This window comes from Weissella cibaria (genome assembly GCF_004521965.1).
Classification (GTDB): Bacteria; Bacillota; Bacilli; order Lactobacillales; family Lactobacillaceae; genus Weissella; species Weissella cibaria_A.
Map to the genome: position 1 here is coordinate 1 of NZ_SDGK01000016.1, position 57,671 is coordinate 57,671.

Annotated in this window: 52 protein-coding genes (1 of these 52 running past the window's edge); 7 read left to right on the forward strand and 45 right to left on the reverse strand. The window is 44.3% G+C overall.

Annotated elements, in window-relative coordinates; genetic code table 11:
* Positions 1-437: 437 nt before the first annotated feature.
* Together EST42_RS11510 and EST42_RS02500 are read left to right on the forward strand one after the other, a co-directional pair.
* Positions 438-1,553 carry a restriction endonuclease subunit S gene (locus tag EST42_RS11510; protein WP_245150352.1) on the forward strand — a complete coding sequence of 372 codons (1,116 nt, stop codon included), beginning with the start codon at positions 438-440 and terminating at the stop codon, positions 1,551-1,553.
* Positions 1,554-1,664: 111 nt separating this feature from the next.
* Positions 1,665-2,585 carry a site-specific integrase gene (locus EST42_RS02500; RefSeq protein WP_134644069.1) on the forward strand — a complete coding sequence of 307 codons (921 nt, stop codon included), beginning with the start codon at positions 1,665-1,667 and terminating at the stop codon, positions 2,583-2,585.
* A 58-nt stretch (positions 2,586-2,643) separates the two neighbouring features.
* Here the strand turns inward: EST42_RS02500 and EST42_RS02505 are convergent, their stop codons facing one another.
* From EST42_RS02505 to EST42_RS02560, 15 genes are all read right to left on the reverse strand, one after another.
* A complete protein-coding gene (locus EST42_RS02505) occupies positions 2,644-3,789 on the reverse strand; it encodes a restriction endonuclease subunit S (protein ID WP_134644070.1) in 1,146 nt (381 codons plus the stop codon).
* A 1-nt stretch (position 3,790) separates the two neighbouring features.
* A complete protein-coding gene (locus EST42_RS02510; protein WP_134644071.1) occupies positions 3,791-5,347 on the reverse strand; it encodes a type I restriction-modification system subunit M in 1,557 nt (518 codons plus the stop codon).
* Entirely contained in the window at positions 5,347-5,940 is a 594-nt protein-coding gene (locus EST42_RS02515) for a restriction endonuclease subunit S (RefSeq protein WP_167711050.1), read from the reverse strand. The genes EST42_RS02510 and EST42_RS02515 overlap by 1 nt, the downstream gene beginning before the upstream one ends.
* A gap of 132 nt (positions 5,941-6,072) precedes the next feature.
* Complete coding sequence (locus tag EST42_RS02520) at positions 6,073-8,958, reverse strand: type I restriction endonuclease subunit R (protein ID WP_134644073.1); 2,886 nt, start codon at positions 8,956-8,958, stop codon at positions 6,073-6,075.
* A gap of 215 nt (positions 8,959-9,173) precedes the next feature.
* Positions 9,174-10,583, reverse strand: a complete 1,410-nt coding sequence (locus EST42_RS02525; protein ID WP_134644074.1) for a hypothetical protein — start codon at positions 10,581-10,583, stop codon at positions 9,174-9,176.
* A gap of 477 nt (positions 10,584-11,060) precedes the next feature.
* Positions 11,061-11,576 (reverse strand): zinc-binding dehydrogenase, encoded by a 516-nt coding sequence (locus tag EST42_RS10915; RefSeq protein ID WP_245150343.1) that lies wholly within the window; start codon positions 11,574-11,576, stop codon positions 11,061-11,063.
* A 100-nt stretch (positions 11,577-11,676) separates the two neighbouring features.
* Positions 11,677-11,970, reverse strand: a complete 294-nt coding sequence (locus EST42_RS10920; protein ID WP_245150344.1) for an alcohol dehydrogenase catalytic domain-containing protein — start codon at positions 11,968-11,970, stop codon at positions 11,677-11,679.
* Between the two features lie 69 nt (positions 11,971-12,039).
* Positions 12,040-13,014, reverse strand: coding sequence for a Ppx/GppA family phosphatase (locus tag EST42_RS02535; protein ID WP_134644075.1), 975 nt, complete (start codon positions 13,012-13,014; stop codon positions 12,040-12,042).
* Between the two features lie 18 nt (positions 13,015-13,032).
* Positions 13,033-15,084, reverse strand: coding sequence for a polyphosphate kinase 1 (ppk1, locus tag EST42_RS02540; protein ID WP_134644076.1), 2,052 nt, complete (start codon positions 15,082-15,084; stop codon positions 13,033-13,035).
* A gap of 118 nt (positions 15,085-15,202) precedes the next feature.
* Positions 15,203-16,597 carry an FAD-binding oxidoreductase gene (locus EST42_RS02545; RefSeq protein WP_134644077.1) on the reverse strand — a complete coding sequence of 465 codons (1,395 nt, stop codon included), beginning with the start codon at positions 16,595-16,597 and terminating at the stop codon, positions 15,203-15,205.
* A gap of 425 nt (positions 16,598-17,022) precedes the next feature.
* The gene (gene spxB, locus EST42_RS02550) at positions 17,023-18,822 is read right to left on the reverse strand and encodes a pyruvate oxidase (RefSeq protein WP_134644078.1); all 1,800 of its coding nucleotides are present in this window, start codon (positions 18,820-18,822) and stop codon (positions 17,023-17,025) included.
* A gap of 417 nt (positions 18,823-19,239) precedes the next feature.
* Positions 19,240-19,404: a hypothetical protein gene (locus EST42_RS10455; RefSeq protein ID WP_167711052.1), complete on the reverse strand. Its 165-nt coding sequence runs from the start codon at positions 19,402-19,404 to the stop codon at positions 19,240-19,242.
* A 78-nt stretch (positions 19,405-19,482) separates the two neighbouring features.
* On the reverse strand, positions 19,483-21,348 hold the full coding sequence (locus EST42_RS02555) for a hypothetical protein (RefSeq protein ID WP_134644079.1): 1,866 nt from the start codon (positions 21,346-21,348) through the stop codon (positions 19,483-19,485).
* 479 nt (positions 21,349-21,827) lie between these two features.
* Positions 21,828-21,962 carry a hypothetical protein gene (locus tag EST42_RS11340; RefSeq protein WP_280633861.1) on the reverse strand — a complete coding sequence of 45 codons (135 nt, stop codon included), beginning with the start codon at positions 21,960-21,962 and terminating at the stop codon, positions 21,828-21,830.
* A 144-nt stretch (positions 21,963-22,106) separates the two neighbouring features.
* On the reverse strand, positions 22,107-22,367 hold the full coding sequence (locus EST42_RS02560) for a hypothetical protein (protein WP_134644080.1): 261 nt from the start codon (positions 22,365-22,367) through the stop codon (positions 22,107-22,109).
* Positions 22,368-22,681: 314 nt separating this feature from the next.
* Between EST42_RS02560 and EST42_RS02565 the strand changes: the two genes are divergently transcribed.
* Complete coding sequence (locus tag EST42_RS02565) at positions 22,682-23,047, forward strand: helix-turn-helix domain-containing protein (RefSeq protein ID WP_134644081.1); 366 nt, start codon at positions 22,682-22,684, stop codon at positions 23,045-23,047.
* A gap of 40 nt (positions 23,048-23,087) precedes the next feature.
* On the opposite strand, the gene EST42_RS02570 is transcribed toward EST42_RS02565, so the two are convergent.
* Positions 23,088-23,420, reverse strand: a complete 333-nt coding sequence (locus tag EST42_RS02570) for a hypothetical protein (RefSeq protein ID WP_134644082.1) — start codon at positions 23,418-23,420, stop codon at positions 23,088-23,090.
* Positions 23,421-23,703: 283 nt separating this feature from the next.
* On the opposite strand from EST42_RS02570, the gene pnuC reads away from it, so the two are divergent.
* Positions 23,704-24,483, forward strand: a complete 780-nt coding sequence (pnuC, locus tag EST42_RS02575) for a nicotinamide riboside transporter PnuC (protein ID WP_134644083.1) — start codon at positions 23,704-23,706, stop codon at positions 24,481-24,483.
* Between the two features lie 68 nt (positions 24,484-24,551).
* Here the strand turns inward: pnuC and EST42_RS02580 are convergent, their stop codons facing one another.
* The 5 genes from EST42_RS02580 to EST42_RS02595 all read right to left on the reverse strand — a co-directional run bounded on the left by EST42_RS02580 (position 24,552) and on the right by EST42_RS02595 (position 28,103).
* A complete protein-coding gene (locus tag EST42_RS02580; RefSeq protein ID WP_134644084.1) occupies positions 24,552-25,193 on the reverse strand; it encodes a YdcF family protein in 642 nt (213 codons plus the stop codon).
* 53 nt (positions 25,194-25,246) lie between these two features.
* The gene (locus tag EST42_RS10925; RefSeq protein ID WP_245150345.1) at positions 25,247-25,402 is read right to left on the reverse strand and encodes an ADP-ribosyltransferase family protein; all 156 of its coding nucleotides are present in this window, start codon (positions 25,400-25,402) and stop codon (positions 25,247-25,249) included.
* Positions 25,403-25,661: 259 nt separating this feature from the next.
* A complete protein-coding gene (locus tag EST42_RS10930; RefSeq protein ID WP_245150346.1) occupies positions 25,662-26,876 on the reverse strand; it encodes an AAA family ATPase in 1,215 nt (404 codons plus the stop codon).
* Positions 26,877-27,168: 292 nt separating this feature from the next.
* Positions 27,169-27,588, reverse strand: coding sequence for a tetratricopeptide repeat protein (locus EST42_RS10935; protein WP_245150347.1), 420 nt, complete (start codon positions 27,586-27,588; stop codon positions 27,169-27,171).
* 152 nt (positions 27,589-27,740) lie between these two features.
* On the reverse strand, positions 27,741-28,103 hold the full coding sequence (locus tag EST42_RS02595) for a hypothetical protein (RefSeq protein WP_245150348.1): 363 nt from the start codon (positions 28,101-28,103) through the stop codon (positions 27,741-27,743).
* 218 nt (positions 28,104-28,321) lie between these two features.
* Here EST42_RS02595 and EST42_RS10940 point away from each other — a divergent pair, with 218 nt between their 5' ends.
* Both EST42_RS10940 and EST42_RS10945 read left to right on the forward strand, forming a co-directional pair.
* Positions 28,322-28,864, forward strand: a complete 543-nt coding sequence (locus tag EST42_RS10940) for an MFS transporter (protein ID WP_245150349.1) — start codon at positions 28,322-28,324, stop codon at positions 28,862-28,864.
* Positions 28,861-29,127: an MFS transporter gene (locus EST42_RS10945; protein ID WP_245150350.1), complete on the forward strand. Its 267-nt coding sequence runs from the start codon at positions 28,861-28,863 to the stop codon at positions 29,125-29,127. The genes EST42_RS10940 and EST42_RS10945 overlap by 4 nt, the downstream gene beginning before the upstream one ends.
* Positions 29,128-29,937: 810 nt before the next feature.
* On the opposite strand, the gene budA is transcribed toward EST42_RS10945, so the two are convergent.
* The 21 genes from budA to EST42_RS02710 all read right to left on the reverse strand — a co-directional run bounded on the left by budA (position 29,938) and on the right by EST42_RS02710 (position 53,871).
* Positions 29,938-30,672: an acetolactate decarboxylase gene (budA, locus tag EST42_RS02610; protein ID WP_134644085.1), complete on the reverse strand. Its 735-nt coding sequence runs from the start codon at positions 30,670-30,672 to the stop codon at positions 29,938-29,940.
* 112 nt (positions 30,673-30,784) lie between these two features.
* Complete coding sequence (locus EST42_RS02615) at positions 30,785-33,061, reverse strand: DNA gyrase subunit A (RefSeq protein WP_134644086.1); 2,277 nt, start codon at positions 33,059-33,061, stop codon at positions 30,785-30,787.
* 6 nt (positions 33,062-33,067) lie between these two features.
* Positions 33,068-35,083: a toprim domain-containing protein gene (locus EST42_RS02620; RefSeq protein ID WP_167711054.1), complete on the reverse strand. Its 2,016-nt coding sequence runs from the start codon at positions 35,081-35,083 to the stop codon at positions 33,068-33,070.
* 340 nt (positions 35,084-35,423) lie between these two features.
* Positions 35,424-35,738 (reverse strand): thioredoxin, encoded by a 315-nt coding sequence (gene trxA / locus EST42_RS02625; RefSeq protein WP_010369700.1) that lies wholly within the window; start codon positions 35,736-35,738, stop codon positions 35,424-35,426.
* A 411-nt stretch (positions 35,739-36,149) separates the two neighbouring features.
* Positions 36,150-36,461 (reverse strand): hypothetical protein, encoded by a 312-nt coding sequence (locus EST42_RS02630; RefSeq protein ID WP_245150351.1) that lies wholly within the window; start codon positions 36,459-36,461, stop codon positions 36,150-36,152.
* A 225-nt stretch (positions 36,462-36,686) separates the two neighbouring features.
* Positions 36,687-39,065 (reverse strand): endonuclease MutS2, encoded by a 2,379-nt coding sequence (locus EST42_RS02635; RefSeq protein ID WP_134644088.1) that lies wholly within the window; start codon positions 39,063-39,065, stop codon positions 36,687-36,689.
* A gap of 32 nt (positions 39,066-39,097) precedes the next feature.
* Complete coding sequence (locus tag EST42_RS02640; RefSeq protein WP_134644089.1) at positions 39,098-39,640, reverse strand: CvpA family protein; 543 nt, start codon at positions 39,638-39,640, stop codon at positions 39,098-39,100.
* On the reverse strand, positions 39,640-39,870 hold the full coding sequence (gene zapA / locus EST42_RS02645) for a cell division protein ZapA (RefSeq protein WP_134644090.1): 231 nt from the start codon (positions 39,868-39,870) through the stop codon (positions 39,640-39,642). Before zapA ends, EST42_RS02640 begins: the two co-directional genes overlap by 1 nt.
* 96 nt (positions 39,871-39,966) lie before the next feature.
* Positions 39,967-40,215: a hypothetical protein gene (locus tag EST42_RS02650; protein WP_134644091.1), complete on the reverse strand. Its 249-nt coding sequence runs from the start codon at positions 40,213-40,215 to the stop codon at positions 39,967-39,969.
* Positions 40,216-40,447: 232 nt separating this feature from the next.
* Positions 40,448-41,077 carry a ribosome biogenesis GTP-binding protein YihA/YsxC gene (gene yihA / locus EST42_RS02655; protein WP_134644092.1) on the reverse strand — a complete coding sequence of 210 codons (630 nt, stop codon included), beginning with the start codon at positions 41,075-41,077 and terminating at the stop codon, positions 40,448-40,450.
* Between the two features lie 13 nt (positions 41,078-41,090).
* Entirely contained in the window at positions 41,091-42,344 is a 1,254-nt protein-coding gene (gene clpX, locus EST42_RS02660) for an ATP-dependent Clp protease ATP-binding subunit ClpX (protein ID WP_010369727.1), read from the reverse strand.
* A 169-nt stretch (positions 42,345-42,513) separates the two neighbouring features.
* Positions 42,514-43,803 (reverse strand): trigger factor, encoded by a 1,290-nt coding sequence (gene tig, locus EST42_RS02665; RefSeq protein ID WP_134644093.1) that lies wholly within the window; start codon positions 43,801-43,803, stop codon positions 42,514-42,516.
* Positions 43,804-43,935: 132 nt separating this feature from the next.
* A complete protein-coding gene (locus EST42_RS02670; protein WP_134644094.1) occupies positions 43,936-44,373 on the reverse strand; it encodes a nucleoside 2-deoxyribosyltransferase in 438 nt (145 codons plus the stop codon).
* Positions 44,374-44,547: 174 nt separating this feature from the next.
* Positions 44,548-45,735 (reverse strand): elongation factor Tu, encoded by a 1,188-nt coding sequence (gene tuf / locus EST42_RS02675; RefSeq protein ID WP_134644095.1) that lies wholly within the window; start codon positions 45,733-45,735, stop codon positions 44,548-44,550.
* Positions 45,736-45,949: 214 nt separating this feature from the next.
* Complete coding sequence (locus EST42_RS02680) at positions 45,950-46,867, reverse strand: hypothetical protein (protein ID WP_134644096.1); 918 nt, start codon at positions 46,865-46,867, stop codon at positions 45,950-45,952.
* Positions 46,868-46,924: 57 nt separating this feature from the next.
* Complete coding sequence (locus EST42_RS02685; RefSeq protein ID WP_134644097.1) at positions 46,925-48,883, reverse strand: ribonuclease J; 1,959 nt, start codon at positions 48,881-48,883, stop codon at positions 46,925-46,927.
* Between the two features lie 267 nt (positions 48,884-49,150).
* Positions 49,151-49,405: a 30S ribosomal protein S20 gene (gene rpsT, locus EST42_RS02690; protein ID WP_134644098.1), complete on the reverse strand. Its 255-nt coding sequence runs from the start codon at positions 49,403-49,405 to the stop codon at positions 49,151-49,153.
* 54 nt (positions 49,406-49,459) lie between these two features.
* Positions 49,460-49,729: a 30S ribosomal protein S15 gene (rpsO, locus tag EST42_RS02695; protein WP_003609971.1), complete on the reverse strand. Its 270-nt coding sequence runs from the start codon at positions 49,727-49,729 to the stop codon at positions 49,460-49,462.
* A 139-nt stretch (positions 49,730-49,868) separates the two neighbouring features.
* A complete protein-coding gene (holA, locus tag EST42_RS02700; RefSeq protein WP_134644099.1) occupies positions 49,869-50,891 on the reverse strand; it encodes a DNA polymerase III subunit delta in 1,023 nt (340 codons plus the stop codon).
* 38 nt (positions 50,892-50,929) lie between these two features.
* Positions 50,930-53,194: a ComEC/Rec2 family competence protein gene (locus EST42_RS02705; RefSeq protein WP_134644100.1), complete on the reverse strand. Its 2,265-nt coding sequence runs from the start codon at positions 53,192-53,194 to the stop codon at positions 50,930-50,932.
* Entirely contained in the window at positions 53,194-53,871 is a 678-nt protein-coding gene (locus EST42_RS02710) for a ComEA family DNA-binding protein (protein ID WP_134644101.1), read from the reverse strand. The genes EST42_RS02705 and EST42_RS02710 overlap by 1 nt, the downstream gene beginning before the upstream one ends.
* 193 nt (positions 53,872-54,064) lie before the next feature.
* Here EST42_RS02710 and EST42_RS02715 point away from each other — a divergent pair, with 193 nt between their 5' ends.
* Entirely contained in the window at positions 54,065-55,333 is a 1,269-nt protein-coding gene (locus tag EST42_RS02715; RefSeq protein WP_134643756.1) for an ISL3 family transposase, read from the forward strand.
* A 199-nt stretch (positions 55,334-55,532) separates the two neighbouring features.
* On the opposite strand, the gene EST42_RS02720 is transcribed toward EST42_RS02715, so the two are convergent.
* The 3 genes from EST42_RS02720 to helD form a co-directional block, all read right to left on the reverse strand.
* Positions 55,533-56,333, reverse strand: a complete 801-nt coding sequence (locus tag EST42_RS02720; RefSeq protein ID WP_134644103.1) for a LysM peptidoglycan-binding domain-containing protein — start codon at positions 56,331-56,333, stop codon at positions 55,533-55,535.
* A 374-nt stretch (positions 56,334-56,707) separates the two neighbouring features.
* Positions 56,708-57,652: a type I pantothenate kinase gene (gene coaA, locus EST42_RS02725; protein WP_134644104.1), complete on the reverse strand. Its 945-nt coding sequence runs from the start codon at positions 57,650-57,652 to the stop codon at positions 56,708-56,710.
* A 5-nt stretch (positions 57,653-57,657) separates the two neighbouring features.
* Positions 57,658-57,671 carry the 3' end of an RNA polymerase recycling motor HelD gene (gene helD, locus EST42_RS02730; RefSeq protein WP_134644105.1) on the reverse strand. The gene runs 2,269 nt beyond the window's last position, so only the last 14 of its 2,283 coding nucleotides appear in the window; its start codon lies off the right edge, out of view — the gene reads right to left on this strand; the stop codon is at positions 57,658-57,660.

The window sequence follows — 57,671 nt, forward strand, 5'->3', positions numbered from 1 at the left end:
CTGCTATTAGTTTACAGGGCAGAGAAAAATCTGTCCGTAAATCTAGCATAAGAGCACATAGTGGATGTACTGTTTCCAAAAAGCGATGGGCATATCCTGAGTCGGACGTAGTGTGGTGAAACGTGGCGACATAATGCCGTCTCCGATGTCATTCAACACAAATCGACCAAACGCGAATTGCTTACTTGTGTGACCCTCAAAGGCAACATCACCTTCTCGAAGTACTTTGAATGAGGCCAGGGAATCTTCAGAGGCTCCGTTACCTTCCTCTTTAAATCGCATAGTCGCAATCGAGATAGTTCTATCTGAACCAAATTGTTCTTTGTTACGCTCAAGGTTCTTTTTATACAAATCAGAGAACTTACGCTGTACCCAAGTAAACGCTAAAGTAAAATAATGGTCATAATCTTGTTTGGGTACAGCGTAAGTTAACTGATATCTCTGAAAAGGTCACCGAAAAGAACTCGAATAATGAATTTTCGGAGACATTAACCAACTCAGCCGAGTATGGCATTATCAGCCAACGTGATTTCTTTGATAAGGATATTTCAAACGAGAAAAACTTGAACACGTATTATGTTGTACGCGACGGGGACTTTGTTTATAACCCTCGGATTTCAAACTTCGCGCCCGTTGGCCCAATTAAGCGCAATACACTGGGACGTACCGGCGTTATGTCACCGCTTTATTACGTTTTCCGAACGCATGACGTTGATGGGTTGTACCTGGAAAAATACTTTTCAAGTACAAAGTGGCATCGATTCATGGAACTTAACGGGGATACAGGAGCTCGTGCTGATCGGTTTTCAATTAAAGACAAAGACTTTGTACAGATGCCAATTCCGCTGCCAAACTTGGAAGAACAAAGTAAGATTGCGCGCTTTCTTGAGAGTGTGGACAACCTTATCGCTGCTAACCAGCGTAAAGTTCATGATTTAAAACAGATAAAAACTGCGTATTTAGAACGTATTTTTAATCAAACTTTGCGTTTTTCAAGCTCTACCAGCCCTTGGGTACAGCGTAAAGTGAAGTCAGTATTTGAGGAGCGCTCAGAACGTTCAGGTGTTGGTGAGATGATTTCCGTAACGATCAACCATGGCGTAGTACCTGCGTCGTCATTGGACCGCAAGGATAATTCGAGTGAAGATCGTTCCAACTACAAGGTTGTGAAGCAAGGTGATATTGCTTATAACTCCATGCGCATGTGGCAAGGTGCTAGCGGTGTATCACGTTACGAGGGCATCGTAAGCCCAGCGTATACAATCCTTAAGCCGATTGAAGGAGCTAATTCAAATTTCTTCGGGTACCTCTTTAAGACAAACAAAATGATTCAAACATTCCAAAAACATTCTCAAGGATTGACGTCGGATACTTGGAATTTAAAGTATCCAGCTCTATCTGAGATTCAGATTTCATACCCTGATTCAGGGGATGAACAAGCGACTGTAGCGAAGCTATTTGAAGCATTGGATAACCTTATCGCTGCTAACCAGCGCAAAGTAGATCTGCTCCAAAAACAAAAGACAAGCTACTTACAGAGGATGTTTATATAAACAATCCTTGTTTTTCAAAGTAAAAAACATTAAAGCTTGGCTGAAAAGTCGGGCTTTTTTTCGTATGATAGTCCATGCGATCGTCGCCATCAATTTTAGGAGGTGTCAAAAATGACACAAATATTATTTCATAAGTACTTTGCAGAATGGTTAGAACTTTACAAACGTGGTGCAGTGCGTGATGTTACTTTTCAAAAATACGAGAACACTCTTGCTCACATCCAATCTCTTGCTTCAAAACAAACACTTAAATCGTTAAACAGGCAGGCTTACCAGCAATTATTAAATGATTATGCGACCAGTCATGAACGACAAACAGTCATGGATTTTCATCATCAAATGAAAGCCGCTCTATTAGACGCATTGGATGAAGGGTTGATTACTTCTGATCCGACAAGAAAAGTAGTAATCAAAGGGACGGTTCAGAGAAAACACAAGACTAAGTTTTTACATCAACATGAAATGACAGCATTGTTAGCACAACTTTCACTAGGCGATTCAATAAATACAGATTATTTAGTATTGTTAATCGCCAAAACAGGTTTAAGAATTTCTGAGGCTTTAGGATTAACTCCTTCTGATTTCGACTTTAAACATCATGTGATAAAAGTTTCTAAAACTTGGGACTACAAACACTACAGGGGTGAATTTGCACCAACGAAAAACAAATCATCTGTCCGAAAAATACCATTAGATTGGCAAACGGCAATGATGTTTTCCCAACTTATACGTGACCTACCTCTTGAACAACCAATATTTGTTAATCCAACCAAAAGAATATATGTACAAACACTGAACAATCAACTAGAAACATTATGTAATAAGGCAGGTATACCTGTAATTAGTTTGCATGGTTTACGCCATTCACATGCATCACTACTTCTCTATGCCGGTGTTTCGATTGCCACAGTTTCGCGACGCCTGGGTCACTCCACAATGAATACTACCCAAAGAATTTATCTTCACGTTATTCAAGAATTAGAAAATGCTGACAACGATAAGATAATGAGATACTTAACATCTCTTATGTAAATAAAAAGCCTGAATTTACGACTATCAACATCGTAAATTCAGGCTTTTGTATATTCATTTAGATAAAGATCTTTTGTAGATAAGCAGACTTCTGTTTTGTCAAAGCATCTACCTTTTTCTGGTTAGCAGCGATAAGGTTGTCAATCTTTTCGAATAGGCCACCAATTTTGATCTGTTCGTCCTCTGATGGCACAGCCGTAGACACTGAATTAATCGTTGCCTTAGAAAGTGAAGGCACACCTGTTGATTCATCTAACTTTCGCCAGTTAACCTTTTGGAAAATGTCAAACGTAAAATTCAAATCAAATCCGACCCTTGGAATCGCATAAAATAACGTATCTACGGTCCAAAATGGAGCGCGCAGAAGGTAGGGATTATCTATCGTTCCCTTACGACCAATTCCAATTGCATCATCATTTTGCGAAAGCGCCTCATCGACACTAAGCATGTATCCGCCCGTACCATAAACTGGAATATCACCTTCACTTAGGTGTTTATAGTCCCGGCCACTCTTAACATCAACAACTTCACCAAGGTTACGCTGTACCCAGGGTTCAGTAAAACCACCGAAACGGAGTTTTTGATTAAAAATACGCTCTAAATAGGCGAATTTTTGATTTTTAAGTGCATCTACCTTACGCTGGTTAGCAGCGATAAGCTTATCTAAGCTTTCAAACAACTCACCAACATTTTGTTGTTCATCTTCGTTTGTAGGAAGTGAGATGACCTTATTTAACAAATCGGCTTTTGTAATTCCTTTGATTGAAGTGCCTTGAGCGTTGGCTGCTTCGTTCTTAAGCAAGCGATACAAAAGGTACAGAGTAAACTTGGTATCACCAGTCAAATCACTTAAAGACAAGAAGTCTTGACTAGTTGCATATTCAGTATTTACAAGGGCTAACTTACCAACTCCCACTCGTGTAACCACTGCGATTGATCCGCCGGGAATTCGCTTCGCTGCGGAATTTTTAACAGCCTCAGCGCTGATTAACTTGGTTGAATACTCGTTTAAAACATCGTCCTGAACCAAATCAGAACTTTGAATCCAAGGCAAATCACCTTCCCAGAATTCCGGTACTGAGGTCTTTGGTGTACCACCACCAAATGTATCTTCAGCTAAATCTGACACCTTACGCTGTACCCAAGCGTCAGAAAAGCCTTTAAACCGTAACTCAGGCACACTTTTATTTTGATTTTGTACCATGTTACTCAGCTCCTTCCGTTGAAATTAATTCCGCCTTCATAGCTTCAAATTCTGCTTCCAGCTTAGCAATTTCAGCATCAATATCCTTCAAATCTTGCTCAACTTGTGCGAGATCAATCGGCGCTTCTTCTTCAAATGTATCAACATATCGTGGGATGTTTAAGTTGAAGTCATTCTCCTTAATTTCATCAAACGAAGCATCATGTGCATACTTATCCACGTCCTCACGAGCTAAGTAAGTATCCAAAATCTTTTGGACATTTTCGTCCGTCAAAGAATTTTGGTTCTTACCCTTTTCAAATTCGTTTGACGCATCAATAAATAATACATCCTTCTTAGTACGGTTCTTCTTGAACACCAAAACCGTCGTTGGAATTGACGTACCGTAGAACAGGTTAGCTGGCAAACCAATAACGGCATCCAAAACGTTATCTTGTTCAATCATGTACTTACGGATGACACCTTCACCAGCACCACGGAATAAGACACCGTGCGGCAAAACGACAGCCATAGTTCCTGACGCATCCAAGTGGTACAACATGTGTTCAACGAAAGCGAAGTCGGCCTTTGACTTAGGTGCCGTCTTACCGTACTTACGGAAACGTTCATCATCCAACTTACCGTCTGGTTGCCAGTTAGCTGAATATGGTGGGTTTGCGACAACTGCTTCGAACTGTTGTTCTGCAAACATATCATCTTCAAGAGTATCGCCTTGGTGCATCTCGAAGTCAGTTGGCTTAACATCGTGCATCAACATGTTCATACGAGCCAAGTTGTATGTCGTACCGTTCAATTCTTGACCGTAGTAATTTGCAACTTCCACGTTATCACCAACACGAAGCAACAATGATCCTGATCCCATAGTCGGGTCATAGACTGACTTCAATCGTGTCTTACTTGTCGTAACAAGCGCAGCCAATAACTTTGAGACTTGTTGTGGTGTATAGAATTCACCGGCCTTCTTACCAGCTGATGCGGCAAATTGACCAATCAAGTATTCGTAGGCATCCCCAAGCACATCAATCTTGCTATCACCAGCGTTAAAGCTAATATCAGCCAAGTGCTTGATAACTTCAGCCATCAACTCAGAACGCTTTGCTGGTGTGTTTCCTAAACGTGATGAGTTCAAATCCATGTCTTCAAATAAGCCACGGAAATCTTCTTCTGAAGCATAACCAACTGTTGAGGCTTCAACTTCGTTAACTGCTTCTTGCAAGTTTTCGATTGAGAATTGACCAGCCAAGATATCCTTAACCATCTTGCCAAACAAGTATTGTGGTTGAACAAAGAATCCAAGTGAGTTAGTAATTTCGTCTACCAAGTCGCTCTTAATTTCGTTATCGTTGTACGCTTCTTCGAACGTAATACCGTCTGCAGCCAACAACTTATCCGCATACTCCTCTACTCGTTCCGAAAGGAAACGGTAGAAAATCAAACCTAGAATGTAGTTTCGGAATTCGTTCGCGTCCATGTTACCGCGCAAATCATTTGCGATGGCCCATAGTTGCTTTTGTAGTTCTGCTTGCTGTTGCGCCTGCGTTTCGTGCGTTTCTGCCATTAATCCTTCTCCTTATGAGTGACATCGGCAAGTGATGCCAATGTTAATTCTGTAAATAGTTGTTCGCGACGTTGAATCAATTGTCGTCGGCGTCGCATCATTTGATATAACCTACCAATTTTTTGTTGTACCTTTATCGGCGGTAGATCGATTTCAAATTCTGTAATCGACTTCAATGACAGCTTAGGCATTGTTGTACCTGTTACCGCGGCATGAATCAATCTTTTCGCAGCGGCCGACTCGTTAAACCAATAAACCAAGTAACCGGCATCCAATCGTGTTTCGTCAGTCTGAATCCACGAAAAATTTGAATCCAAGATATATGGCGTTCCATCAGGATCGACTCCCTTAGAAAGGGTCATTCGACCACCAATAATTGCCAACACCACTGAATCAGCTGGCATTGGCGCAAGACCGTCAGCCATGTCCAAATATCTCGGATCATCATTTCGTCCTGCTTCACCAGATTCACTAGCAAATACAGACATATCGTATAAACGATAATCACCCGAAGTTGTCTTCAAAGGACTTCTTTGCGCCAACCTTGTCACGACTTCGCCGGATTTAAACGTCATTAAATCCCCAAGTTGCATATCACCCTCCTTGCTTCTTTTGAAATAACTCATTATTTCTTTTAGACAAATAATAATATAGCAGTCTTAAAAGATTGAGTCAACGAAATAAATCATTATTTCAAAAAAGAGGCCACGGTGGCCTCTTTTCGTTTAAGACAGAATGTACTTGTCTACCGCCTCTTCAACGAAGCTAACAATTTTCTTCTTCAATGAGCGAGTCTTCATAAACGTGAATCCCATTCCCGCTAATTCAGTACTCATCTCTTCTTCCTTCATCTTATGAGCAAACTCGTAATCATTAACCTTTTCATCAACGAATTCTGGTTCAAGTTCATTTTCCTTGGCGAACTTCTCAATGTCTTGATTACGACGATCAATCAAATAGTTGTTCAATGAATCAGGTACGCTGTCTCCTGGATGAAGTTGTGGCACAACCTCATCCAAGAATTCAGCCAACAGTTCAGCCTTCGTCTTCAATTCCTTTGAATCGGCATTGTTCAACAAACGCTTAATCTTGCGAACATCATCCTTGTAATCGCCAGGAGTAATTGCACGAATCAACTTAACGATATAAGAAACGTCGATAACATCACGGGCAATCAAGTCTAGTTCAAAGTCGATATCATCCAGAACTGATACCTTACCCGCATCGTCGGCACCATCTCGTGTCCGCTTCTTCCATTCTTCGTAGGCAGCGTAGTACTTTCCACGATAGTTTTCGAGATCTTGCTCAGAAAAATCAGAGAAGTTTGCCCAATCAAATTCATCATAGACATTAATCTTGTTAAACGTGCGCAAAACATCTCGGAATGATTGCACAAATTCAGCCAACTCCTCGTCCGTTGCGTTATACAACGCATCAACGGATTCAGGCGTTGGAACAACCTTGCGCAACGTGACAATGTTATCGACAAATTCACCATGCAATTCATTGTAATCCGGCGCGAAGAAGCTCGACTTGTCACCATCGGAGAACAGCGTCACAGCCTCATCTGTCGCCTTCTTTAAATTGCGATATGACACAATATTTCCAAATGGCTTTGACTTTTCTTCCACACGGTTAGTTCGTGAGTAAGCTTGAATCAAGTTGTGCCACTGTAACTTCTTATCTAAGTAAAGTGTCGACATACGAGGCGCATCAAATCCGGTCAAGAACATGTTAACAACAATCAAGATGTCGATATTATCTTCCTTGGTGTTCTCGTTTTGTTCCTTCATACGCTTTGAAACGTCTGCAAAGTAATCTGGGAATGTGTCCGTTGAGAAGTTAGTGCCGTACTTGGCATTGTAATCAGCAATGATTTTATCCAAACCAAGACGTGAAGTCTGCAATTCTTCAGCTGGCTCACCTTGATTATCTTCGTTGTCCGCTTCATTCGCAGTCCATGTGAAGATGCTTGAGACATTCAAGTCCGTCTTCATTTCCTTGAAAATCTCATAGTATTGCAAAGCAACACGTGTGTTTGGCACCGCAAAGATGGCGTTATAGTGACGCCCCTTTGAACGATTTCCGTGATTCAACACAATATGTTGCGCAATCATCTTCAACCGATCTGGATTTTCCCATACTTCTTTTTTGTCGATACCCTTTGCAACCGTGTCTTCATCAGTGACGATACCATGACCTTGGATTGTGTTAATGTATTCCACGTTAAACGCCAAAACGTTTCGATCGCGAATTGCGTCCTTAATCAAGTATGAATGTAAACGCTCATCATACAAGTCATCGGTAGTACGTCCATCCTTACCAATGTTTTCCTTGAAAATTGGCGTACCCGTAAATCCAAAGTGTTGCGCATTCATAAACCATTTGTTCACATTCTTGCGCATCTCTCCAAATTGAGAACGGTGAGCCTCATCTTCAATGAAAATAACACGCTTATCGTGATAAGATGCCAAGATGTTTTTGAATTTGTCACTCGTAACTGCATTATTCAACTTTTGAATTGTTGTAATAATCAGTTGTGTACTTGTGTCAGTCAATTGTGACACAAGGTTCTTTGTGTTCGTTGTGCGGTCCAGCGCAGGTTCATTGTTCGCACCAGACTTAGGTAGGTACGAATTAAAATTCTTAGCCGTCTGAATGTCCAGATCTGAACGGTCAATCAAGAAAATAACCTTCTCAGCGTTGGTATTTTGTGCCAACAATCGCGCGGCCTTAAAAGAAGTAATTGTCTTTCCAGACCCTGTTGTGTGCCAAATATAACCGTTCTTTTCTGGGTTTACTTGTGCTTGTTTGACAATTGCTTCTACTGCGTACACTTGATAAGGACGCATAACAATCATGCGACTGTTGTCTTCGTCAAAAATCGTGTACTTCGCAATCATGCTATGCAAACGGACTGGATCAAAGAAACTCACCGTGAATAAATCAAGCTCGTTCAACCAAGCGTTCTTCTCATCGGTCCAATAGAACATAAAGTTCGAATTGAGCTTGCCATCCCCATTGGCGAAGTAACGCGTTTCACCACCGTTTGATACAACGAAGAATTGCAAGAAGTTAAATAAGAAGTTCGTACGCAAACTCTCCGTACGATAACGCAAAATTTGGTTGAATGCCTGTGTAAAGTCAACACCTCGGCGCTTCAATTCAATCTGTGTGACTGGCAACCCGTTAATCAAAATCGTCACATCATAACGATTCTCATGTAGCCCATCAGAGTTTGTAACTTGGTGGGTCACTTCAAAGATATTGTTATTCCAGTCCTTACCGTCGAAGAAATAAATCGTCAACGGTGTATTGTCATCACGAGTAATCGCAACACGCCCGTATGGTGACGTGTCTGTACCTCGGAGTAACTTACCTGTTTCAAAGATTCCTTGTGATCGGCGCAACTCATTCTGAACACGTTTAAATTCATCGTCAGAAAGTGGCGTTCCCTTCAATGCCTCAGCGTTGTATTCGTTCATTACTTGGCGAAAGTGCGCTGCCATCGACTCAACATCAGGTAGCTTAACGCTTTTGTACCCAATCGCATTCAGCTTTTGGATTAATTTATTTTCTAAATCATATTCTGATTGGTGCCCACTACTCATACTCATTACTTCCAATCTAATTTATAACGCTGCTAATTACAGCGTAATTTCTATTCCATTATTATATCAAAATGTTATGCAAATTTTATTACTTCGCTAACTCTGCACCTTAATATTCATGGTGCGAGTTGTCAGAATAAAACAAGTTATCTCTTACATGAGCTGATACTCGTCGTATCGGAGTATATGAACTCATCGCACGTTTTGTCCTTGTTTTAGATGTACTTTTCTTTGGCTTTTTCTTTTTTGTGTCTGCTTTCTTTGCAACAATCGGAGACGTGTTCTCTTTTTTTCTTACTCTTAAGCTTAGATACCGGTTCGGGCTTCTTACCACATATAACACCCGCAGCGCCTGTAGTTGCCACAATCTTGACTTTCCGCTTTCTAATGACAGGCGGTTGTGCCACGATGCGCTTTTCGACGGATATTTTATCTACAATCCCATCGTTACCGTAACTATAGTTAATTGCATGCCCTTCTTTTGCACGTGATGTTCGCAAATTACTCTTTGAACCTATTCCGCGTTTGGAATGCGCAAACCATCTTTCTTGTGCCTTTGACCACGCAACCTTATACGCCTGGAAAGTTTCAGAGTCAAACTTAATCACCTTGTTTAATAAGAAATCAGTATATTGGGGCAAAGAAGTTCGTAACTTCTTAATCACAAGGTTTTCGTTAAATGCACCTTCTTTTCCATCGTGCAAAACGCGACCCATTTTCATCCATTTTTCTAGGTCAAATGGAAAGTCATACGCCGGCATAGTTGTAATATCATTAAAAAAGCAATTAACTACTGTAATCTCAGATTTAGTATCAACTTTCTCATTTCCATCTTTTTTCTGGCTATGTTTTGCACTCACATTATGTCGCTGCAGACTGTTAGCTAGCACTCTCACATTCCAGGCTGATTGATATCGCAGGTACGTTGTTCCGTCAAAATTCATAGATAGTTTTAGCAGGTTACTTACGAATCTTTTGGTTGCGCCCGTATATTTATCCAAGCTCAAGTTTTTTATTGTCTCTATGTCCACTGACACACCGAGAAGTTTGTCCAACTTCTGCCTAGCATATTTACGGTAAGAAGATAATTCCTCCTCTTCACTTAAGGTAACGTTCCTACGTTCAATGATTCTTTCGTAAAGATTGTTTATGTTTATTTCTTCATCCTCGAACGAGTTGACAGTCTTCCAAACTTTGTTCAGAGCTTTAATGTTAATCCGATTATTTTTTAAAATTTCTGGACCACCATTTTGTGTCACTAGAGTATCCCATATATCCATAAACTCATTAAACCTGACATCACCAGTGTCTTTTAGTCGGTTTAAATCAAACGGAAAAATCATAGAACCCTTTCGGCGATACTTCATGACGGTATTTAAATCCACGAGATATTCCTTTTCCCATTCGGTCAAACTCCAAATCCTACGTAACTGACACACAAGATCTGACTGATCAAAATTCAAATACGGTAAATTAACCCATTCATCTAATGTCAAAGGAAACTTTCCCGAAATCCCACTGTCTTTAACTAGATCAAGAAGTGATTGTTTCGATCTACTTGTTATTGTTTCTTTGGCTTTACTTTCAGAAACTGTTCTACCTTCAAAACTATATTGTCTCTCCATTTTCCACGTTTCTCTCAATCTAAATCATACATAATAAATAAAATATACCACTAAATTGAATTCATTATAAATATGTACTATAAATCGAACATAATAAACGGTATTCAGGAGGAGATTTAACAAAAAAAATCCCAGGAACGCTATAACTAGCATCCCCGGGACGAATTAACTCGTGTTACCACCCAGATTCGATAGACTATCGCCAATCCACCCTCAAAAGTACGCCTTCCAGCTGATACAGCCTCCAGATATACTTGCACGCGATAACGGGCGCACCCGGGATCCACTTACAATTTCTCGCAAATACATAAAGCTCCAAGACCGTTTTCATAGTGGCTTGTTGTCGATTCACACCACCCATCGACTCTCTGTCTAACATACCAACTAATACTTATCTTTTCATCACTCGATGGACATGGGAATAGGCCGATTATTAGTAAGTGTCAATAGTTTTATCATTTAATTTTAATTAACGGTTTATCCAACCGTCAAAATCAACTTACCATGCACGCCACCCTGTTGCAGACGCGCATAATCCAACCGTACATTATCAGCGCTCAATGGCAATTTGCTATCAATCACACTGATAAAGCGACCACTGCTTAAGCCATCCAACAAAGTCTGCACGGTCTCACCACTCGCTTGTTTAAAGAAGTGAACAAAGCGCGGATCACGATGTGAACGTGCAACAATAGACAAGACATGACCATTTGGCTTGGTAGCCTTAAATGAAGCCGCCAACACCCGCTCCGAACCAACCGTATCATAAACTGCATCATACACAGCCCCGTTAGCCGTAATATCATCCGTTTTATAATCAAAACCCGTCACTTGTGGGAACTTCTCACGCAACATTTGCAAGCCCCAACCACTGGCCGTAGCGCTTACGTCGGCACCGGCATTCAGCGCTGCTTGAATGGCCATTAATCCAACTGAACCCGAGCCACCCGCCGTGAACCAAAACACGTTGGTCAGCATTAACTTGCAATCCACTGACAATGCCACTGTAACCAGTTTGACCACCTAGCACCACTGACACAGCGGTTGCGTATGCCACATTATCAGGAATGTGCGCCGCCAATCGTTCTGGCACTCAAACTTCTTCTGCGTAGGTTTTACCACCACGAACATTAGCGACTAACCGATCACCAACCTTGAAGCCACGAATATTACGACCAATCGCAATAGCCTCCCCAGCCACAGGCGAACCCAAAATCATGCCATCTCGACCACCACGGCTACCATTTCCAATCTTAATATCAATTGGGTCCACTGCAACCGAGCGCGTCTTAACTAAGATTTCATCAGCTACCACCTTCAAATTACGGACCTCTGCATCAACTAACGAATCGAAATCACCTAACCGATTTCGTGCAACTGCCTTCATGTTTCTTGCCTTCTTTTCTTATTTACGAATAGTGTACACCCGCCTAAAATAGGTAGCGAAAAATGGCCCTTAATCGGCATCAATCGTTAACTGCCGTGCCTCGGGGTTCAAAACATGCTGATTAGTTAACTCTTCAATCGTCGCAAATAGCACGCCTTCACGAATACCTGACTGTGAGAAAATCACCTTATTACTATCGATAATCGTCAACAACGTCACAATCGGCAAAACACCCCCAATAATAATATCGCCCCGGGCTTTCGACAAACCACGAATTTCAATGCGTTCCGCCTTTGTATCACCTAACAATTCGGCAAAGATATCATCGACCTCGTCCTTAGTCATTTGATAACCGTGCACGGGTAAATCCAACTGATTACGACGGTGTCGCATAATCTTAGCCAACGTTCGGTTAGAGCCACCGATGGCAATAATCGGCAAGTTCACTGCATTTGCTAACCAAGCAATATCATGGAAGTATTTATTCGTCGCCGTCAACGCGTTGAACAAACTCTTCGCACTAACCAGGTCTTTCTCCAAATGGACTTCCGTAATATTGACTGCCCCGATTGGCACGCTGATTCGTTGCACCATCTTACCGGACTTCACCAAAATCATTTCAGTCGACGCCCCACCAGTATCCAAAATCAGCGCGTCATTAACTGGTAGCGAATTCATGACCCCTTTGAAGTCATACACCGCTTCCTGATCACCTGAAATAACGGTCAGGTCAAATCCCATTGTTTCTTTAAAACGCGCTAAAAACTCCGCTTGATTGCTGGCCTGACGTACAGCAGCCGTGGCAACAGCCCGCACGTGTACCTGTTCATCAAACGTCGTATAAATTTCTTTAAATTCAGCCAGTGCCACCATTGTCCGGTCAATTGCATCTGGTTGAATCACTTTCTCATCGCCCATGCCCGCTGACATTCGCACCATTTCTTGACGGCGGTCTAATACTTCATATGACCCATCTGCATCAATGCGATTGACCATCATACGAACCGAGTTTGAACCAAGATCCAAAATTGCTAATGTAGGCATAATTTCCCTCCTCCAGTGTTAGTCGTTTTCATTTTCAGCTGCAATTAATAAGCGTTCTTGCACCGGTACCGGATCTGAATCCGCCTTTAGCTTACGTCGGACATACCGCCCATTACGGTTTTTATTGAAGCTTTGTGCCCGGTCTGACCACATCTGCCGGAAAATTTTACGAATACGGTGTTTCAACGTCGCATCGTGAATTGGAAACAGCAGTTCTACGCGCCGGTCAAAGTTACGCGGCATCGCATCCGCAGACGCCAGATAAACCGTCACATCCTCTTTATCCCGTTTAAACAGATAAATGCGTGAGTGTTCGAGTAACCGCCCAACAATTGAGCGGATTTGAATATTCTCACTCACATTAGGCAGGTTCGGCATCGCTGTTGCAATCCCCCGGACCAGCAAATGAATGTGCACCCCGGCTTGGCTCGCGATATACAACCGTTCAATCAACTCCTGGTCCGAAATAGAATTCACTTTGAACCAGATTTCGGGGTGTTTACCAGCATCGGCTGCGACAATCATTTCATCAATCTGTTCAACTAAAGTGGCACGCAGCATATTTGGCGCAATTCGAATGTCAGCCAGTTCTTGCGGTTGTGATGCTTGCCCTGTCACATAAGCAAACACGCGCCGGACATCAGCTGCCATGTACTCATCGGCAGTAAACAAACCAAAGTCCGTGTAAAAGTGAGCCGTCTTATCGTTGTAGTTACCCGTTCCCAAATGAACAATCGTGCGACCGTTCCGAACAACATAGGCCATCTTGGCATGGACTTTCATCGCTGGGAAACTTGTAAACACGGTCACACCAGCAGCTTGTAGTGTATCGACCAATTTCAAGTTGTTTGGTTCATCAAACCGGGCCTTAATCTCAACCAGTGCCATCACGTGTTTGCCCGCCTGGGCGGCTTGCGCAAGTGCCGCCACAATGGGCGAATCATGCGACACCCGATAAATGGAAATGCCGATTTCTGACACCGAGTCATCATGCGCCGCCTGCTGAAAGAAATTCAATACCGCGTCATAACTGTCATACGGATGATGCACAAGATAATCCTGTGCCACAATGTTATCAAAAATATCAGCCCGCGCCAGCGCCTTCACCTGGTGTGGCTGGTATGGGTGATAATGCAAGAAAGCAAACTCAGCAGCTTTGCCTTCTTGTTTCAATAAGTCATTTAATTCAGTCACAAAATCATACGCCAGTGGGCCCTTAACCTTAAAGACGTGAAGCCGGTCAACACCCAAAACCCGCTGCAAATGGCGTTTCAATTTGGCTGGCATCTGCGCCGAAACCGTCAAATTAATTGCTGGCGCCGTCGCCCGTTTATCAACCTCTGCTTGAATGGCATCCACCACATCAGTCGTTGATTTTGGCAAAATGGGCATACTCATATCTTGCAAGATACGGAATTGATAGACCTGCTTATCAGCCAGGTTAGTCGCTAAATCAGCAATGTACGTCGTCACGACATCCGTCGTCGTCACAAAGCGGATGTTAGGTCCTGGTACGCGGATAAATCGTGGTGTCGTCGTTGGCAGGGCAAACGTCGTCCAGCCCGCATCTCCCGTATGACCAACGACAAAGTTAATCGTCCCGTTGGATACTTCTGATAAGCTGGTCTCGTCCATTGCCTTTAAGGTCAACCGTGGCTGAATCGTCTGCTGAAAAATCTGGCGAACCGCTGTCCGGTCATGCGCCTTTAAATCCGCCACCGGCAAAATAGGTAAATGCACATTGCTCAAAGCAACTTTGAAAGCTTCATAGCTCTGGTATTGGTGCCGTAACTGCTTACGAATAGCATGGCGCACCGCATTCATTTGTTGTTGTGGCGTCATGCCCGCTGGATCCTTCTTATCATTCCCAGATTGAATATCACGAATCAAATCCGCCATGCGGACCATGTACCATTCATCAAAATTACTCTGCGTGATACTTAAAAAATTTGCTCTTTCCAAAAGTGGCTGGCCTGCATCCTGACTCAGTGCCAAAACACGTTCATTAAAGGCCAACCAACTTAACTCACGATTCATAAAATCGTGGTGTGTTAAAAAGTCTAATCTCATGAATAATCCCCTCCCCCGAGTGACCAAATTATACGCCTAATCGGTCCCAATTCTCCAGTGAAAATCAGCGAAAAATGACAAAGCGTGCAAGAATGTTACAACTTGCACGCTTTGCTGATTAATTAATTTTTACTTGTGGGTTCAATAGACCCATTGGATCCAATAAGGCTTTGATTTGGTGTTGCAAATAATCCGTCTCGCCGAGTTCATAATTGTTCCACTGATTCTTCTGCAAACCAACCGCGTGTTCACCTGAAATCGTCCCACCACGGCGAATCGTTTCCTTGAACATATCGCTAATTGCTTCCGCTACACCAGCTGGTGGCTCGGTCACATTTTGGTCCCAAACGATTGATGGGTGGACGTTACCATCGCCAGCGTGACCAGCAACGTACAGTTCAAGGCCGTACTTCTCGCCAAGCGATGTGATGTAATCCATCATGCCGGCCATCTGTGACAACGGCAAGGCCATGTCTTCCATGACGTGGTTCTTATCCTTAAAAATAGCTGGCAACATATCCTGGCGTAACTTAAGCAATGCCGCCGCTTTCTCAGGATCATCCGTTACCTGAACGTCAAAAGCACCATTCGCCGTCAACGTTTGCTCACTAATGTTGAGAATTTCAGGTGTTGAAAAATCCAGCTTAAAAATCAGCATCGTCGCATGTTTGTCAGCGTAGTGCGTGCCTTCAAAACGGTCCAAAGCAGCCACAGTCGCCGCGTCGAGCGCTTCCAGCATGGTTGGGTAGACACCTGAACGACGCAAGGCCCCAGTTCCCTTGGCCAAATCGGCCATATTCTTAAAGAACGCAATCCCAGTTAAGGGCGTCCCCACTGGGATTGGACTCAGCTTGACGGTGATTTCAACAATCACACCTAACGTTCCTTCCGAACCAACAAACAACTGTGTCAAATCATAACCAAACGCCTGCTTCAGCGTACGGCCACCTAACGTCACTAAACGACCATCCGCAAGCACAACCTTCACACCAAGAATATTATCCTTGGTCACGCCATAACGCACAGAACTCATACCACCAGCGTTTGTTGACACATTACCACCAATACTACTGATATTCTTTGAGCCTGGGTCAGGCGCGTAGAAGAAGCCAACTTCACGCGCAGCTTTATCCAAATCCTTGTTAATTACTCCCGGCTCAACAACTGCCACAGAGTCATCGGGATTCACTTCCAAAATGTGGTTCATACGATCAAGCGACAAAATCACCGCACCCGACCGGCCTCGTGAGCCGGATACCACACTGGTACCCGTTGCCTTGGTAATCACCGTCAAGTGGTACTGACGGGCTACGGCTAACACCGCTTGCACATCTGCAATCGTAGCCGCTTCAATGACGGCGAGTGGTAGGATTACTTGGTCAACCACTGAATATTGATCATCACTATACTTATACAATGTGTCTTGATCAGTTAAGACATCACCAGTTGCGACCTGCGCTTGCAAGGCCGCAATAATATCCTGGTTCGAGAACGCTGCAAAATTAATCGACATCACTTCGACCTTCCGTTTCTCAGCTAGTGTGTATGTTATGCTTACATCTTAACTCGCTTACTAAAAATAAACACAAAAGTCCGGTATTGTGGTGAAAGCTAAATTCATTCTCCAGAATACAAAATTTATCACAGTTAAAATGGTGGTACTTTATTATCTTTAATGTTTGCCCAAACCCTTTTGGCCAGAATGGTAGTAACTTGCGAAAATTGTGGTAGTGAATTCAATACTAACGATTTGAACCTAGTTTTAGCCTGGGAAGACGATAACAACGAGTTCCCGTACTGGACGTATCCAGACTGTGAATACAACAATTTTGTTTACGATTTGGGTGATAACTAACATAAAAACGTCTATCACGCGATATGAAAATCGTATGATAGACGTTTTTGTTTATGTCAGTATGCCGTTATTCACGATCTCAATTAAAAGCCACCGTTTTCAACATTCGCATCCCCAACCACAACATCATTGGCAACCAAGAAGTCGCGCAATGGTTGTAAGTCTTCTGCTTCAAAGCGGGTCTTGAAGGCTACGATTTGTTCTGCCGTGTTCGTCATTGGATCCAATTGCAAAGCTTCGGTTGGAATTGGGCGATCGCCACTAATACGTGCATCAATCAATACAGGTTCCGTCTTACCAAGCGCGACAGCCTGATCAAAGACGTCAGCCAACTCAGAAATCTTCGTTACCCGGAAACCTTGCATGCCAACTGCTTCAGCCACCTTTGAGAAATCGATATCATTAAACTCAATACCAATGTAACCCTTGTTCGTATCCTCTTGCTCATCCTTGATGAAACCAAATTGGTTATTTGAGAAGACCACGTTAATCACAGGCAACTTGTATTGCACTTGGGTCACCAAGTCCTGCATAACCATTGCTGCACCACCATCACCACTCAAACTCCAAACTTGCTTATCAGCGTTATTTAGACGGGCAGCAATCGCACCGGGAATCCCAACACCCATTGTTGCGAACAAGTTCGACGTAAAGTGACGATTCGTATCAGCCAAGTGTAAGTGACGGTTTGACGTTTGGTTCACATCACCAACATCCAATGAGAAGATAGCATCATCCGTCTTAACACGGTTAATTTGGTTATAGACTTGATACACCTGTAGGTCACCTTCAGTCTTGGTTTCCAACTTGTTCAAGTAAGCGCGCCAGTTAACCACGTTTTGCGCGTTAGCCTTGTACCAACCCGTTTCAGCACGTTCTGGCAAGACGTCAAGCAACGCTGCCAGGGCCGCCTTCGCGTCAGCCAAGAGGGCCACGTCAGCCTTGTGGCGCTTACCTAACTTAGCCGGATCAATATCAATTTGCATAAAGTGCTTCGTATTCTTGAATGAATTAGCGACTTCCGCAAATGGGAAATTGCTACCAACGAAGAGTACAGTATCCGCATTTGCCAATGCTTCCGTACCTGGCTTTTGGGCGACTCGCAACGTCGAACCCAAGTACAATGGGAAATCATCTGGCACGATTGCCTTAGCTGGATAAGTACTAATCAACGGAATCTTGAATTTATTTGAAATGTCTTGCAGTGTTTGACCAGCGCCACGCGTCCCAATCCCGAAGTAAATAACCGGACGCTCAGCTTGTTCGAGTAACGTCGCAATTTGCTTTACCTTATCAGGATCTGGTTGTGGCAGTAATGGCTGTTGATAGCTGTTAGCTGACGCATACCAAGATTCAGCCGGGATATCCTGCCATGGCAAATCAACTGGGATTTGAACAACAGCCACACCATGTTGGGCATACGCTCGGCGAATTGCTTCGTCAATCAGGTGTGGCAATGATTGTGCTGTCACCGCCGTCACGTTGTAAACCGAGACGTCCGCGTAAATTGGATTTTCATTCATTTCTTGGAATGTATCCATGTTCATACCCGACGTGCCAAACTGACCAATCAGTGCCAACACTGGCACGTGATCTTCACGCGCATCATACAAACCATTGAGCAAGTGGGTTCCTCCAGGGCCAGCTGACCCAAACGCTACCCCAATCTTACCAGTCAACTTCGCATCCGCAGCTGCCGCCATCGCGCCAACCTCTTCGTGACGGACTTGAATGTATTGAATATTGTCCTTTTCAGCTAGTAACGCATCCATCGTTGAGTTGAACGAACCACCAGGAATCCCGTATAGGTGATCAACACCCCAGGCTTCCAATACCTTAACCATTGCGATTCCTGCTGGAATCATCTCTGCTTGTTCTGACATGTTATGCCTCCCCAAAATAGCAAAACCAAAAACACTATTAAATTGTAAGCGCTTTCGCTTACAACTTAATAGTACGCTCTTTGTTTACAAATACAAGTGACAATTTTATGTAAACTGTCAAAAAAGCCACACCCTAACATTTTTAATCACATGTTGGTGTGTGGCTTTGTTAGCAATCAACGGCCCAAATTGTTTCATCAGACGTCGACGCGTCATCCGTACCATCTGAGGCAAATTCGGCCCGAATGTTTTTGGCCTCCCGAATAAGTTTAATGAGCAGTCCGCCATCCCCAATCGGACATTGTATGTCGTCGCATTTTTCTGAACCCGTTCGTCATTTAAAAATGCCCACATGACATCCTTTGCTTCCCCACGCATCACAACCTTTCCGAACTTGTGATCCAAAGCAAATTCCAATTAATCTTTCGAGTGAATGATTGGGTTGCCAGCGTCATCCAAAACAACGTTGTCAAGTAACAACATATTTTTACCATATGCAAATCCGATTCCTGAAACAGCCAGACCGCTTAAATTCGGCTGATGTTGCACTTGCTTCAATTTTTCTAACTCAGTTGATGTCATTAGACCGTCCTCCTCTAGTTTCACGGTTGTTTACCGTCATTATACCGAGAGCCGGTCCAAAACCCGGCATCCAAACTTTTAGTCAGCTAGGGCCAAGGCCATGTTGAGCATCGTTGTGACACCTGGGTTGGCCTCCACCCGCACATTCAATTCAGGATCCTGGCGAATGACTTCGTAAGCTTCCCAGACCGTATGGTGATGCGAACCATTCATCACCACAATCTTCAAATCATACTTATCGTTCCACAGTATGTCATTGACTTTGCCTTCACCAATCTTTGAGGTATCAATCCAGTCAACTGCCGCACCATATTCTTCGATACGGCGCTTAGCCATTCCGGCTGACTGACCAAACCAGGAAACAATCATCACCCGTTTACCAGCTAAGCGGTCATCAGTATCATGTGTCTCCGGCTCAGCCGGCTCATCTTTTACTTTAGTTGCTGATTCATCAATCGCTCGAAGGCTCCGCAAGATGACCACCACATTCGTATCTGACCGCACCTTAGCTGAATAAATAACGTGCTCAGCAATTGTGGTCGTATCAATGCCATTATAGTCAATCTGGTCATCAAAACTGCTATACGTCACATCATTCAGAGTCACAAAATCCCAATAGCCGTCATTTTGAACAAATTGCCCCTGCACCTGCTGCCAAAGTGATTTTTCATCATTGGTTAACGTGTTGTACTTATCAACCAAGCGATCAAGCCGGACATAATCAGTAGCCGTATCCGCTGATAAGTTTGTGATGAGTAAGTCCATCATCTCCCGGTTTGTCAACGCGAACGGGGTGACAGCAACCGGTGCTGGTTCCCTTGGCATTGGTTCACTTACGGGTTCAACTGGTTCGGTTACCGGTGTCGCCGGCACACCTGGTTGCAGCGTTGCGATTTTCTCGGCCAAGACATTCATAATGGTCACCGCATTGGTATCATTAAACAGCCCCGTTGCTATCATCGTTGGTTGTGGTTGGGTAACAGCAGTCTGTGCTAATTCACCGTGTAACCGGTCGTTTTCCTGTTGTGCTTGCGCTAAATCAGCTTGCAACGCTTGTTGACTAGCTGCCAATTCACTCACTTGCTGACGGAGTTGTTCATTCTCGCGGCGGTTATTGTCTTGCTCACCATCAGCAATTTCAAATTCATCGAGACGCTTTTTATAGGTCATCAACATGTTGTTGGCAGCGTCAAGTTCAATCGTTTGCTGTTCAAGTTGGGCCTGTAGCATCGTTTGGTCGTCTGTTGTTGCGCTTACTGCTGTCTCGATGTTTGCCAGGTCTTGGTGAAGACTATCCACTTCGTTTTCAGCAGCGACAGCCCGGACCATGTTGGTTTGCGCTTCCTTCTTTAAGGTTTTGTTGGCCTTATTTAATCGTTTGATTTCGCTTTGAAAATCCGTCACTGTGGTATCCGGCTGGGTGTCCTGGGCAACCGCCATGTCAGCCAGCCGGCGCTTCAACGGTTTAACTAGATGGCGCGGAGAGGTCCCCTTATCATCTGGTCTGAGTTCGAAATAATCTTCGAGTTGCATCGCGTCGTCAATCTGTAGCAACGCCTGCAGATCAGCATACGAACGCGTCCCTTTCACCATCATTGACACCGCGGTGGCGAAATCTTCATATGCAATCATGATATCGCCACGCTCAACGTGTGTCAGCATGTAATGGCCGAGATGAGGCTTCACTTCGTAATCGGTCAGTGTCAGTGGTTTTTCCTCATCCGAATAGGCATCTACGATGGTTTCTTGCAGTTGTTGCAAGACAATCGCTGCTTTCGTATGGACCACACTTTTCTGAGTCACCGATCGTCCCATCAGTTCCTGCAAGTTTAATAACTTGTGTTGGATTGTTTGTGCAAGTGGTGTCGTCGTTTTAGTCGTCCGGGGCACTTGTGTTTGTTGCTGTAATAAATGTTTCAGTTGTTTCTTATTAACCTTTGCCATCTCAATACCCTCAAATCTCATTATTCTCTTGCGGTGTTGGTAGACACCATGTGTGAAAATCACCATTCTAGCATAGCACGCCGCCCCAGTGTTTGGCAGAAGTTGCGTCTTTGGGTACATACCAAAAAGACCACATTACCGGCCTCACTGTGCACGGTGATGTGGTCATCCCAAATAACGGTTCAATATCATGCCGCTTGAGAAAAGTCAGTTGGCAAAGCGACACAATTTGACGGCATGTTTTGAACCCGTTATCAGTATAGTCCTTTCTATACTAGTTAACACAAATGTCTGGAATACATTGTCGTTGCACTGACCAATACCTAAATTGCGGAACTTTGCCGTAACCGCATGAATTCGGCGTACACTTACTTAGTGGTTTCCGCATCGTGTCACACATTCTGTAATCTCAACAATCACAATATTCTTGATGCGAAAACGCACCGGGCCTACGCAACTGCGCGATTCCGGGCTTTTAGTTAATTATCTTGTGTCAATTGTGCCAGTTTCTTTTCTAGCGTTGTGACCAACGTCAACAATTCAGCCTGTTGACTAAGCAACAACGCATTTTGCGTCTCTAAGTAGTCAAAGCGCAATGCATCACGATGTTCCAACAACCGCCCTCGATTTGATTTCAAATCCAGTTCAGCCGCCATTTCATCGCGGTCTTTCTCTAAGTCAGCAAGTCGATTTTCAAGATTTTTTCAATCGTTCTGCCTAGTCATATCGCTATCATCCCCTTCTAACGATAGCAACCCTTATTTAACTGAGAGCCCTGTTTCACGCGCTAGTTGGTGAATCGTCGTATCATCAACGTGCAATTGTTGTCGAATGGTCGCGTATGACACGTGGTCACGTTGCGTCAACAATTGGGTATACCGTTCAACTAATTGGGCGTGGTACGCTCCTTTGTTCATCCCTTGTGATTCGATAACAGGTGCTGTGTCAATCCCAGTTGACTTTGTGAACCCGTAATGGATGTTACCAATTCCTGTGCTTGATGCATCAAAGTTTGCCATATTAAATCCCTCTATGCACACATCGAAACGTGCTGCTTAATACTTTCTGTCAACCAACATTTCAAAAAAGAAAAGTCACGTTCTCAACCTACCACTGCTGAAAAGCATGACTTTATTGACTAACATTTTTAACCGGGCGATAACACTTTTAATCTCCCTCACATTATTCTAATACTTTTTGTAAGTAAAAGTGCAAAAGTCCGAAAAAATGGTGCTATTCGCTTAATCACTGTATTATCATTTGACGGATCCACCGCTAATGGGGTTCAATAGAAGTATCACATAGTCGCATTCGGCTAGAAAGAAGCTTTCATATGGCAGCATTCAAACCCATTACTTTTAGTCGCATTAAAGAAATTGCAGATGAACAAGGCTATTCCCTTCGAACCATTAATAATGTGGCCGAATTAGGCACAAACACCATTTACGGTTGGAAGTTTAAAGAGCCGACCATCGCTCACGTTGAGGCCGTTGCGAACGTACTAAGCGTTTCAGTTAATTACTTGCTTGGCTACACCGACAGCCGTGACAACAGTGTTGAGACCTTACCCCTCGAATTTACTGAAATTGATACCGACATGGAAGAAATCGTTGCCTTGATCGAGTCGGCCGGTTTATCAAAGTTGCAACTGCAAACCTTGAAGCGGCTCATTCAAAAAGATTTAACACAATTTGACTAACAAAACCGCGTACCAAATGAGTACGCGGTTTTCATTATGATTAGAATTGCGCGGCAGACCCATAATCCGAGCGATAAGTACCGTTTACGCCAGCCAGTTTACCAATTTCACGTAATTGCGCCACATACGGTGCAGCGCCATCCGGTAAGGTAAAGGTGCGGTTGAAAACGCTAGAATCAATATAGGCCACTAAGCGGTTCGCCCACCGTCGGGCATCCTCGCCGTGTTCCATACGGGTTGCCACACGTTGGGCCACCAGCAAAAGTTCATTAATCACATCAGCTTCGTTCAACACCTCCTGCAGTCCCATCACTGCATCTAGAACCTCGGCCCGTTCAAGCCGATCAATACGTCGTTGCTTATTAAAAAACATCGTACTACCCCCTTACGGATAGTCTAGCACTTTTTCAGGTGTTGAAAAGCTGATATTTTGATAATTAAATTCACGCTTGCTATTATGCCCATTTGGCGTTAAAGTTATGCCACGTTAATATTTCAGCGCCGACTGGAGCTTGTCGTTAAACAGCTCAGAGGGTTTTACGGGATACAACCGCCTCTAAAAAAACAAACCGGCCGGTGTCATTTTTGCACCAGTCGCATGTCGCATGCGCCCACGTTACCGAATCGGTGGGTTTTCAACAATCGGAGGAACACCTATGTTCTCATATCACTCGCTCGCATCCGCCACATTGGCAATGCGTCGCACTATCCCGGCACCTCACCAATTGTGGGATGCTATCAACCCGGTCACAATGGTCCGGGAACTCGTCACCTTAAATCGACGGGAGCACCTGTTACTTGGCAGTATGTTGACCGCCTCGTTGATCGCCTTTGCTTTCCAACACGATTACTCGACAATTGGCTGGATTGGCTTATTAACCTCGTTTGCCACGGCATTTAACCTAATTCTGGTTGATCGTGGCCGGTTAACGAATTACGGTTGGGGCTTAATCTCAACCAGTACTTGGCTGATAATTGCCTTTCATAATCGGTTAATCGGTGACATATCATCACAACTGTTCTATTTTATCGCACAGTTCGTTGGTATTGCCGTTTGGCACCGGTCAATTACCGCCTCGCAAAATGATGCCGTTGTACCAAGACGGCTCACCAACACGATGGTCATTTGGGCCGCTGGCTCTTCACTGCTATTATATGGTGCAAACGTCGCGCTATCCCATGCACTCCTCGGTAATCAAATTTATTTGGATGCCTCGTTGCTGGTACTGGGTATTATTGGCCAGATTTTAATGACCTACGGGTACCGGTCACAGTGGGTTGCTTGGCTCATTCTGGACGTCATTAAAGTCATCATTTGGGCTGTACAACTCCGTCATGGCGGGGCCGCGGCACTATCGATGTTGGTGCTGCAAATTAGCACTTTGATTAATGGCCTCTACGGTGCTTACTTATGGTTCCGGCCGCAAACTGCATAATAACTAATACAAAGGGTGTAACCGTCACCGGCAAGTCGACTGGTTACACCCTTTTAAAATGATTAAATTCACTGTAAATAGGTCGTATAACCCTGCGCAATTAGGTATTCATACGCCCTTAGAACTTGATCTGGCATAGTCACTGGAACCTGGAAACCCTGGTCCGGGTACGTCAACAAACGTTGCGTATCGCCCACCAATAGCGCAATCATACGTTCAAGCGGTACATCAGCAGTTGGATATTGTTCAAATGGCAAGGCTGGTGAATCGATATACCAATCAACTTCAGGCCATTGTCGTTGCGCCGTCGCCATCGCCCGGAGACCGAGATACGTCTTACTGACAATCAGGCCACTTCGGACGGTGATCTGCTTTGATGCCAACAAGCGCTTCGTAAATTGAAAGTTTTGACCAGAATTGGTCGACTCGTTTTCAATGAAAATTTTATCAGCAGGTACACCAGCTGCCTGCATTACCTCTGCATATTTTTCAGCTTCCGGAATTAGCCAGAGAGCACGGGTGATTTTGCCAAAACCACCAGCTGCCACAATGAAGTCAGCTTTACCTTGCAGAAATAGCTCGGCCGCATGTTCTGCCGGGCGCAAGTCATGCGATCCCATCGTCAGGATAAAATCCGCATGGTCGGTAGGTCGTTCTTGATGATGAAAGTCATATAACACTTTGGCAGCTGTTAATATTTTTTCGTTCATTACGCACCCTCCGTCCCTAGCATTATAAAGTTTCTGTCTGTACATTCATTATACTACTTCACATACTTCAGACTAACTAACTTGTTATCGCCCAAATCAGCAATCTCGGTAACCTTAAACCAACTGCCATGCTTGATCAAATATTCTTCCTCAATCTTCCAATCTGATAAATTGCCGATATAAGCTCCCGTTGACTTGCCCTTTAGCAACGTAATTTCAAGGACGATGCCCGTACCGTACTTCTTAGCAATTTCTTGATCAAACGTTTGGCCCAGGTTTGGCTGTACTGACTAAACTCGGGTTCGCCCTTCGACATTTTGGTTGCTGGATCCTGATGATTCAAGGTCAGTCCATCTTGTGAAAACCCTTCATCATTCAACATGTAGACGTACTTATCTGTATCAATTTTAGGCAAGTCAGTCGACGTCACAGTGTAGCCACCCAAATCGACATAAGGTCCCGACAGCTTCAGTGTTCACCATAGTCACCAGCCATATTGCTCTGGCGCAGACTGGTCACCTCACCATATTCACTCGTCGTGTACCCGAATTGATGTGATTGATCATTGTTATAAAATATAACCTTCGCGCCAATAAAGAAGCCACCACGACCATACTTGCCACGCTTCGTAAATGGGATGATTTCGTCCATACCAGCTGATAGGTGGTTGAAGAAGTACTCATTAATCTGGGCAACGCGCTGATTTGTATATGCGAGAATCATCGTGTCATCCAACTCGAGATGCTGCATTTTGTCTTGTAACATATTCCGGTACGTTTCAGTCTGGTACAGCTGTGTTTGTCGCAAGTAATTCGCATCTGCTGCTCGAGCATGAGCGATAAACTCACGCAATTGCGCATTCCGCGCACCATGGTTATTTTGGAAAATAAAGCCAGTGCCAAAGGTCCGGAGCATGCGAATCAAATCACCCGTCACAGATAAGGCGTCTTCGTCTAAACTCACTGGTGGTAATTGCGCATCATCACCAATCAGTATAAAACGAGTATCCGGACTGAAAAAGGCCACCAGTTGTGCCATCATCTCCATAGTCATCATAGATACCTCATCAACAATGACCGTTTTAACCGACTTGAAGGCTTGGGCGGTATCCGTATTAGTGCCGACTGATTGAACCGTGCCAACCGTCTGGAACCCATTATCAACCAAATTCAACTCAGCTTTGTGAGTTGGTGCCAAGGCCACGACCTGATCCGTCTGCAGAATATTTCCCAATATAAACGTCTTACCGCTACCACCAACACCTAACAAGGCCACTACCCGGCGTGGCTCATGACGCAACCACTGGATAAAGTCCGCCTGTTCACCAAGTGGCTTAAAGTTTTCCACTTGTTCGCGGAACGGTAGCACGCGATCCGTCGTCGCAGCAATCGCCTTCCGGACTGTCCGTTCAGCTGCTAGCTTCTGTTTCAGGTATAAATATCCAGATGATTCATCGTCATTGGTAAAGCCAAACTCTGATGATTGCATCAACGGCAAAGACCGGAAACGTTGACGTTCTTGCACTGGTAATACTTCACCAGCCTGCTTAAGCATTACTAAATCGTCGACCGCGGCCAAGTGCTTCAACACTTGACCGCCCGTTTGACGACTCTCATCCAAGAGTTGTTCAACGATTGCCTTATTAAACTTCGGTACCTGCAGTAACGCAAAGGCCTTGGACAATCCCCATTTCTGTTGGAAATAAGCATTTCCTCCAAGTAATCATTAAAAGCCGACATATAACGAATGTCCGACATCAGTGGCAGATACTTATCATAGTAAGTCCGTGATTCCAGCACAGATGCACTCATATACCCTGGGATATTCGTCCAACGAGGCGTGGTCAAACGTAATTCGTGCCATTCACGGTCGCCTAATATAGTAATCTGCTGATAACTCAGCCCATCCACGAAAATATAGGCTGATTGTATTCTTTTTCGGTCGTCATCACAATCGGATTACCGTTCGAGGCCAATCAATCTAATCGTACCTGCATGCGCGATTTCAAAACCGGTTTGTCCTCAGTCTGCGTTGCCGCAACTTGCCAAATTTGTTTCTGAATCTTTTCTAAACGCTCATTCTTTAATCCACGCGCAGCAGCCCGCTTAATGAATTTTTGAGCCGTGTCGGCGTCTTCGTCACGCAACGCTAACTTGGCTAAATAAAAATAAGCATTCGCTAGCTTCGTCTTTGTCATTGGTCGTTGCCGCACGTACCCGGCTAATACTTCGGCTGAACGGTCATTCTGTTTCAAGGCAAACAACGCCCGGCCGTAATAATACGCCACTGCACGATACTGCAGGTCTTGGTCATACAACTTAGCCAGCAAGTGTTCTGCTTGCACATGGTCTTTCGTTTTCACTAGGCTACGGGCTTGGTCATACATCTCTTGCATCTCGTAACCTCATCTCTTTTTTACTCGGATATCTATTTTACCACAGCAGAACGGGCGCCCATCTGATTCGATGCCCGCCCGTTTTAGATTACTTATCAGAAATTTTTGATTCCGTTGGATTCTGTAGGACATACCCCTCAGGTCGTGATAGCTTAATGCTGTACCCCTTTTTCCTTAAACATCTCGGCCACCTCACCAATTAACTTATGACGCATGTATTCATCGCGGTCCAAAAAGTCTAAGCCAGCTGCTAAATCTTGATCATTTTCAACAGTCACTCCGACCTCAGCCAGGGCTTGTTTAGCACGCTGTTGGACCATTTCAGCATCATTGCGATAGTTTGCCATCAGCCGCCACAAAATTTCTCCTAAGATCACATCCCCATTCTGGGTATGCAACGCACTCGTTACTTCCTTAGCCATGTATTGTTGCAAGCCAGCCCCGTAAACACGTAAGGCACGAACACCCTGCAATGTTTCATCATTCATTTGGTGCTTAAAAATATCAACTGCCATCAAAATACTCCTCCAAACATTATGTTTTACCATGATGCCGGATAAACGTGAACATGCAGTAGGCGAAACTTGTAACAGTCTGACCAGATTGTGAAAGATCCGTTACGCTTCTAATTGGTCTAGACAAAACCAGATATCTATCGGTTGATTTTTACAATTTACACAAAGTCAGCATGCAGCAGGACTTCGGGTTCAGTAACGTACAAAAAGGAATGGTAATGTCTGCCTTCTTCATTGGAAACGCTGCCATGCAAGTTCCGGCCGGAATTTTAAATACAAAGCTTGGGTCAAAGCCCCTTTTAACATTTGCGATGGCTGGCATTTCCGAGATTATCGTGCTTTTGGTCGTGTCTCCCGTCCTAGCCGATTATGGTTGGCAACGTGCTTTCTGGATGATTGCTGGTGCTTCAGTTATCGTTGGAATTATCCTACGCCTTGTCCTACCTAGCGACAAGCACGCTAAAAACCTCACTACTGACATCACAGAGGAGAAGCCTGTTGCTGAAGACGTCCCGGCTGCGAAACTTCTAGAAGTTATTAGCGAACCTTTTGTTTGGTTGCTCGGTATCTTAAACTTCACGATTAACGCGATGATGTATGGCATGATTAATTGGATACCTTCTTACCTGATACAATCAGTCGGTCTAAGTACGATTGTTCAAAGACACATCGCAGCCGTTGGTGGTGCTGCCTTCTTGGTGGGTGCAATCGGCGGTTCATATATCGTTGGTAAGTTCTTCTTTGGGAAGGAAAAACGGTGATTGGCATCGCGGGTATGCTTGGGGTACTGAGTCTATTTGCCGCCTCGATGTCAACCGATACTGGGTTAATTACCGTTGCCCTTTCACTTGGCGAGTTCTTCTCAGCAACTACATTTGTAACATTGATGTCATTGCCAGTTAAGCGTTTTGCGGCCCACAAGTTTGGTCCCTCATACGCCATTGTTGCAACTGGCGGTATCTTGGGTGGTATCATCTCACCAACATTGATAGGTTTACTGGTTGATATGGCCAGTGGTGCCTAGTTCATGGTATTTATGTACTTTGTCATTTTGGGTGTGTTGCTATTTGTTTTTCACGTTTCATTCCAAAGCACAAGCCTGTCGAAAACGAGGTGAATTAATATGGAAACCGTCCTTACCCGCATTCCAGTTGCTGAACAACTTAAATAGCGCCGTTGGATGAACCAACACGCTAAAGCCTCGTTTGAAGAATTTGAAACCATAGCCTACATTAAGAACTTGCTTCGTGATGTACCTTGTTTAACCATCGACAAGCCTTCCCCAACCGGCTTAGTCACAACGTTGCACGGTGGTCACCCGGGCAACGGAAAAAATTGGCTAATGAATGATATAGCTTTTGAAATTCGGTAAACTGCCTCTTCAGGTCATCCGTAATTAGTTCGGATGACTGAATTGCCTGTAATCTTGCGAAACTGCCCTGTGGCATATCCGCTGTCATGTCAAGTCGTAAAACACTACCGGCGATTGTATTAAAAGATATCGTCCTGTCACCACGATAAATTGCTTCACCAGCCGTACTATAATCGGCACTGTTCGGTGATAATGTATTTTCCCAATATTTTGCATAAAACTCTCGTGACTTGCCAGCACTGTTTGGATTGGCCGAGTATCAATCGTCAATGACTTCCGATGTAAAAAATAATTTATCCGTCATAACTATAATCTCCTTACCAAATAGCTTAACATACCGTAAATCAGTGCGATTTTAAGTTAGATATTGCCACCATTAATCTCTCTTATATAACCGACAAACATAAAACGACGACCGAATCGTTATTAGAAATTCGGCGTCGTTTAATTTGTTACTGCGTTTTACTTGTTCAATACCGGCACCGGTTGTTCATCTTCAGCAGCGTGAATGTCGGCATCCAACTCCGCCATATCCACTGCTTCATGGGTACGAAATGCTGCGTCATTAATTGGCAAGTGTAACTGAAAATCATCGAACACCGTTAATTTGCCAGTTAATTCCTCAGCGCTAAATTCCAAGACATGGCCCGCAAATTGGCGATCATCGCTAATAAAGTGCACATGCCAACCAGCTGATGTGGCGCCTTGATACAATTCTGGGGAATAGTAGCCGACTAACGTTCCTGCAACGTGTTCCCGTTCAAACGTTGGTTGATTCTTAGTTAATTCAAGCAATGATGGGAATGGCTCATTCGCCTTTGGTGCGACACGAACTAAGACTTGGTTCATCACACCATGCAAGACAATTGCTGAGAAGTTGTTCGCCAAATGACGCTTCTCGACTAAATCAATATTTGCTATTGTCACATCAGATAGCGTGATTCGATCTGTCACATCGCGACCATCATGTACTGTTGAGAACGGCGTGGTTGCCGTCAAATCGGTAATGTGGTTTACAGTCCCCGTTGCATCAGCTTGATAAACTTCACCATCCAAAATTACAACTTCACCATCGACGCCATGCAAGGTACCGATTCCCGTATCACCGTGCTTTAGTAACTCACTAAGCTCCAGTGTTCCGCCCAGCTGACCAGCTATTAATGCTGCTAACGTACCATGTTGATAAACAGTTGTCATTTCTACAACCCCCTCACCTTTATCTTCGATGATTATTATAACCCTAAAACCTGAACATAACTGAAAATTAGTCTTTAAAAAAAGGGGCCAATCAACTGATTAGCCCCCGTTATTATTGAATCTTTTTGAACGTTTGTGATTCACGCAGAACCGGTAGCTGACGCAATTGTACGCCGGCAATATTCAACAAATCTGTTTCAGGACCGTTGAGAATGTAAACGGCATCCAAATCGGCTGAGTTCTTCTTATCCACAAATGTCTGTGTACCAGCACCGGCCGCTGAAGCTTGTAGCTTAACGGCTGATAGCTTAATACGCTTATACTCTTCACCACGAATGGCAATAATATCAAAGCTCTTAATTTCAATTTGGCTGACCAGTTGTACAAACAGCAGTTCATCACTACCATCCTTCACTGGATAGGCTTCCACCGTCTTACGCAATGTCTTGGTCGTTAACTTAGATTCAGCCGTCGCAAAACGCTTCGCCAAACCACGCTTAGAAACCATAACAATTTCCGTACCAGCTTCATCAAGGTGCTTACGCGTTGTCCAAAGGACCACGCGATCATCACCAGTGTAGCCATTATCAGCAAACACAGCCATCGCTGCATCCCCACGATTATTATCGCGCGCCTTGTACTTCTTTAAGCTAGATAGCCCAACTTGCAACATGCGTCCATCAGCTGTAAACATTTCCAACCAATCATCGTCCGTTGTTTGCAGTACAAATTGGATTTCATCGTCCGTTTCAACTTCGCGCTTATCGGTCATCTTGATGTAACCGTAACGATCAATCGTAATCGTCACCGGGTTAATAATGACTGTCTTCGCTACCTTAGCCTTCAACTCAGATTCATCACCCAACGTGGTACGTCGTGAACCAAAGCCATCCTTCTTCAAGGCCTTGATTTGTTCGTCCAAACGTTCAGACAACAATTGCACACGTAAATCTGGCTCCTCGATATAACGCTTTGCCATCGCAATGCGTTCTTCCAGATCAGCCTTTTCATCTACCAACGCTTGCGTATCCACACGGTTCAATTGGTAGACACGCATTGACGCAATCGCATCAGCTTGACGTTCCGTGAAGCTAAATGATGCCATTTGTGCCGGAATGGTCTTCAAGCCTTGCAAGACTTGCATCAAGTCCGCCTTACCATCCGTATTCTGGGCAGCGTGCACAATCGCTTGAATCATGTCAGGTACTTGAATCAGACCGTCAACAATTTCTAGGCGCACAGACGCCTTTTCCAAATCTGCCTTATACTCACGCACGACCAACGTGTGTTGGAAGTTCGCCACTGTCTGCAAGTATTGCATCAGTGTGTAGCGCTTGGGTGTCAAACCATCCAAGGCCATCCATTCAAGTGAGTACGTTTGACGCAAATCCGTCTTTTGGAAAAGCAACGTCTTGGCTTGTTCGTGGTCATAATTGTTCTGCAATGTGACTTCGATTCGGACTTTGTTGTTAGCAATATCCTCATCCGTCGTGAAGTCATCAATTGACCGAATTGGCTTCAACTTACCATCGGCAATCAAATCCTTCACCTTATCGAGGTAAGAATTAATTGATCCACCCATACGGTATGGTACTTCGGTGATAATCAATGTGTTCTTATCTTCGTCAGAATCAATAATTGTCCCGGCATTTTGGAACTTGCCCACACCAGTCTTGTAGTATGAACGGACATCGCCGTACAAGGTTCCACCCGTTGGCAAATCAGGGCCTTGCAGAATGCTAATTGCCTTATCAAGCGTCATCTTTGGCGCCTTGATGTATTGCTTCAGCAAACGCGTCGCATCAACTGGGTTGTGCGGTGCAATCGAACTCGTAAAGCCAACCGCGATACCTGTCTTAACCCCGTTAATCAACAAATATGGCAACTTGGCCGGAAATACCCGTGGCATCCGCTTCGTATTGTCATAATTATCTTCGTATGGAACCAACTTTTCAGATAGGTCATCCACCATCAATTGTCCGAAACGTGACAACCGTACTTCTGTGTAACGGGCCGCAGCGGCTGGGTTACCAGAAATGTCGGTAAATGAACCGTGTCCTTCGATTGGTGCTAATGGGAAGACGAAATTTTGCGTCAAGTAATCAACTGACCCGTAATTATCACCGTGGGGGTGCCAGTTTCCCATCACATCCCCAACCACCGTCTGTGACTTCTTAAACTTTGCGGTTGGAGACAACTTTGCCATTGTCATGGCGTACAAAATACGACGTTGCACCGGCTTCAAACCATCCAGCACATTTGGCACTGAACGATCAGAAGCAACGGCAATACCGTAATTTGTAAATGCTTGCTTCATTGATTGATCGAGGTCTTCAACAACTGGCTTGTCGTGCTTCAAATCAATCTTGATTTTCTTTTTTGTCGCCATTATCTCTTATTCCTCAATATGTGCAAATTCAGCGTTTTCCATTAGGAACGCACGACGTGGAGCCACTTCTTTACCCATCAACAAATCAACTAGTTCCGTTGAGGCTTCAATATCGTTTGTCGTGTATTGCGTTAAATGACGGGTTCCTGGTGTAATCAAGGTTTCACGCGTCATTGGGTCACCAACTTCACCAAGTCCCTTGGCACGTTCAACCAACTTAGGGTCGTGCGTTTCCAAGTAAACCTGTTGATCACGTTCCGTATAGATGTAATCTGTGTTTCCCTTTTCATCGTAATTAATAAACAATGGGGCTTGGGCACGATAGACGTGTCCATTTTCTAATAATTGTGGCGTGTACTTTGAGAAAAGCGTAATCAACAACGCAAAAATATTGTCACCATCGGAGTCAGAGTCGGATGCGATGATGATCTTGTCGTAGTTCAACTTTGACTCGTCGTACTTATCACCGATTCCAGCGCCGATCGCACTGAAAATCGTTGAGACTTCAGTATTCGCAAAAACCTTATCTGACGTTGACGTCAACGCGTTAATAATCTTTCCACGAATTGGGAAAATGGCTTGATACATACCACCTTCACCGTTAATTCGAGTACGCGTCAAAGAACCAGAGGCTGAGTCACCCTCGGTAATGAATAATTCAGCTTGTTCAACACCGCGAGCACCGCGCAACTTCTTGGCTGGCTTCAACTTCTTCGAAACCTTAGCCTTCATATCCTTTGAATCTAACTTAATTTTTGACAAGTCATCAATCTTGCGACGCAAAGCCGCCCGCTCTAATGCTTGCTTAATAACCGCTTCAACATCAGTGATGTACTTGTCCCACTCGAATTGACCTTGCTCGTAGGTAATCTTATCAATTGCCGTCTTAGCGTCAACGTTTGAGAGCTTATCCTTGGTTTGCCCGGTATATTGGGGCTTCGTGTGGTTCGCTGAAATAATCGCAACCAAACCGGGTTGCAAATCACGAGAATCAATCGAGTCCTTCGTCAAGCCAAGTTTGTCAGCATAATTGTTCATCATGCGGCGCACACCAGCATTGAAACCAGAAACGTGGGTACCACCATCAGACGTGGCCACTGAGTTAACGAATGACCGTTGGCGTGGTGTCGCCCCGTCTGCCCATGCAAACGCAACGTCCGCACCAATCCACTCACCCTCGTTTGTCTCAATCCGGCCAGAGAAACCATGAATGCCTGTAATCAGCTTTTCATTGTCTTCCTTCGATGACTCAAAGACATATTCAACATACGCCTTCAATCCTTCGGGTTCGTGATATGATACTTCTTCGCCAGTGGCTTCATTAATCAACGTAAATGATGCTTCGGGGTTCAAGAACGCTTGTTGGTGCAAACGGTCCTTAAAGGCCGTCCAGTCGATTGCCACTGAATCATAGATATCTGGATCTGGCCAGAAACGTAATTCAGTTCCATGACTTTGACCATGAATATATAACTTTTGCGTCAAAGTCTTGCTTGGCAATTGGTGATTACGATTCAACTTAGTTTCGTAAATCAATGGTGACCGGCTCAACAACTTAGCGGCTTTATCACTCTTATCTTTAAATGCTGGCGCCACTTCTGGATCCAACGTATAGATATCTTGATACCACTTACCGTCCTTTAAAATCGTACCAACCGTCTTAGTTGATGTCGCCGTCACAAACTTGGTTCCAATACCGTTTTTTCCGATTGAAGTCGTGGCTTGTTGTGTATAGTGCCCTGATGTATTTGGCACCGTCCATGCCATACGGTTGGTTGGCATTTTATCGCCATTCGCCGTCTCAGCAACTTCAACGGGCATTCCTTCACCGTTATCAAACACTGAATAAGAACCATCTTCGTGGAACGTGATCCACAAATGGTCCGCTTTTTTAATTAAAATTTGATCGATTCCGTTATCAACGGCTTCCTGCAAGGCATGGGTTGGTGTACTCTTTGAACCACCATACATATCAGGGTTGATACGAATTTGATTCAATTGATTGGCATTAATGATTGCCATTAGTTCTACCTCCATTTATATGTATCGCGTGTTAAGACACACGTCTATTGGCGCAAAAGCAGCACCCTATTTAGGACAGTTTGCATGTGCAAAACTGTGCATTCAAGTCTCAGCCTGTACTATAATACCAGTCTTATCGGGTTTTGATAATATAGTTTGAACAATATTTAGCGATTTGTAAAGGTACTCAGTGTTTCTGGACTGAGACTTTTACATGAACAGACAAGCTAAAAAGCCCTCTACATCAGCAGAAAGCTTCCCTTAATGTTTAAGTAGAACCTAATAACCATAACACAGAATGAAAAAAGAACCAGCATTAATTTGCTGGTTCTTAATCAAGTTAGGCCGTGTACTTAGCCAAAATAGCTTCAAGTTGGTGTGCTGGTGTGAAACCAGTCAAACGTTCAACCACTTCGCCATCTTTCTTAACAAGCAACGTTGGAATTGCCATGATACCGAACTCTTGTGCGGTTGCTGGGTTTTGATCCACATCCATCTTGTTAAATGTTACTTCAGGCATTGTTTCGGCCACCGTCTCAACGACTGGTGACTGCATACGACATGGGCCACACCAAGTTGCCCAGAAATCGGTCAACGTTACACCGGTATCGGTTGCATCTGCAAAGTTTGCATCTGTGATATCTTGTACTGCCATATTAACAGCCTCCCCATTGTTTTCTAATTTAAAGTTAGTATAACGCTAAAATCCAAAATTGTCGACAGTTGTCTCATGACATTAATCATAATCACCCGCGTTACCTTCGTCATCGCCAGCCAACATCAACAAATATCCCATGGCAAACCACCTCCATTTGTCTCCATCTTAGCACACATCCCCATTACCGCTCACGCCAGCACGCGTACGCATGGATAATATGATGATTTGGACAGTGTCTCGCCACTAAATGTTGGACTTTCTGCCAATGATGACCCATATGTAAGTGCCAGCCAGTGTATAGGCCGCAATCGTCACCGACTACCGCCTCATCTCTTAAATTTCCTCCTTAACGACACCTTGACTATCAATCAAGACAGAGTTGATACCTTGGTTACCAAACAACTTTACTCATTCAAATTCTAACTTCCAGACAACAAAGGTTTTCTTTACGCCACAAACGACTTCGGTCCATTCTGGAATTTGATTATTTAACAATGGTAAAACATCATCAATGGTCTTGTCCGTTAAATGAATTTGCGCCTTATTTGACGTCACAACTCTGTTATCATCATCGGTTGGCACCATCGTGAATGGTACATGGGGGGGCGCCACAATTTCAGCCATTTTATTTGAATTACGTGGCGTTGTGATATAGATATAGTTTGTAAATTCATCTGGCATCAGATAGAAGACATCACGGTTAGATGGGCGATTATTCACACAAGTTGCCAAATTTTAAGACGTGTGATTCACGCAAATACTTTTCCAATGGTTCAGCTTGTGTCGCAGTTGTCGTTGTCATGTCCATTTCTTCCTTTCACATTCCCTGTTTACCGTTTATTATACTGATTCAGCCATACAAATGCCGGTACCAAGCTTGGAAGAGTTTGTGAAGAATAAAAAAAGACTGATTCTTGACACAGAATCAGTCTTTCTTCATTTTGATTAACCTAGTTCGGCGTACGTTGCCCCTTGGTCCGGACCAGTAAAGCTAAAGTCCTTAACCGCACGGTGTGAACGCAAGTATTCTTGTACACCTTGGCGAATAGCACCTGTTCCCTTACCGTGGATAATTTCAACAGAAGGTAAGTTATTCAGCAAGGCGCGATCGATGAACTGATCAAGCTCACCTATGGCAGCCTCATAACGTTGGCCACGCAAATCAAGCGTTGCTGATGCGTTTGCGCGGTTAACCGCCTTATTCGTGCTAACACGTGGCTTAGCGGCAACCTTTTGCTCAGACTTCGCTGATTGTGCGGTTGCTTGCTTCTCAATCTCATCTTCAGCCAGCACCATCTTCAAAATACCCATTTGGACTTCGAACTTACTGTCCTTTAGCTTGCGCTTAACAGTACCTTGTTGGCCGTACTCACGAACCAAGACAGTGTCGCCAGCGGCAATATCTTGACTCTTAGCCTGCTTAGCCTTCCGCAAAACACGATTGTTTTCCGCTGATGGTTCTTGTCGCATTGCGTTCAAGGCACCCTTAGCATCCATCAACTTGTTTTCCTTAACGGCCACCCCATCTAACTGCATCTTACGCAAATCGGCGATAATCTTATCTGCCTTCTTACGTGAATCTGCCACGATGTGGTTGGCTTCCTTCTTGGCTTCTTCCAGCGTACGAGCCTTCTCAGTTTCCATCTTTTCAAGCTTTTGCTCGTAATCGTTCTTCATCTGACGATTTTCGATAACTTGCTGGGCCAACTGGACTTGTTGCGCCAAAACGGCGTTACGACGTTCAACCAAATCAGCAATCATGTCATTCAACTCTTGCGAATCTTCTGACGTCAATGAAGCCGCAGCATCAATAATCGATTGATCTAAGCCCAAACGCTTTGAGATTTCCAACGCGTTTGAACGGCCTGGAATGCCAAGCAAGAACTTGTACGTTGGACGCAAAGTGTCAACGTCAAACTCCATCGATGCATTAATCGTGTCGACACGATTGTAACCGTAGACCTTCAGCTCTGGGTAGTGCGTCGTTGCCACAGTGTATGAACCCTTGGCACCAACCGCATCCAGAATAGACATCGCCAAAGCGGCCCCTTCTTGAGGGTCTGTTCCAGCACCCAATTCGTCAAATAGTACTAAAGAATCCGCGTCAATTTGCTTTAGAATATCAACAATATTGACCATGTGTGATGAGAATGTTGACAATGATTGTTCAATTGACTGCTCATCACCAATGTCTGCAAAGACTTCCTTAAACAAGCCAACCGTTGAATACTCAGCTGTTGGGATAAACAAACCTGATTGGGCCATTAATTGCAACAAACCAAGCGTCTTCAAGGTAATCGTCTTACCACCGGTGTTTGGTCCAGTGACAATAATTGCCTTGTAGTCTTCACCAATAATAATATCGTTGGCAACTGCCTTTTGTGGGTCCAACAATGGGTGACGCGCTTGGAGCAAACGCACGTGATTTTCTGGACTGTACTCTGGCTCCTGGGCCTTAGTTGCTGCCGCATAACGTGCCTTCGCGTTCACGAAATCCAAGTGGCCCAACACTTCTGCATTCTTCTGAATGTTTTCGGCTTCTGGACGCAACATGTCTGACAATTCTACCAAAACACGTTCTTCTTCGTGTCGCTCCTTGATATAGTGCTCACGCAAACGGTTATTCATATCAACCACGTCAGCTGGTTCAATATATAATGTCTGACCAGTTTGTGATTGATCGTGCACTACGCCACCAAAACGACTACGGTATTCGGCCTTAACCGGAATAACATACCGATCACTGCGAATCGTCACAATTGGATCTGACAGATACTGCGCTGACCTACCACGAGTGTAATCTTGCATCTTCTGTCGGATTGCATTTTCAGTCGAAGTGATTGCTTGGCGGACCCGGTGTAGTTCAGGTGACGCTTCGTCAGTGACACGACCATCACCATCAATTGCCGTGTTCACACGGCGCGTCAAATCCTGCATCACAACCAAGCGTGAGTAGTATGGTCGCAATGCAGCCAATGGCTCGCCGCGGTCTTCAATTAGGTTTTCAAAGAACATACGCATTTGACCGGTTGTAAATAGCACACGACCAACTTGGGCCAATTCTGTGCCACTTAGCGCTGCATCGATCCGTAAACGTTGCATATGTGGCTTAACATCAGCCAATTTGGGAATATTAATCCCACCTTGCCAACGCAATACCTTAGCTGCGTCAGACGTTTCCGCCAACCAAGCTTGCATTTCATTGGCATCAGCAGTTGGCAACAAGTTGCGCAACTCGTTTTCACCGGCAGCCGTTGAGAGGTATGGCCGCAACTGGGCCTTTACCGCATCATACTCAAGGGTTGCCAAGACTTTCTTATTCATCTGTCTGAACCTCTAATATCTCTATTTCTGCCCTACTGGAGAATCCACCATTGATAGATGGCGTCTGAGAAGTAAGGTGTTTGATTTAACATCCACTGGGCGACGGGTGAGTGAATCATCGCATCGTGATACCAAGGAATTTCTAATGTCTGTGTTAATTGTAAAACAAAGAAGATTTCAATGTAGACTAAAAGGCCGTATACAAGCAGGCCAGCCAAACGATTTAGTTTTCCTAAAACAGGCACCTTATTAATAAAACGCAGACTGCGTTCAATCGACCGCAGGACCGTTGACCCACCAAACATCAAGATTCCAAATGCTAATCCTGACGCCAGAAATTCATTTGCTTTATCAGCTAGCACAGTTGGCACGCCATTCGCGGCCCATTTTGTTTGGATTGTTGTCAAAAACGTCGCATGAATCCATGCTCCGAAGCGATGTGACAAAAGAATGGCAACTGCGTAGACGATAAAACGACCCCCAAGCGAGACTAAACTACGTGTAAACCCGAGCGTATAACCTCGCGTCATCGCAGCAACTAGTAACACCAGAATGATAACTGATAGCAAATTCATTACTTATTAGCGTCCTTCTCAGCCTGCATCTTCAATTGATCTGATAGTGCATTAATGGCCAACAACGTTAGTAATTGATCGTCAGTTAGGCGTGGGGCTAGCTCGCTCATTTCGTTCAATTGTTGATTTGCCAAGTCGAACACAGCCTTCATGTGGGCTTGGGTCTCATTTGACGTAATGGTAATTGGCTTACCAAGGATTTCGCCTTTGAAGCGCATCTTTTCTGCCATGGTTTTGCCTTCCTTTCACGGATGTCATTCTTATTTCATAACTTCCAGTATAGCAAAAAAACGCTGATGTTTCAGCGTTTTTCATTGACTTGCTAATTATCCTAGTGTTTGGTAATCCGAAGTAAATTCAGGTGCCGTCACAATTTTGAATGCTGGCCCGTTTTTGATTAGGTAATCACCACAATTACCAATACTATCAGGCTCATGCAATCGCAATCGGTTTTCTGCGTTTGACTGCCAAGTCACAATGCCTTTTTGCAATGCGTCCTGCACCCAAACCGCGGGTGCCGTATCGTCTGAGATTTGCCATGCCTCGAGAATCATATCATTGTGTTTCACTTGCATATCGAGTCGCCTACTTTCTTTCTGCTTAGCGATTCTCTTCTCCTTAAGTACAATTTTACACCATGTCGTCACAAATTTAGTGTTTGAACATTAGGTGAAACGGTTAACTTTTAGACAGTTAAGTAATCAGCAGAACCTGTGGGTACACCCCACCCGCCATGACGGCAGCCAAGATATACACGATTGTTCACCCGCACGAAAAAAGCACGCAAGTTGCATGCGTGCTTTCTTTTTAATCTTCGAATTCCTCTGGATCAAAATCCGTACCATCAAGCATACGGGCTTCTAGCCAATCCCAGACGTTATCCTTCCCATACTTGGTTTCTGATGAGAAAATCTCAAAGTCAGAAACGTCAGGGTTAAATTGCAAACCGCGCTTGATATCTGCCTCAGCCTTATTCCACTTACCACGTGAAATCTTGTCAGCCTTCGTGGCAACAACCAAAACCGGTAGGCCGATGTCATCAGACGTCAACCAGTTGTACATCTCGATGTCTTCCTTAGAAGGCATGTGACGTGCATCTACTAGCTGCACAATACCCTTCAGTGGGTCACGGGTACGCAAATATTCACCAATCATGACCGAAAATTCTTCACGGGCCTTCTTAGAAACCTTAGCGTATCCATACCCAGGCACGTCAACAAAAAAGATTTGATCTTCCACCTTGTAGAAGTTCAGTGTTTGCGTCTTGCCAGGTTGTGATGAAGTACGGGCAAATGACTTGCGGTTAATCAAAACGTTCGTCAATGAAGACTTACCCACGTTTGAACGACCAACGAATGCCACCTCAGGTAAACCATCAGTTGGGTATTGGCTGGCACGCACAGCGGACATTACCATTTCGACATTGTGTACTTCCATGATAAATCCTCCGTTAGTTTTGTTCTGTAACCATCTCTGGTTGTTCGTTACGTAATACAGCACCTTCAGTAATAATAACGCCGTTAACGTCATCACGTGATGGTACATCGAACATGACGTCACGCATTGTCTCCTCAATAATTGAACGCAAACCACGGGCACCCGTCTCACGCTCAATCGCCAAGTGTGCCATGGCCTTCAAGGCTTCAGGAGTAAACGTCAATGCGACTCCTTCAAGTGCCAACAAAGCTTGGTATTGCTTAACCAAAGCGTTCTTAGGTTCCGTCAAAATACGAACCAAATCATCTTCTGTCAATTCTTCCAAAGCTGTCAAAATTGGCAAACGACCAATGAATTCTGGAATCAATCCAAAGCTCATCAAATCTTCAGGTACAACCTGTTGCATGATTGACTTGTCAGTATTCTTAAATTGGACTGTCTTAGAGTCCGTACCGAAACCAATTACCTTAGCTCCGACACGTTCCTTAACCATTTGTTCGATACCCGCGAAGGCACCACCGACGATGAACAAAATGTTTGTCGTGTCGATTTGAATGAACTCTTGGTTAGGGTGCTTTCGACCGCCTTGAGGTGGAACGTTAGCAATCGTACCCTCCAACATCTTCAAAAGTGCTTGTTGCACACCTTCACCAGAAACGTCACGTGTAATCGAAACGTTTTCGGCCTTCTTGGCAATCTTGTCAATTTCGTCGATGTAAATAATACCAGTTTCCGCACGCTCGACATCATAGTCAGCGGCTTGGATCAACTTCAATAGAATGTTTTCAACGTCTTCACCAACGTATCCAGCTTCTGTCAAAGTCGTTGCATCCGCAATTGCGAATGGCACGTTCAAAAGCTTAGCCATTGATTGTGCAATATACGTCTTACCTGACCCAGTAGGTCCGATCATGGCGATGTTAGACTTTTGCAGCTCAACACCTTCAGCCCCAGTATCACCCGTCAACATAGCGTTAACGCGCTTGTAGTGGTTGTAGACGGCAACTGCAAGAGTACGCTTAGCTTCGTCTTGTCCGATAACATATGAATTCAAGTTATCGACAATCTCTTGTGGTGTTTTCAAAGTCAATGTGCGCTCCAATGCATCTTGTTGCAAATCTTCATTAATAATATCTTGTGCCAAGGCCACACATTCATTACAAATGTATACGCCAGGCCCTGCGATAAGCTTCTTCACTTCTGTTGAAGCCTTACCACAGAATGAACAGTAGGCAATGCCGTTTGAATTATCGGTTGTATTAAACACTGTTCAACCTCCTGTAAATTTTTAACGTTAGTCGAAACGTAAGTTACCTACTATTGTACCAGAGATTTTGTGTTTTTTTGTACGATATTCTTAGGACTTATATAGTGTAACACTGCAAAAAGAGGTTAGACTCGAAAAAGTCTAACCTCTTAATTAACGTTGTTTAGAATTAAGCTTCAACAGCGTTTTCAACGATCATGTCAACAACTTGCTTGATAGCAATGTCGTGTGACAACATGTCGTCTGACAAAGCACCGCGAACAGCAGCTTCGTCCATACCGTATTGGTCGGCCAATGACTTTACTTCAGTAGCAACCTCTTCGTCCGTAGGCTTGATGTTTTCTGCCTTAACAATAGCTTCCAATACCAAGTTCGTCTTTACGCGACGCTCAGCACCTTCTTCGTATTGCTTGTGCAAATCATCTTCTGATGAACCAGTGATTTGGTAGTACAACTCTGGTGAGATACCTTGTTGTTGCATTGAAGCAAAGAATTGGTTCAATTGACGGTGAACGTCTTCGTGAATCATTGAATCAGGAATTTCTCCACCAGCAACTGATGCGTTATCAACAACAGCTGAGATAGCAGCGTCTTCCTTTGCATCCTTAGCAGCGTCTTCCTTTTCAGTCGCCAAACGTGCCTTAACCTTGTCCTTCAATTCTGCCAAAGTATCAACTTCTTCGTCGATGTCCTTTGCAAATTCGTCGTCCAATGCAGGAACTTCCTTAGCCTTAACTTCGTGCACGGTAACAACGAACAAAGCGTCCTTACCGGCCAAGTCAGCAGCTTGGTATTCTTCTGGGAACGTTACGTTTACGTTAACAACGTCATCGGCCTTGGCACCAACCAATTGGTCTTCGAAGCCAGGGATGAATGAGTTTGAACCCAATTCAAGTGAGTAGTTGTCACCCTTACCACCGTCGAACTCAACACCGTCAACTGAACCAACGAAGTCGATAACAACCGTGTCACCGTTCTTTGCAGGAGCGTCAACCAAAACCAATTCTGCTTGACCTTCTTGCAAACGAGCGATTTCGGCATCCAATTCTTCATCAGAAACAGTAACGTCTGATGCAGGAACCTTAACACCCTTGTAGTCGCCCAATTCGATTTCTGGAGCCAATTCAACTTCAGCAGTCAAAACCCAAGCTTCATCCTTGTTCATTGACTCTGCGTCGATCTTTGGTTGACCAACAGTCGTAACACCTGCTTCTGCAACTGCATCAGCGTAAACATCTGGCAAAACGATGTTCAAAGCGTCTTGGTACAATGACTCTTCACCGTACATTTGAATAAAGACTTGCTTAGGCATCTTACCCTTACGGAAACCAGGAACCGTAATTTGCTTCTTAACGTCGTTAAATGCGGCGTCGATACCCTTTTCGTATACGTCAACAGGAACTTCGAACTTGATTGTTCCCTTGTTGCCTTCACCCTTAGTGAAAACTGCGTTAGCCATGTTTATTCCTCCAATAGTAACAAACTAATAGTCAGTTACATACATTATCTTTACATACCTTATAAGTTTACCGGAAAGTGCCTATTTTGGCAATAATTCTAGGCCGAAAATCGGCTGAAAACCAGCAATTTACTAGAACAATTGTCCTTCAAACTTTGATACAGGATAGTTCTTGAAATCATAAGTTGCTAAATCTTCAGACTTATTCACAAAGGCAGTCAAAGATTCAGTTAACATCAAATTCGTCTTGTAAGCAGTCTCTTCAACCATAATGATTGGCTTCTTTAAGGCCCAGGCCATACCAGCTTCAAAGGCAGTCCCTGAGTCGGCATCGTCATCACGGAAATCAGCGACAACGACCAAGGCGTCTGCATCAAGCACTTGCGTCACATCACGACGGAACACTTCAGCCGCCCAAGCTGGCGTGTATTCAGGGTTATCCGTCTTTTGGTGGTGACGTGGTGAGTAGAAGTCAGTAACCGTTGGGTTCGCTTCTAGCGCTGCCTCAATGCGAGCAACGCGATCAACTTGTTTGTCACTGAAGAATGGTGCGGCCAAATAAATTTGCATGATGTAAAATCCCTCTATTTGTAAAAATTTGTATAGTTCACTTTACCACATCTCGTGACATTTGCTAACCGGAGAAACAAGAAAAAAAGAGAGTTATTACACCGTAAGATGTAATAACTCTCTTTTAAAAGAGCAGCCTAAGCTACATTGGAAAATTCTACGTTAAACGTAAAATTAGTCCTTGATTTCTGAAACAGTTCCGGCACCGACAGTACGTCCACCTTCACGAACCGTAAACTTCAATCCCTTTTCGATGGCAACTGGTGCGATCAATTCGATATCGAATGTTACGTTATCACCAGGCATAACCATTTCTACGCCTTCTGGCAATTCAACAACACCAGTAACGTCAGTCGTGTGGAAGTAGAATTGTGGACGGTAGTTAGTGAAGAATGGCGTGTGACGGCCCCCTTCTTCCTTAGTCAAAACATAAACTTCGGCCAAGAACTTAGTGTGCGTTTGGATTGAACCAGGCTTAGCCAAAACTTGACCACGCTCGATTTCCTTACGATCAACACCACGCAACAATGCACCGATGTTATCACCAGCTTGACCTTGTTGCATTGACTTACGGAACATTTCGATTCCAGTAACAACAGTCTTGCGAACTTCTTCCTTCAAACCAACGATTTCAACTTCGTCGTTCAAGTTAACAGTTCCACGGTCGACACGGCCTGAAGCAACAGTACCACGACCAGTGATCGTAAATACGTCTTCGACTGGCATCAAGAATGGCTTGTCAGTGTCACGCTCTGGAGTAGGAATGTATGAATCAACAGTGTCCATCAATTCTTCGATGACCTTAATTTGTTCTGCGTCACCTTCCAAAGCCTTCAAGGCTGAACCGCGGATAACTGGAATGTCATCCCCAGGGAAATCGTATTCTGACAACAATTCGCGAACTTCCATTTCAACCAAGTCAATCAACTCTTCGTCGTCAACCAAGTCAATCTTGTTCAAGAATACAACCAAGTAGTCAACACCGACTTGGCGAGCCAACAAGATGTGCTCACGAGTTTGTGGCATAGGACCGTCAGTTGAAGCAACAACCAAGATAGCACCGTCCATTTGGGCAGCACCAGTGATCATGTTCTTAACGTAGTCCGCGTGACCAGGGGCGTCGATGTGGGCGTAGTGACGAGCTTCCGTCTCGTACTCGATGTGAGCAGTGTTAATCGTGATACCACGCTCACGCTCTTCAGGAGCAGCGTCGATAGCAGCAAAGTCTTGTTGCTCAGCCAAACCCTTGTCAGCCAATACCTTTGAGATAGCGGCAGTCAAAGTAGTCTTACCGTGGTCGACGTGACCGATAGTTCCAATGTTAACGTGAGGCTTAGTGCGCTCGAAATTTTCCTTAGCCAAAAGCTTGTCCTCCTAATATTCGCATGTTAGTCCTTTTTGGGCTAACCCTTATTGCTTACGTACTATTATACTACATTCTTAAAAGAACTAAAACAACTTGGTGCGACAATCTTTAGTAATTTCTCTTTATGAGACTGGAACTATTATATATAACTTCGTGTTAATTGTAAATAATTTTTATCTTTTTTTGCAATCTGATTTTAAAAAGCCGATTCTACGCCATTAAAGCTAACATTTCAGCCTGTAGTTTTGCACGCCATTCGCGCTGTTTCACTGCTTCTTGTGGCATCGTGTTACCCAGCGACTCAGCAATTAAGCCGGCAACCCAACTTTTGGGTTCAATTGCCACCTTTTCTAATACTGGGTAAGCAATCATCAGCATTAATCGAACTTGTTCTACCAAGCCGTGAATCATGGCAGGTCCAACCGTTTGTTCATATGATTGTAATTCAGTCACAATATCTTGATACCGAGCCATATTTTCAATAGATTCTAGTTGGGCTGGTACAACCGTAAGCGTTTCTTCGTCAAGCCACACCATATCAACTGATTGTGCCACTCGTAACCGGCGTAACCGGTCTAAGACTGACACACGTGAAATTGACGTTAAAAATGGGTCCAGTAAGACGAAACGTGCGCCAACTAGATATTCATCGAGTGGCAACTTGTCGGCCGCGATCAACCTTTCCCGTTGACTGATTGCATCTCCGTCGCTCAAATGATAAAAATGGCGCGCAATTGTTGTGATCGTTGCCTGTTGCGTTTGACGCGTTGTCATTTCTGCCGTCACAACTTTAGTCATCAAGTCGGCACGTTGCGTCTCAGGCAACCACATAATAAATTCGCGGGCCGCCAAAAATTGTTGATTATGCAAGGCGACCGTCACGTATAATTGCGCTGTTTCGGCAGTTGCTAGGTAACTATCAATAAATTCGTCAGCAAACAACTGTGCAGTCTTATATTGACCATCTGCCAATAGTACGCGCGTTAGTAACTGGTTGATTGCTGGTGTTTGATTGAGATCGTAAGCCTCATCCAATGCATCTAAAGCTGGGCCGTATGAATGCTCGTCAAAAGCAGCTTGCCCTGTTACCACTAAGCTAGCAAATCGTTCTTCTTCCCCTGGTGTCATGTCCTCACCTTTCTAGATTGAAGAAGCGCCGATTCCTAAGAACCGACGCTTCTTTTCCTATTCAGCACTTACCGGTTGTTCACCTTGCGTTGCCTTTGGCTTACGACGACGCGGCCGGCGCTTCTTCTTAGCGCCTTCCTCTGTAGCCCCCGCTGGCTTCACTTGTTGATTAGCCGGTGCTTGTTGTTTCTTTTGTTGTGCGCCATTGCCTTGTCCTTGTGCACCAGGAACTTTCTTCTTAGTCTTTGGCTTGCGGGCAGCTTGCTTTTGTGCTGCTACCGGCTTGTCCGTCAACTTGTTGTTCGTCTTGCTTGCGGAGCGCTTACGTCGACGGCCGTTTTGGTTCGCTTCCATGATAACCGGTAAAATCACTGGCTTGCGACGAGTTTGTTCAAACAGGAACTTACCCAAGGCATCACGTACTGAATTCTTCAGGTTACCCCAATCGAATTCCTTTGTGTTCTTGATGCCTTCAGCGACTGTCTTTTCAACCAATTCCCCGGCTTCGCGAATCAAATCGCGTGACGTTTTCACATAGACGAAACCACGTGAGTCAATCTTAGGTGTTGCGACAATCTTTTTCTTCTTACGGTCAATCGTCACAACAGCGATAAAGACCCCATCTTCTGACAAGATGCGACGATCGTTTAGCACGATTGAGCCAATATCGCCAACACCAGAACCATCAATCATCGTTGAGCCGACCTGGATTGAGCCACCCAAGAACATTTGCTCGCCATCCCAACGCAGGTTATCACCCTTCGCCAACAACCAAACGTGGTCATCATCGTAACCCACTTGTTCAGCCGCATGGTAAGCCGCATTCAAGACACGGTATTCACCTTGGATAGGAATCACATGTTGAGGCTTCAACAAGTTGAGCAACAATTGGAAATCTTCTTTTGACGCGTGGCCCGAAGACTTCTTATCCGTTGAAATTTGCTTCACTGAAGCCCCGGCGCGGAACAACATATCACGTGTACGCGCCACGTAACCTTCCATGGCCGTAGATGGTGTTGTTGTAATAAAGACTAGGTCGCCCTCTTGAATTTGGATGTTCCGGTCATCACCTTGTGCCATACGTTGCAAATGACGAATTGGCTCACCCATCTTACCGGTTTCCAAAACAACCGTTTCTTCAGGTGCCAGCTTGCTCAAATTCTTCAAAGAAACGAATAATTCGTTTTCAGGCATTGGTAAATGTAACTTCTTCAAACGAAGCGCTGTGCGGACAACCTTTTCCAAATCATTACCTGAGATAACGATTCTACGGCCAACCTTGTAAGCAGCATCAATTACTTGCTGGATACGTTGAATGTTTGATGCCACCGCGGCGACGATGATACGGCCGTTCTTATGTGCACGGAATGAGTCCAAAACGTACTCTGCAAGTTCTGATTCGTGTGCTGACAAACCATAGCTTGCTGTACCGGCAGCATCAGCCAAGACAGCAATTACACCCTTGGCGCCAATTTGTGCGAGACGCGCTAAATCAGTTCGGTAGTATGGCAATGCTGTCGTATCAATTTTAAAGTCACCAGTGTAAACAATTTGCCCCTCTAGTGTTTCGATAACGATACCCAATGATTCTGGAATCGTATGTGTGGTCTCAAAAAATGAAACCGTTACATCCCCAAAGCTAACTTCTGAATTACCACGAACAACGTGATAATCATCAAACCCCTTTGCTTCTGGCTCAGCTTCAACAGCAAGCTTAGCCAATTCAATCGTTAATTCTGACCCAAAAACGGGCACCTTTACTTCACTTAACAAGTAAGGCAATGCACCAATTGCATCTGCATGACCGTGTGTCAAAAAGACACCGGCAATCTTATCAGTGTGTTCTACCAAGTAGGCAAAATCTGGAATAACCACATCCACGCCAAGCAAATCGCTCTCTGGGTACTTCAACCCTGCATCCAAAATAAAAATGTCTTCACCGACGGTAACTGCATACATGTTCTTTCCGTTTTCACGTACGCCACCGAATGGCATAATACTTAATGTCGTTGTCATAATGTTCCTATTCTCGTTGTCTTTCACGGGTCAGCACAACCCAAACGTTTGTATGAATTTAATACAATCTTACCACAGTTTGAAGGCGGTACCAACAACAAGAAAAATAGAAATGGCGAACACCTGATCGGCACCGGCCATTAAACTGTCTACTAGTCATATAACAAAAAAGAGCAAGTCCATAACAGACTTGCTCTTTTTATCAAACATCATTTACGAACAAAAAACATTTGATGTGGGATATAATCCCTATTTAGCTAACGTTGATTACTTGTTCAACAAAGTAGCCAAACGTGACTTGTCACGTGAAGCCTTGTTCTTAGCAATCAAGCCCTTTGAAGCGGCACGGTCGATAGCTGATGAAGCGTTAACAAACAACTCTTGCAAGTTGTCTGCACCAGCTTCAGCGGCCTTACGGAACTTCTTCACTTCAGTACGGTATGCACTCAATTGTGAGATGTTACGCTCGCGTTGCACCTTGTTCAAGCGGGCACGTTGGATTGATGACTCAATAATTGGCATCGCTTTTCCCTCCGATGATAAATGTCAAAATAACGTACGTTGTTAATGTAAAAATTAACGACGCAATCCAAGCTTTTGGATCAACTCACGGTAACGTTGAACGTCGTTGTCACGCAAGTAACGCAACAAGTTACGACGGTGACCGATCTTCTTCATCAACCCACGTTGTGAGTGGAAGTCGTGCTTGTGCTCTGACATGTGTGCGTTCAATTCGTTGATGTCAGCAGTCAAAACTGCAACTTGAACTTCAACTGAACCAGTATCACCTTCGTGACGTGCGAATTCCTTGATGATTTCATTCTTGCGTTGTGCAGAAATAGCCATGTTGGATATCCACCTTTCTTTTGTATAGTCGCCTTAGACAACGTAGGACGACGGTGAACCGTCAAACATCGTAAAAGGTCGTGTGCTTTTGCACTTCAAATATAATACTAAACTTTCTAACGCAATGCAAGTAAAATTTCTAAGCAATATCCGCTTGATAGCGCAAGACAAATAATTCGAACAACAGTTCTGGTTCACGGGCTGTCGACTTAAGTTGCTCTTCCATGCCGACTAAACCTAAATAAGCTTTTGCTAATGCGGGGTAACTGAAACGGCGAACAGTTTGACGGGCCAACTTAACGCGATACGGGTTAACCTTTAGCATCTTTGCTGTACCAGCTTCACTTTGCGTCGCTGATTTCACTTGTAATAGTAACCTGAACTGACCGAGAATAGCCGCGTGCAACCGAAGCGGTGCTTCACCACCCTCGATTAACTCGTGGTACAGTTCGACTGCCCGTGTTAATTTACGATTCAACAACGCATTAATCAAGTCGAAAATATTTTCGCTCAAGGTACGTGTGACTAAGGCATCCACTGCTTGCTCATCAATTTGCTGCGTATCATAAGCATACAGTATTAATTTATCCAGTTCAGACATAATTTGGGTCAATGACATATTCGTGAGTCGAACAAGTAGCTGGATGGCTGGGCCCGACATTTCAAAGCCATTTTGCCGCAATTTATCCGTAATCATGCTACGAACATCTTTTTCTGTTAAATCGCCAAAAGCTAAATAAGCTGCCTGCTCCTTCAACAACTTTACAACCTTCTTACGGCTGTCAAGCTTTTCATAGGGGGCAACAATAACCAAAACGGTTTGGGGTTCTGGATGTTCTGCATATGCAATCAAATCTTCGACATGATGTTCAACCTTTGTCCGGGGATTTTCACCGGTCAAGAAGTACGCGTCGTCAATCATGACAACCCGTCGATCACCAAAAAATGGTACCGATCGTGCATCATCTACAGCCACGCCAAGTGGCGTTTCACGCATATCAAACTGGGCCAAATTCAACGTGCGATCTTCGTACGGAATCAAGCTAACAAACGCTGCACGAACTTGATCAAGTAGATACTGGTCTGTTCCTTGAATCAGATAAATTGGCTTTAACGTTTGTTTGGCAACATCCTGTTGCACATCTCTTAGCGTAAGCGCCATGGTGCCTGCCTCCTCGTTTTTCTCATGTTTCTACTTTATCATGGTCGCCGCGGAAGTTGAATAGGCGATGTGATTTCTGATTGCCACCGGTCACGTTTAACTGACCAGCAGTATTGCAACATACCACTTTCAGCAGTACTGAACACTTGCATGTTATTTTGGCGGGCCGTGACCAACGTTTCTTGATTTGGATGACCAAATCGATTCTTTACTCCTGCTGAAACAACGCCAACACTTGGTTGCAACCGCTGTACAAATTCGGAAGCCGTACTCGTTTTTGATCCGTGATGACCAAACTTCAGTATCGGCACCCTACCAAGCATTGGGTCATCCAACAGATTTCGCTCGCCCGCCTGATCCAAATCACCCGTCATCATCAGCCGTTTAGGCCCTGTCTCAACCAATACTGCCACAGAATCTTCGTTCTCGCCTGCACCGGATTTAAATGGATGCTTCACTAACGTCCAGCGATTCAAACGCATTCCAGCTTGCACTTCTTGTACCGAGGCACCCCTACAATGTGGTGCGACCAATTCCTGATAGGCTTCTGTTTGCATCATGCCCAGTGGCACGTAAATGTTATCAACGGGCATTTGCTGTAAAAAATACGGTAAATTGCCAATATGATCAATGTCTTTATGCGTTAGGACTAATTGTTGCACCCGCGCGATACCCTTTCCTCGCAAAAACTGCACCAATTGTTGTGCCTGAAAATCACACTTCTGTGGGGTGGCCCATGGTGGTTGTGGCAGATTCATTTTGCCACCAACGTCTACCAGCATGACTTGCCGGGGTGCAAGTCGCGCAATCGTTGCATCCCCCTGTCCAACATCGGCGAACGCCACAAACCCGCCCGGTGCTAATCGCGGTAACAAAAACATCACACCGTACATGACTAATAGCAACAAACCAATCATCCGACGCCTGCACCCCAACAACCAACTAACTGTCCCAAACAAAGCAACACCACTTAGTAACAACGGTGGCTGACCAAACACTAACTCACCTGGTACACGGTCCATTTTTGCGATGCCAAACTGGATGCCATTAATCAGCGCATTACAACACGACATGATAGGCGTCAGACCCCACCAAGCCGTACCAATGCCAAACACCAGTACCGGAATAACTAACCAGGTAAATACAGGCATCGCAATCAAATTTGCCAGAATACTAATCGGATGCCAAGCATACGTATGCCACAACAGTACCGGTAAAATTAATACCGACAAAAAGATGCATTGCCACCAACCCGGTTTGCCCGTTATCCATAAGAGGCCAAAAGTTAGCAGGTATGATAATTGGCCGCCCAAATTGTGTAACACCCCCGGCTCAAGCAATAAACCACCTAATAATGCAATGCCCCAAGCGTCAACGGTCGACAAACGAAGCCATCCCAATTCTCGCCAAGCTTGTGTTACCGCTAATAATACCGCTCTCACCAACGATTGGACACCGCCAGCAAATAACAGCAACACAACTAAAAGCACTTGTACAATTAACAACGACCGTTCACGGGTAATACCAATCCACCGGCCGAATTTACGCCACAATACATAGACGCCCGCGACTTGAAATCCTGAAATGCTAAACAAATGTACCAAACCCAGCTTCTGAATACCAACGTTATCATCATAGAAGTCACGACGCGTATAACCCAAAAATAATGTTTCACCATAGTCACGCAACCCAGATGGTAGTGTTTCAAACCAGGCAACTAATCGGCTGTGTCCCATCCGAATCCGACTATTAATAAATGGCCATGCCCCCGGTGGCGTATCAACCCGCTTGATGGACGCTTGCTTCACGACAAACTGATGAATGATACCACGACTTCGCCAATAACTAATCGGATCAAAATTATATGCATTCCTACATGGCTGTATCCCTTCGTAATTGCCAATTCCGGTTACAATATAGCCCACATGCGTCGTCTGTAGCTGGCGAAACGTGTCTTCCTCACGGCAAAACCAAGTTAATCGCACCCGTTCCCGATTTGGCATCACCGCAAAACCTGTAATTGTTGTACCACTAAACTGTAGTTCATCGGCATGGATGCGAAACGTACTCTCAACTTTACCAGTTGGGCGTTGCGATAAAGCGGTTAACTTGGCATCTTGTGCAATAAAAAAACTGACATAGCCAATCGTGATGAGTATCGTCAAAACAACGCGGCACCGAAAACGGATCACGAGTAAGCTACTTAACAACAATAACAACGGTACTGACCACCAAAATTGATAACGGATTACCGTGTTTAACCCGGCAATGTACAATGACAAGACTAACCAATAGCCGGGCATTACACCGTAACCAGCGGAGCTAACCGAGCGTATGTCTTCTCCCCAATCCCAGCAACTTCTTGCAAGTCATCGACCGTTTTAAATCCACCCATCGTTTCACGCTGGGTCACAATATCCTGAGCCCGCTTTTCACCCACGCCTGGCAGGGTTTGCAATTCAACAACCGTCGCCGTATTCAAATTGATAAGTGATGTTTCAGTGGCTATTGTAGCTGACGTTGTTGATGGTGCGGTGGCGCTTGGTTGTCCCGGTAACGGATAGGCATCTGGCACTATTTCAGAACCGTTCGGTATATACAGTACCTGACCATTCGTTAAGGAGGCTGCCAGATTCAAGCGGGTGCGGTCGACAGTCGCTAGTGTCCCGCCCGCTTTTTCAAGGGCATCCGCCATAATTGGTGGCACTCTAAATTTATAAACGCCTGGTCGGTGCACAGCACCCTTCACATCAACCACGACGGTTGCCGATTGGACCGCCGACTGCACGGTCCGTGTGACTGAAACTGTTTTTTGTGTTGATTGGTCAGCCGCTACACTTGTCGAAATATCTCGTGGTAGCCCTGGTGCGGTCTGTGAACACTGCCACCAAACAACTAAACCAACACCGATAACAATTAGGCCAGTTGCAAACCAAATCATATGCTGAAATCGATAATAATGCGCTTTTAGATTTGCCATGTTTTTTCCTCCAGTAATAGAGACACATAACCAATCAAAAAGTCCAAAAAAAGGGTTCTATTCTTTTTGGCGTTGGTGGTTAATCGCCAACGCTTTTTTGCATTTATCAATCATTCTCAGAACAACAATAAAAACACCAATAGCTCGGTGTATCCTAAAGTCGTCTAAGACCAAAATACAAGGAGAGCTATTGATGTCTTTAAATGATTCTATCCTACGTAGCGTCGGATTAACAGACCCAAATTTCGAATTTTTAATGGATGATAACGGTGAATTCAACCACATCTCATATCGTGGAAAAGATAATCATAAAACTATCGTTTATGAAGCTGCACTACACGGTGATATGGATCGATGCACGTTGTGTGGCCAAGAGAGCATATTAACCAAAAATGGTTTCAGCAAACCCACCGAAGTAAAGCTACCCGCAACTAACGGTTTCGACAACCGCCTACGCCTGCGTAAGCAGCGCTATTACTGCCATGAGTGCAACGCTTCCGTAGTTGTGTCATCACCCGATTTAGAAGAAGCCCGAAACATCTCTAAACCCCTACGCCTTCAAGTTATTCGACTGGCTATGGAGGATATTTCAGAGAAAGTTATCGGTTTTATTTTGCGTCTTTCACACTCAACAGTTCACCGTGTTATCAACGACGAACTCCAGGATTATCGTTATGACTACAGTCATTTACCAGCAGTTCTAAGCTTCGATGAAATTCGAATTAGCAGATCATACGCTTTCGTGTATGCATCACCTGACAACTTTATGGAGATATTGCCAAGTCGTGATTTAAACACAATCCGAAGTTATTTCTATGGCTTCTCTTTGAAGCAACGCCAGGCAGTCACGCACGTCGTCATGGACATGAACGCTAGCTACGCTACCCTCGTGCCGGAACTATTTCCTAATGCCCAAATTGTCATTGATCGATTCCATATCGTTCAACTAATGACCCGTGCCATCAACACTATTCGCACAGGCATTCAGCATCTACTTGATAAGCACTCTCGTGAATACAAAATAATGAAAAACGGCTGGCGCCTTTTCCTCAAAAAATACAGCAACTTAGAAACTACCCATCGTAAATATATGCGAGGCTTGAACGAATATATCACGGAAGAAGAAGCTCTCACGCTAGTGTTCAAATCATTTCCGGTTCTCGAGGCGGCTTATTTAGTTTACCAAGAAGCTTTAGAAGCAATGGACAAGCGTAGCCCCGAGCTAATTCATGCATTGATCAGCACTTACAAACCGGTGGGTTCCGCCATGGACGTGACCATCGGTACTTTTAAGCGCAATTTAAAAGGCATCCTCGAAAGTCTTCGTTGCCCATGGTCAAACGGTAAAATCGAAGGCATCAACCGTCGCCTTAAGCAAATAGCTCGTACCGCATACGGTTATCAAAACCTCGGTAATTACATGCGACGCATCCGTATCCAAATGAAGTATGGAAAATTCTAAAAAAAGTGGTGACAACATTTCTGTCATCACCACTTTTTGCGACTCTTCAAATCGCGTTAATTTTCAAATTCATTGTCGACCAACGCTATTTGGCATAGAGCCATTATTTCACAAAGAAGTTACATCATAAGACACAAAAAGTGCTCGGCCATCAAAGGACCAAGCACTTTTTTAATCATCTATTGAAATACGATAAATCTTACCACCAACCGTTAGAAGTACGGAATTGTACGGCACCATCAACTGAACCGTAACGTGAAACGGCGTAGTTAACCAAACCATTAGTTTGCGTGGCAACGTCACCCGTTCCCCAGCCTTCCTTAGTTTGACCCAATCCCATGTAACCGTTTGGTGAAACGGCGTTAGGATTACCACCTGATTCAGGTATTACGATATTTTGCCACAAGGCATCAGTACCACCATTAGCGATGAATTGGGCATAAACTGAACCGCCAGCAGCTGGTGCAGCTGCAGGAGCGGCTTGTTGCGCAACTGGGACAACTTGCTCAGCAACAGTAGTATCTTGTGCAACCGGTTGTGCTTGAACTGAAGCAGCAGTGGCTTCTGACTCAGCAGCCTTTGCGGCAGCGGCTTCTGACGCGGCAACTGATGATGCAACGGCCTCTGAAGCAGCGGCAGATGATGCGGCTGCTTCTGATGCAGCAGTCATTGAAGCAACAGCTTCTGACATTGCTAATGAGGCAGCATCTGATGCAGCGCTGTTGGCTGATGCTGCAGCGGTCGTGTTCAACGCATTTTCGTTAAGCTCTTCTTGCGTTGGCACTTCGATTTGTTGATCAGCAAAGATCATGTTTGCGTCAGTAATCTTGTTAGTCTTAACCAAGTCTTCAACAGTCAAGTTAAACTTGTTTGCCAATTCTGACAATGTGTCGCCCTTTTGAACCGTGTATGTTGAAGCGGCGTTTGCAACAGTTTGGCCTGCAACCAATACTGAAGCCAAACCGGCGATCGTCAATGCTGTTTCTTTCATCTTACTCATAATCAGTTAAACACTCCTAAGGATTGTATCTATGTCGTGCGAACCTTATGGCTCAAGCACGTTCTCTTATATGAGGCTTTTTCCCTGCCTCAATCACAAAACATAGTTTACCAAGCTGAGCAGGTTTAAAATTACACATTCATTACATAACATGTCTAGAAACAATATTATGACCACTTTTATGTCACATTAACGTTACATAAGGTGTGTTACACGTGTAAACCATTGATATATAGGCATCCTTCATTGTTTATTTAACCGGTTAAGTAGGCCGTTTTTTGTAACTTAAATTGATAAATAAAAACCGGAAAGCGTTGTTTTCCCGGCTTTTGTCTATTTTTGTCACATTCATGACACGTTGAAAAGTAATAAAATTAGAATTTACGTAACCAAATTTCGTTAACGCCGTGTCCAGCTGCCTTATGAAGAATCAAATCGGCCCGTTCACGCGTTGGTAAAATATAGTCCGTTAAGTTTGGTAGGTTAACCGTTTCCCAAACGCGACGCGCACCAGCCACCGCTTCAGCGACTGGAATTTGCGTATAAGGGAAGAAGAAATTCGTTGGATCCGCCTCTTCTTTTGCTTGTTGCAACAGTGCCTCAAATCGATCAATGTACCAATGCTCAATTAATGACGTCTCTGCATCCACATATAGTGATAAATCGAAAAAGTCTGACAAGTAGACTGGTGAATTAGGTGCCGCTTGTAAGGTATTGATTCCTTCGACAATAAAAATCTCTGGGCGCTTAAAAGTGTCGAATTCATTCACTAAGACATCTGATATGTCGTGCGAATAGCGTGGTGACCGAACAACTTCATCGCCATCTTTAACGTTATTCATAAATTCAAGCAGCGCTGGCATATCGTACGATTCTGGGAACCCCTTCCGATCAAAAATGCCTTGTACTTGCAATTCATCATTAGGCAGCAAGAAACCATCAGTTGTCGTTAAAGCAACATTAAGTTCACCATACTCCGCTTGTAACATGTATTGTAGCAGCCGGGCTGTGGTTGATTTACCAACTGCCACAGAACCAGCGATGCCGATAACAAACGGGCTCGGCTTAATTGTTCGCCCTAAAAAGCGCTCACGTTCTTCGCGATCACGCAAATATTGCGCATGACGCAACTTAATGTAATGAACCAACGGATCATAGACATCGGCAACATCACTCATTGAAATTTGGTCATTAAACGCTTTAATTTCTCCCAATACCTTTGGTGTGACGTGAGATATATCCCGGTCAGCTGCAGGCACGACTAATTCGTGCCATTCATCACGTTGAAATACTGCATAATTAAACGGTGCCTCACTCATGGTTCTTACCCCTTTTCGT

Bases quoted from the DNA above. Each gene is read 5' to 3' on its own strand.
- EST42_RS02500 (WP_134644069.1), top strand. From the start codon at position 1,665: ATGACACAAATATTATTTCATAAGTACTTTGCAGAATGGTTAGAACTT.
- EST42_RS02505 (WP_134644070.1), bottom strand. From the start codon at position 3,789: ATGGTACAAAATCAAAATAAAAGTGTGCCTGAGTTACGGTTTAAAGGC.
- EST42_RS02510 (WP_134644071.1), bottom strand. From the start codon at position 5,347: ATGGCAGAAACGCACGAAACGCAGGCGCAACAGCAAGCAGAACTACAA.
- EST42_RS02515 (WP_167711050.1), bottom strand. From the start codon at position 5,940: ATGCAACTTGGGGATTTAATGACGTTTAAATCCGGCGAAGTCGTGACA.
- EST42_RS02520 (WP_134644073.1), bottom strand. From the start codon at position 8,958: ATGAGTAGTGGGCACCAATCAGAATATGATTTAGAAAATAAATTAATC.
- EST42_RS02525 (WP_134644074.1), bottom strand. From the start codon at position 10,583: ATGGAGAGACAATATAGTTTTGAAGGTAGAACAGTTTCTGAAAGTAAA.
- EST42_RS10920 (WP_245150344.1), bottom strand. From the start codon at position 11,970: ATGAAGGCAGTTGCACGAAATCGGTTAGGTGATTTCGATTCGTTAGTT.
- EST42_RS02535 (WP_134644075.1), bottom strand. From the start codon at position 13,014: ATGCCTACATTAGCAATTTTGGATCTTGGTTCAAACTCGGTTCGTATG.
- ppk1 (WP_134644076.1), bottom strand. From the start codon at position 15,084: ATGAGATTAGACTTTTTAACACACCACGATTTTATGAATCGTGAGTTA.
- EST42_RS02545 (WP_134644077.1), bottom strand. From the start codon at position 16,597: ATGTCGATTAATTTTGCAGCGTTCTCGAACCAGGATATTATTGCGGCC.
- spxB (WP_134644078.1), bottom strand. From the start codon at position 18,822: ATGTCAGAACAAGCAGAGATGATTCCAGCAGGAATCGCAATGGTTAAG.
- EST42_RS10455 (WP_167711052.1), bottom strand. From the start codon at position 19,404: ATGACATCAACTGAGTTAGAAAAATTGAAGCAAGTGCAACATCAGCCG.
- EST42_RS02555 (WP_134644079.1), bottom strand. From the start codon at position 21,348: ATGGCAAAGGTTAATAAGAAACAACTGAAACATTTATTACAGCAACAA.
- EST42_RS02560 (WP_134644080.1), bottom strand. From the start codon at position 22,367: ATGGCAAACTTTGATGCATCAAGCACAGGAATTGGTAACATCCATTAC.
- EST42_RS02565 (WP_134644081.1), top strand. From the start codon at position 22,682: ATGGCAGCATTCAAACCCATTACTTTTAGTCGCATTAAAGAAATTGCA.
- EST42_RS02570 (WP_134644082.1), bottom strand. From the start codon at position 23,420: ATGTTTTTTAATAAGCAACGACGTATTGATCGGCTTGAACGGGCCGAG.
- pnuC (WP_134644083.1), top strand. From the start codon at position 23,704: ATGTTCTCATATCACTCGCTCGCATCCGCCACATTGGCAATGCGTCGC.
- EST42_RS02580 (WP_134644084.1), bottom strand. From the start codon at position 25,193: ATGAACGAAAAAATATTAACAGCTGCCAAAGTGTTATATGACTTTCAT.
- EST42_RS10935 (WP_245150347.1), bottom strand. From the start codon at position 27,588: ATGCAAGAGATGTATGACCAAGCCCGTAGCCTAGTGAAAACGAAAGAC.
- EST42_RS02595 (WP_245150348.1), bottom strand. From the start codon at position 28,103: ATGGCAGTTGATATTTTTAAGCACCAAATGAATGATGAAACATTGCAG.
- EST42_RS10940 (WP_245150349.1), top strand. From the start codon at position 28,322: ATGTCTGCCTTCTTCATTGGAAACGCTGCCATGCAAGTTCCGGCCGGA.
- budA (WP_134644085.1), bottom strand. From the start codon at position 30,672: ATGACAACTGTTTATCAACATGGTACGTTAGCAGCATTAATAGCTGGT.
- EST42_RS02615 (WP_134644086.1), bottom strand. From the start codon at position 33,061: ATGGCGACAAAAAAGAAAATCAAGATTGATTTGAAGCACGACAAGCCA.
- EST42_RS02620 (WP_167711054.1), bottom strand. From the start codon at position 35,083: ATGGCAATCATTAATGCCAATCAATTGAATCAAATTCGTATCAACCCT.
- trxA (WP_010369700.1), bottom strand. From the start codon at position 35,738: ATGGCAGTACAAGATATCACAGATGCAAACTTTGCAGATGCAACCGAT.
- EST42_RS02635 (WP_134644088.1), bottom strand. From the start codon at position 39,065: ATGAATAAGAAAGTCTTGGCAACCCTTGAGTATGATGCGGTAAAGGCC.
- EST42_RS02640 (WP_134644089.1), bottom strand. From the start codon at position 39,640: ATGAATTTGCTATCAGTTATCATTCTGGTGTTACTAGTTGCTGCGATG.
- zapA (WP_134644090.1), bottom strand. From the start codon at position 39,870: ATGGCAGAAAAGATGCGCTTCAAAGGCGAAATCCTTGGTAAGCCAATT.
- EST42_RS02650 (WP_134644091.1), bottom strand. From the start codon at position 40,215: ATGCAAGTGAAACACAATGATATGATTCTCGAGGCATGGCAAATCTCA.
- yihA (WP_134644092.1), bottom strand. From the start codon at position 41,077: ATGGAAGTACACAATGTCGAAATGGTAATGTCCGCTGTGCGTGCCAGC.
- tig (WP_134644093.1), bottom strand. From the start codon at position 43,803: ATGGCTAACGCAGTTTTCACTAAGGGTGAAGGCAACAAGGGAACAATC.
- EST42_RS02670 (WP_134644094.1), bottom strand. From the start codon at position 44,373: ATGCAAATTTATTTGGCCGCACCATTCTTCAGTGACAAACAAGTTGAT.
- EST42_RS02680 (WP_134644096.1), bottom strand. From the start codon at position 46,867: ATGACACCAGGGGAAGAAGAACGATTTGCTAGCTTAGTGGTAACAGGG.
- EST42_RS02685 (WP_134644097.1), bottom strand. From the start codon at position 48,883: ATGACAACGACATTAAGTATTATGCCATTCGGTGGCGTACGTGAAAAC.
- rpsT (WP_134644098.1), bottom strand. From the start codon at position 49,405: ATGCCAATTATTGAGTCATCAATCCAACGTGCCCGCTTGAACAAGGTG.
- rpsO (WP_003609971.1), bottom strand. From the start codon at position 49,729: ATGGCTATTTCTGCACAACGCAAGAATGAAATCATCAAGGAATTCGCA.
- holA (WP_134644099.1), bottom strand. From the start codon at position 50,891: ATGGCGCTTACGCTAAGAGATGTGCAACAGGATGTTGCCAAACAAACG.
- EST42_RS02705 (WP_134644100.1), bottom strand. From the start codon at position 53,194: ATGCCCGGCTATTGGTTAGTCTTGTCATTGTACATTGCCGGGTTAAAC.
- EST42_RS02710 (WP_134644101.1), bottom strand. From the start codon at position 53,871: ATGGCAAATCTAAAAGCGCATTATTATCGATTTCAGCATATGATTTGG.
- EST42_RS02715 (WP_134643756.1), top strand. From the start codon at position 54,065: ATGTCTTTAAATGATTCTATCCTACGTAGCGTCGGATTAACAGACCCA.
- EST42_RS02720 (WP_134644103.1), bottom strand. From the start codon at position 56,333: ATGAGTAAGATGAAAGAAACAGCATTGACGATCGCCGGTTTGGCTTCA.
- coaA (WP_134644104.1), bottom strand. From the start codon at position 57,652: ATGAGTGAGGCACCGTTTAATTATGCAGTATTTCAACGTGATGAATGG.